44 protein-coding genes, 9 tRNA genes, 1 rRNA gene and 1 riboswitch are annotated in these 43,735 nt (G+C 51.5%); of the genes, 10 read left to right on the top strand and 44 right to left on the bottom strand.

Annotation, left to right across the window (positions count from 1 at the left end):
- From H1S01_RS16060 to H1S01_RS16070, 3 genes are all read right to left on the bottom strand, one after another.
- Positions 1-264, bottom strand: a 16S ribosomal RNA gene (locus H1S01_RS16060); the annotation flags it as partial.
- Positions 265-596: 332 nt separating this feature from the next.
- Entirely contained in the window at positions 597-1,925 is a 1,329-nt protein-coding gene (gene glnA, locus H1S01_RS16065) for a type I glutamate--ammonia ligase (RefSeq protein WP_188041435.1), read from the bottom strand.
- 188 nt (positions 1,926-2,113) lie between these two features.
- Complete coding sequence (locus tag H1S01_RS16070) at positions 2,114-2,737, bottom strand: adaptor protein MecA (RefSeq protein WP_188041436.1); 624 nt, start codon at positions 2,735-2,737, stop codon at positions 2,114-2,116.
- 256 nt (positions 2,738-2,993) lie between these two features.
- Between H1S01_RS16070 and H1S01_RS16075 the strand changes: the two genes are divergently transcribed.
- Together H1S01_RS16075 and H1S01_RS16080 are read left to right on the top strand one after the other, a co-directional pair.
- Positions 2,994-3,680: a hypothetical protein gene (locus H1S01_RS16075; protein ID WP_188041437.1), complete on the top strand. Its 687-nt coding sequence runs from the start codon at positions 2,994-2,996 to the stop codon at positions 3,678-3,680.
- A gap of 243 nt (positions 3,681-3,923) precedes the next feature.
- Positions 3,924-4,325, top strand: coding sequence for a DUF350 domain-containing protein (locus tag H1S01_RS16080; RefSeq protein WP_188041438.1), 402 nt, complete (start codon positions 3,924-3,926; stop codon positions 4,323-4,325).
- On the opposite strand, the gene H1S01_RS16085 is transcribed toward H1S01_RS16080, so the two are convergent.
- Together H1S01_RS16085 and H1S01_RS16090 are read right to left on the bottom strand one after the other, a co-directional pair.
- On the bottom strand, positions 4,315-5,247 hold the full coding sequence (locus H1S01_RS16085) for an FAD-dependent oxidoreductase (protein ID WP_188041439.1): 933 nt from the start codon (positions 5,245-5,247) through the stop codon (positions 4,315-4,317). The two genes, H1S01_RS16080 and H1S01_RS16085, sit on opposite strands and share 11 nt — an antisense overlap.
- 167 nt (positions 5,248-5,414) lie before the next feature.
- On the bottom strand, positions 5,415-5,675 hold the full coding sequence (locus tag H1S01_RS16090) for a hypothetical protein (RefSeq protein WP_188041440.1): 261 nt from the start codon (positions 5,673-5,675) through the stop codon (positions 5,415-5,417).
- Positions 5,676-5,855: 180 nt separating this feature from the next.
- On the opposite strand from H1S01_RS16090, the gene H1S01_RS21650 reads away from it, so the two are divergent.
- From H1S01_RS21650 to H1S01_RS16115, 5 genes are all read left to right on the top strand, one after another.
- The gene (locus tag H1S01_RS21650) at positions 5,856-6,242 is read left to right on the top strand and encodes a hypothetical protein (RefSeq protein ID WP_243237386.1); all 387 of its coding nucleotides are present in this window, start codon (positions 5,856-5,858) and stop codon (positions 6,240-6,242) included.
- Between the two features lie 197 nt (positions 6,243-6,439).
- Positions 6,440-6,514, top strand: a tRNA-Arg gene (locus H1S01_RS16100).
- Between the two features lie 7 nt (positions 6,515-6,521).
- Positions 6,522-6,598 (top strand) — tRNA-Val (locus tag H1S01_RS16105).
- A 154-nt stretch (positions 6,599-6,752) separates the two neighbouring features.
- Positions 6,753-7,091, top strand: coding sequence for a NifB/NifX family molybdenum-iron cluster-binding protein (locus H1S01_RS16110; RefSeq protein WP_188041441.1), 339 nt, complete (start codon positions 6,753-6,755; stop codon positions 7,089-7,091).
- 175 nt (positions 7,092-7,266) lie between these two features.
- On the top strand, positions 7,267-7,572 hold the full coding sequence (locus tag H1S01_RS16115; RefSeq protein ID WP_155477583.1) for a zinc-ribbon domain containing protein: 306 nt from the start codon (positions 7,267-7,269) through the stop codon (positions 7,570-7,572).
- Positions 7,573-7,674: 102 nt separating this feature from the next.
- On the opposite strand, the gene H1S01_RS16120 is transcribed toward H1S01_RS16115, so the two are convergent.
- Complete coding sequence (locus tag H1S01_RS16120; RefSeq protein WP_188041442.1) at positions 7,675-8,295, bottom strand: DUF2238 domain-containing protein; 621 nt, start codon at positions 8,293-8,295, stop codon at positions 7,675-7,677.
- Positions 8,296-8,726: 431 nt separating this feature from the next.
- Here H1S01_RS16120 and aguA point away from each other — a divergent pair, with 431 nt between their 5' ends.
- From aguA to splB, 3 genes are all read left to right on the top strand, one after another.
- A complete protein-coding gene (gene aguA, locus H1S01_RS16125; protein ID WP_188041443.1) occupies positions 8,727-9,743 on the top strand; it encodes an agmatine deiminase in 1,017 nt (338 codons plus the stop codon).
- A 56-nt stretch (positions 9,744-9,799) separates the two neighbouring features.
- Positions 9,800-10,690, top strand: a complete 891-nt coding sequence (aguB, locus tag H1S01_RS16130; protein ID WP_188041444.1) for an N-carbamoylputrescine amidase — start codon at positions 9,800-9,802, stop codon at positions 10,688-10,690.
- A gap of 226 nt (positions 10,691-10,916) precedes the next feature.
- Complete coding sequence (gene splB, locus H1S01_RS16135; RefSeq protein WP_188041445.1) at positions 10,917-11,960, top strand: spore photoproduct lyase; 1,044 nt, start codon at positions 10,917-10,919, stop codon at positions 11,958-11,960.
- A gap of 1 nt (position 11,961) precedes the next feature.
- Here the strand turns inward: splB and H1S01_RS16140 are convergent, their stop codons facing one another.
- From H1S01_RS16140 to H1S01_RS16325, 38 genes are all read right to left on the bottom strand, one after another.
- Positions 11,962-12,456, bottom strand: a complete 495-nt coding sequence (locus tag H1S01_RS16140) for a YajQ family cyclic di-GMP-binding protein (protein ID WP_188041446.1) — start codon at positions 12,454-12,456, stop codon at positions 11,962-11,964.
- Between the two features lie 80 nt (positions 12,457-12,536).
- Complete coding sequence (locus H1S01_RS16145) at positions 12,537-13,433, bottom strand: helix-turn-helix domain-containing protein (RefSeq protein ID WP_188041447.1); 897 nt, start codon at positions 13,431-13,433, stop codon at positions 12,537-12,539.
- A 14-nt stretch (positions 13,434-13,447) separates the two neighbouring features.
- Positions 13,448-14,497 (bottom strand): tRNA 2-selenouridine(34) synthase MnmH, encoded by a 1,050-nt coding sequence (gene mnmH / locus H1S01_RS16150; protein WP_188041448.1) that lies wholly within the window; start codon positions 14,495-14,497, stop codon positions 13,448-13,450.
- 103 nt (positions 14,498-14,600) lie between these two features.
- The gene (locus H1S01_RS16155) at positions 14,601-15,563 is read right to left on the bottom strand and encodes a type 1 periplasmic-binding domain-containing protein (RefSeq protein ID WP_188041449.1); all 963 of its coding nucleotides are present in this window, start codon (positions 15,561-15,563) and stop codon (positions 14,601-14,603) included.
- Between the two features lie 31 nt (positions 15,564-15,594).
- Entirely contained in the window at positions 15,595-18,099 is a 2,505-nt protein-coding gene (locus H1S01_RS22065) for an FtsK/SpoIIIE family DNA translocase (RefSeq protein WP_279287029.1), read from the bottom strand.
- Between the two features lie 91 nt (positions 18,100-18,190).
- Positions 18,191-18,403 carry a YlzJ-like family protein gene (locus H1S01_RS16165; protein WP_155477574.1) on the bottom strand — a complete coding sequence of 71 codons (213 nt, stop codon included), beginning with the start codon at positions 18,401-18,403 and terminating at the stop codon, positions 18,191-18,193.
- Positions 18,400-19,179: a ClpP family protease gene (locus H1S01_RS16170; RefSeq protein ID WP_188041450.1), complete on the bottom strand. Its 780-nt coding sequence runs from the start codon at positions 19,177-19,179 to the stop codon at positions 18,400-18,402. The genes H1S01_RS16165 and H1S01_RS16170 overlap by 4 nt, the downstream gene beginning before the upstream one ends.
- Positions 19,180-19,271: 92 nt before the next feature.
- On the bottom strand, positions 19,272-20,933 hold the full coding sequence (locus tag H1S01_RS16175) for a ribonuclease J (protein WP_188041451.1): 1,662 nt from the start codon (positions 20,931-20,933) through the stop codon (positions 19,272-19,274).
- Positions 20,934-21,177: 244 nt separating this feature from the next.
- Positions 21,178-22,083: a 4-hydroxy-tetrahydrodipicolinate synthase gene (dapA, locus tag H1S01_RS16180; protein WP_188041452.1), complete on the bottom strand. Its 906-nt coding sequence runs from the start codon at positions 22,081-22,083 to the stop codon at positions 21,178-21,180.
- 25 nt (positions 22,084-22,108) lie between these two features.
- The gene (dapG, locus tag H1S01_RS16185) at positions 22,109-23,353 is read right to left on the bottom strand and encodes an aspartate kinase (RefSeq protein WP_188041453.1); all 1,245 of its coding nucleotides are present in this window, start codon (positions 23,351-23,353) and stop codon (positions 22,109-22,111) included.
- Between the two features lie 55 nt (positions 23,354-23,408).
- Positions 23,409-24,419 (bottom strand): aspartate-semialdehyde dehydrogenase, encoded by a 1,011-nt coding sequence (locus tag H1S01_RS16190; RefSeq protein WP_188041454.1) that lies wholly within the window; start codon positions 24,417-24,419, stop codon positions 23,409-23,411.
- Between the two features lie 36 nt (positions 24,420-24,455).
- Complete coding sequence (locus H1S01_RS16195; RefSeq protein WP_188041455.1) at positions 24,456-25,049, bottom strand: dipicolinate synthase subunit B; 594 nt, start codon at positions 25,047-25,049, stop codon at positions 24,456-24,458.
- 21 nt (positions 25,050-25,070) lie between these two features.
- The gene (gene dpsA / locus H1S01_RS16200; RefSeq protein ID WP_188041456.1) at positions 25,071-25,964 is read right to left on the bottom strand and encodes a dipicolinate synthase subunit DpsA; all 894 of its coding nucleotides are present in this window, start codon (positions 25,962-25,964) and stop codon (positions 25,071-25,073) included.
- Positions 25,965-26,117: 153 nt separating this feature from the next.
- Positions 26,118-26,921: a 4-hydroxy-tetrahydrodipicolinate reductase gene (gene dapB, locus H1S01_RS16205; RefSeq protein WP_188041457.1), complete on the bottom strand. Its 804-nt coding sequence runs from the start codon at positions 26,919-26,921 to the stop codon at positions 26,118-26,120.
- A gap of 97 nt (positions 26,922-27,018) precedes the next feature.
- A riboswitch (Lysine riboswitch) is annotated at positions 27,019-27,206 on the bottom strand.
- Positions 27,207-27,272: 66 nt separating this feature from the next.
- Positions 27,273-27,545 (bottom strand): YlmC/YmxH family sporulation protein, encoded by a 273-nt coding sequence (locus tag H1S01_RS16210; RefSeq protein ID WP_155477566.1) that lies wholly within the window; start codon positions 27,543-27,545, stop codon positions 27,273-27,275.
- 60 nt (positions 27,546-27,605) lie between these two features.
- Positions 27,606-28,871 (bottom strand): M16 family metallopeptidase, encoded by a 1,266-nt coding sequence (locus tag H1S01_RS16215; RefSeq protein ID WP_188041458.1) that lies wholly within the window; start codon positions 28,869-28,871, stop codon positions 27,606-27,608.
- 80 nt (positions 28,872-28,951) lie between these two features.
- Positions 28,952-29,770: a D-alanyl-D-alanine carboxypeptidase family protein gene (locus tag H1S01_RS16220; protein ID WP_188041459.1), complete on the bottom strand. Its 819-nt coding sequence runs from the start codon at positions 29,768-29,770 to the stop codon at positions 28,952-28,954.
- Positions 29,771-29,828: 58 nt separating this feature from the next.
- Entirely contained in the window at positions 29,829-30,560 is a 732-nt protein-coding gene (locus tag H1S01_RS16225) for a polysaccharide deacetylase family protein (protein WP_188041460.1), read from the bottom strand.
- Positions 30,561-30,703: 143 nt separating this feature from the next.
- On the bottom strand, positions 30,704-32,875 hold the full coding sequence (locus tag H1S01_RS16230; protein ID WP_207732382.1) for a polyribonucleotide nucleotidyltransferase: 2,172 nt from the start codon (positions 32,873-32,875) through the stop codon (positions 30,704-30,706).
- Between the two features lie 104 nt (positions 32,876-32,979).
- Positions 32,980-33,249 carry a 30S ribosomal protein S15 gene (gene rpsO, locus H1S01_RS16235; protein ID WP_188041461.1) on the bottom strand — a complete coding sequence of 90 codons (270 nt, stop codon included), beginning with the start codon at positions 33,247-33,249 and terminating at the stop codon, positions 32,980-32,982.
- Between the two features lie 81 nt (positions 33,250-33,330).
- Positions 33,331-33,555: a hypothetical protein gene (locus H1S01_RS16240; protein WP_188041462.1), complete on the bottom strand. Its 225-nt coding sequence runs from the start codon at positions 33,553-33,555 to the stop codon at positions 33,331-33,333.
- Positions 33,556-33,572: 17 nt separating this feature from the next.
- The gene (locus tag H1S01_RS16245) at positions 33,573-33,791 is read right to left on the bottom strand and encodes a hypothetical protein (RefSeq protein ID WP_188041463.1); all 219 of its coding nucleotides are present in this window, start codon (positions 33,789-33,791) and stop codon (positions 33,573-33,575) included.
- A gap of 72 nt (positions 33,792-33,863) precedes the next feature.
- A complete protein-coding gene (locus H1S01_RS16250; protein ID WP_188041464.1) occupies positions 33,864-34,838 on the bottom strand; it encodes a bifunctional riboflavin kinase/FAD synthetase in 975 nt (324 codons plus the stop codon).
- 8 nt (positions 34,839-34,846) lie between these two features.
- On the bottom strand, positions 34,847-35,770 hold the full coding sequence (gene truB / locus H1S01_RS16255; protein WP_243237387.1) for a tRNA pseudouridine(55) synthase TruB: 924 nt from the start codon (positions 35,768-35,770) through the stop codon (positions 34,847-34,849).
- Positions 35,745-36,740 (bottom strand): DHH family phosphoesterase, encoded by a 996-nt coding sequence (locus tag H1S01_RS16260; protein ID WP_188041465.1) that lies wholly within the window; start codon positions 36,738-36,740, stop codon positions 35,745-35,747. The genes truB and H1S01_RS16260 overlap by 26 nt, the downstream gene beginning before the upstream one ends.
- The gene (gene rbfA / locus H1S01_RS16265; protein WP_188041466.1) at positions 36,727-37,104 is read right to left on the bottom strand and encodes a 30S ribosome-binding factor RbfA; all 378 of its coding nucleotides are present in this window, start codon (positions 37,102-37,104) and stop codon (positions 36,727-36,729) included. The genes H1S01_RS16260 and rbfA overlap by 14 nt, the downstream gene beginning before the upstream one ends.
- A 57-nt stretch (positions 37,105-37,161) precedes the next feature.
- Entirely contained in the window at positions 37,162-40,272 is a 3,111-nt protein-coding gene (gene infB, locus H1S01_RS16270; RefSeq protein WP_188041467.1) for a translation initiation factor IF-2, read from the bottom strand.
- A 4-nt stretch (positions 40,273-40,276) separates the two neighbouring features.
- Positions 40,277-40,615: a L7Ae/L30e/S12e/Gadd45 family ribosomal protein gene (locus H1S01_RS16275; protein WP_188041468.1), complete on the bottom strand. Its 339-nt coding sequence runs from the start codon at positions 40,613-40,615 to the stop codon at positions 40,277-40,279.
- Positions 40,615-40,884, bottom strand: a complete 270-nt coding sequence (gene rnpM / locus H1S01_RS16280) for an RNase P modulator RnpM (protein WP_188041469.1) — start codon at positions 40,882-40,884, stop codon at positions 40,615-40,617. Before rnpM ends, H1S01_RS16275 begins: the two co-directional genes overlap by 1 nt.
- A 24-nt stretch (positions 40,885-40,908) precedes the next feature.
- Entirely contained in the window at positions 40,909-42,204 is a 1,296-nt protein-coding gene (gene nusA / locus H1S01_RS16285) for a transcription termination factor NusA (RefSeq protein WP_188041470.1), read from the bottom strand.
- Between the two features lie 27 nt (positions 42,205-42,231).
- Entirely contained in the window at positions 42,232-42,696 is a 465-nt protein-coding gene (locus tag H1S01_RS16290) for a ribosome maturation factor RimP (protein WP_188041471.1), read from the bottom strand.
- A gap of 359 nt (positions 42,697-43,055) precedes the next feature.
- Positions 43,056-43,131 (bottom strand) — tRNA-Thr (locus H1S01_RS16295).
- A gap of 3 nt (positions 43,132-43,134) precedes the next feature.
- A tRNA-Arg gene (locus H1S01_RS16300) sits at positions 43,135-43,211 on the bottom strand.
- 4 nt (positions 43,212-43,215) lie between these two features.
- A tRNA-Gly gene (locus H1S01_RS16305) sits at positions 43,216-43,290 on the bottom strand.
- Between the two features lies 1 nt (position 43,291).
- Positions 43,292-43,378: transfer RNA gene (locus H1S01_RS16310), tRNA-Leu, on the bottom strand.
- Positions 43,379-43,396: 18 nt separating this feature from the next.
- Positions 43,397-43,473: transfer RNA gene (locus H1S01_RS16315), tRNA-Pro, on the bottom strand.
- Positions 43,474-43,478: 5 nt separating this feature from the next.
- A tRNA-Ser gene (locus tag H1S01_RS16320) sits at positions 43,479-43,569 on the bottom strand.
- 8 nt (positions 43,570-43,577) lie between these two features.
- Positions 43,578-43,654: transfer RNA gene (locus tag H1S01_RS16325), tRNA-Asp, on the bottom strand.
- Positions 43,655-43,735 lie beyond the last annotated feature (81 nt).

The following is a 43,735-nucleotide window of genomic DNA, read 5'->3' on the forward strand; positions in this document are numbered from 1 at the left end:
TTACCTCACCAACTAGCTAATCGGACGCGGACCCATCCAAGAGCGGATTGCTCCTTTGGTTGTCCGGGGATGTCCCCAGACAACATTATGCGGTATTAGCAGCCCTTTCGGGCTGTTATCCCCCACTCTCAGGCAGGTTATCCACGCGTTACTCACCCGTCCGCCACTAAGCACTTCCACCGAAGTATCCGTGCTCCGTTCGACTTGCATGTGTTAGGCATGCCGCCAGCGTTCGTCCTGAGCCAGGATCAAACTCTCCACAAAAATGTAGATAAGCTTGAGTCAAGCTCTTCTTGATTAAAGAAGTTATCCATCCTTCCCGTGTGCACGGGCTGAATTGACTTTGGTTTCGCACGCTTTTGCTTACAACTGTTTGATTTTCAAGGACCAGATTCGACACAAGCTTGTAGCTTTTTGTCGTTTTCTGCCGTTTCGTATCGGCGACGTTTGCTATTATGGCACAATTGCAACGCCAAATCAACCATCATTTTTTTCCAATCGTATATTTTTTTCGTTGTTCATAAATAAAGCAGGTCTTTCCCCAGAGGAGAAAGACCTGCTGATAAGCAACGGGTAAGAACCAATCCGTCGAAGGATTAGTACTTGACGAGGTACTCGTCGACTTCCCAAGGATGGACGGAGATACGGAAGGAATCCCATTCGTCCCGTTTGGCTTCTACGAAGCGCTCTGCAACGTGGGGACCAAGAGCTGCTTTGACAACTTCGTTCTTTTCGAGTTCGTCAACAGCTTCAGCCAGGTTGGAGGGCAGGCTGGCGATGCCGAATTCGGCCCGACGAGCAGCATCCATGTGGTAGATGTTTTCATCCACAGGAGCGGGAGGAGTGATTTTGTTTTTGATGCCGTCCAGACCGGCTTTGAGGCAGACAGCCAGAGCCAGGTAGGGGTTGCAGGACGGATCGGGGCTGCGCAGTTCGACCCGGGTGGAAGCGCCACGTTTGGCAGGAATTCGGATCAAGGGGCTGCGGTTGCGGCAGGACCAAGCGACGTAGCAAGGAGCTTCGTAGCCGGGGACCAGACGCTTGTAGGAGTTGACGGTGGGGTTGGTGACAGCAGCGAAGGAACGAACGTTCTTCAGCAGACCACCGATATAGTATTTGGCAGTTTCGCTCAGTTGATCAGGGGTGCTGGGATCATAGAAAGCGTTTGTGCCGTCTTTGAACAGGGACATGTTGGTGTGCATACCGGAACCGTTGATACCGAAGATCGGTTTCGGCATGAAGGTAGCATGGAGACCATGACGCTGAGCGATGGTCCGAACGACAAACTTGAAGGTGACAATTTTGTCAGCAACGTCGAGAGCATCGGAGTATTTGAAGTCGATTTCGTGCTGACCCGCAGCCACTTCGTGGTGGGAAGCTTCGATTTCAAAGCCCATTTGCTCGAGGGTCAGAACCATGTCGCGACGGGCGTTTTCGCCGAGGTCGATGGGGGTCATGTCGAAGTAACCGGCTTTGTCATGAGTGATGGTGGTCGGTTTACCTTCAGAATCGGTCAGGAAGAGGAAGAATTCCAGTTCAGGACCGACGTTCATGGTGTAGCCCATTTCAGCAGCTTCGGCGAGAACGGACTTAAGTACATTCCGAGGGTCACCGATGAAAGGAGTTCCATCGGGATTGTAAACGTCACAGATCAGACGGGCAACAGCGCCGTCTTGGGGACGCCAGGGGAATACAACGAAGGTGTTCGGATCGGGACGGAGGTACATATCGGATTCTTCGATGCGGACGAAACCGTCGATCGAGGAGCCGTCAAACATCAATTCGCCGTCAAGGGCTTTTTCGACTTGTTCAACGGGGATAGCAACGTTTTTCAATACGCCGAAGATATCGGTGAACTGAAGACGAATGAACTTGACGTCCATTTCTCGGCACATGCGCAGGACGTCTTCTTTGGTATAACCCATGAACACAACCTCCCATATTTGCTCGTAATAGTTTGGACAAATAAAAAACGCCTTCATGCATCGCGAAAAAATTTTCCGCAATAACTGAAGGCGCCTTTGCCTCATATTTGTCACATCATCGTGACTGCTTAACTCAAGTTCAATTATATGCTTGAGGACAGCCACTGACAAGAGGTTCTTTTTAATTTTTATCGAACGTCGACACAACATTCCTTTTTCTGATGAAAAGTCTTCACAATAAACCGGGGTGCATCGTGCTGACGTATGACCGAGCCATATTCGGAGAAAAATAAAGGTGAGTAAGAGCTCCGTTCTGCGTATTCGCTTAACATGGCAAAAGCTTTCTTTGACTGCAGTTCCTTTGTGGAAAGAATCATGTAGAGCGAATCGTCATAACGGAACAGACTGCCATCCTTCACCCCTAAACTGACTAACCTGCAACAGGCTGATAATACATCTTCGAAACATCCGAATACATAGACTACTTCATCCCGTTCTTCCACGGGCATCTCTATTTTTTCAATAGGTTTTGTACCTTCTGTTTTTAGTTCAGGAATTGCGGGTGCCTCCTGTTGTCGCTTAAGAATGAGCACTACCCCTTCTGGAACCAACCCGAGGGCTTCGACGGTGAGCCGGAGTGAAGAGTCGGTAAGGGTCCCCTCTTCCATGGCATTTTGAAGGACACCTGCCAGAAAACCTTGAGCTTGTGCAGTATACTGCCAAAGATCTTTGATCCCAATATTATGGGTCGTTAGGTCCTCCGCTGAGACAAGGATTTGAATCCGTTCCTCAGTAATTTTTTCGACTTTCATGGCCATCAAACCTCCTGCCCCAATTCATCTCTCAACCCAATTTTTTCTCGTCTATCCTGATTTTATTCTCTTTCATTTGTTGTTACGGGTTTGAACTTTATTATAATCGATTCGACGGGAAAGTAAAGAGTATTTTTCTGAAAATTTAATCTATTCTGTTAAATGTCATTGATCACAACTATATCGCCGATAAACGCTAATGTTTTTTCGATAAACGGTTATAGTATGTAGCAAGAAGAGAGGAAAGGGAGAAACCATGACCGACGAAATTCGTGAGTTGTATACGACAGAAATACGAGAGAAAAAAGCAGCGGCTAGCGGTGTTCATCATAAAAAAGGAAGACGCGGCCTTGTTGGTGCCATGATTACACCAGCCGATTTATCAGGCAAGGAGTATAAGTCTCCTGGCACGTTAGAGGAATTTCACGTAGATGATCTGGTTTCCCGATTGGAGTCTTCCCCCATTTTAAAAACGCTCATTCTTGATCGTATGGATGATCAATATCGCCAATATCGCCAAGCGACAGAACAAACGCTAGATTTGTTGACAGACATTCTTACAGAATCTCTACAGCGTTTTGAAAAAGAAGCGGAGAGCCTTCGGTACCGTATTGCCCGCTTAGAAAATCAAAGTACCGATTCGCTGGCTCCGAACAAGCCGCCCTACCCAGTGACATTAAACTGGAACCCGAATAAACGAATCCGTTGGGGAAGCACACCGGAAGAGATTAGAGCTGCTGTCTTTCGTCAGCTTCAGCGACTCCAGGCGAACGGAAACCCGATCTGTGTGGAAACCATTAAATCAGAAGTGCCCGGGATGTTGCGCTGGCTTTACGGGGAAAAAGCCGTTTTTAACGGACTCAAAGGGCTGCAACAAGAGTACCGCAGGCAGATGGAACGGTACGCTCCTACAGACAAATTCGAGCAAGTTGAAATGCAGTAATTTTTATAGATTTATGGAAGGTATTCGAAGGTGGCGCTCCTGACGCGGAATGCCACCTCTATTTCAACCCTTAATTCCGAACTTAATCCCGTCTATTTTTTAGTCACTTTTTATGGTCATGTCTTTGTTTTTGCCTCAAGACGCGAAGGGAACGGCGAAGAGATGTCGAAAAGAGTTACCTTTAGTGTGGCTTATCATCGCCACGAATGTTCTCAAAGTATCCCTTGAGGAGGATCCGGTAAAATGTGGGCTCACCCGCTCGTCGTTCCTGCAATCACCTTTGTTGCTGGCGCACTCGCCATGCTATTGATCCAACGGCTTTTTGAACTGTTGCACCCAGCCTACCGTACTAGTTTAGAGATCGCCAAGGGTAATGTCGCCGTAGCTCTCGCCAACGGCGGCAGACTGATCGCTCTATCGCTGGTGATCTACCAAGCGATCACCCGCAATGATAGCGCAGGCCAAAGCTTAGGTTGGGGACTGTTCGGCATCGTCTTTCTTTTGGTAGGCTATTACCTCTTTGATGTTTTAACCCCGACGGTGAAAATCCAACAGCAACTCAAGCAAGACAACCGCGCTGTCGGTGTCCTGGTGCTCTGTCTATACATCGGCCTTGGTATCATCGCCAGTGCTGTCATGATGTAGACGGTTGCCGCTTCACAACCAGGGAACGGTGGATGGACATAGCTGCCCGGATCCCTTCGCAGGTAGCGAAGACGAGCATCTGTGTTTTATTGATGATGTCTCCGGCGGCATAAACATGGGGAACACTTGTCTCCATCTGTTCATTGACGATGACATGGCCCTTGTCATTGCATTCCACGTTCAGTGACTGAGCCAACTGATTGTTTGCTTTGACCCCATAGGTGGACAATGCCACATCGACTTCTCGGACCGAACCATCAGTAAAACGGAGAGCTTGCAGGCGCCCTTTTTCACCGGCTTTACCGACAAACCGTTCAACCGGTTCAGTGAGCACGTCAATGTGATTTTCCGTAAGTAGATCTCTAAATTCATCGTAACCGTCTAAGGTTTGACCATTGGTGACGATACAGACCTGATGGGTATAGTTGAGCAGTTCCAAGGCGTTGTAAATGGTCTTTTTGGAATGACCTAAGACGGCGGATTTTTGCCCGATGAATTCGTAGCCGTTGCAATCGAGACAGTAATGAAGAGTCCGGCCAGCAAAATCAAACTTGTTGGAGATGTCCGGTTGATTGTCTTCCAATCCTGTAGCTAAGACCAAACGCCGACTGGTATATTCGGCACTGCTGGTAGTGACGACAAATTCCTCGTTATCTTTTTTCTCAGCTTTTAGGACTTGGCTTTTCACGATCTCGGCGCCGTAGTTCTGGGCCTGCTCTCGACCGAGGCGCAACATTTCCTTGCCGGAAATGCCTTGGGGAAAACCAAGGTAGTTATGATATTTGGGTACCCAGGATGTTCGTCCATCTCCCCCGTCAAAGACCAAGACAGAATGATTGTAACGGGCCAGTTGAATGGCGGTGGCCAAACCGGCGGCCCCGGAACCCACTACGATGATGTCAAAGCGCACGCTGACTGTCACCAGCCCTTTCTAAGATTTTCTGCGCTTAGCTTTCCCCGGTAAGGACGGAAAAAGATATGGCGAATCTTTCCCGTCAATTTGTCCTGACCATGCAAAAGAGCACCCTTTCGTTACAGGGGTGCTCTTTTTTCGTTTCTTAAATATTGCGGCTATGTACTTCGCAGTACCTACACAACAGTTCGGTACACGCCGGGTGCGACTTCTTTTAGTTTACCGTCATACATCCCTAAAAACCGAGACGATTGGTTTACGGTACCACTTTCAATGGCTTCAATCAAATCTTCCTCAGTGACACGAACACGGCTCTTTGAAACTTCTCCGCGAATCACACCGTCGACAACCAGTTGTTTTAAAACTTCCGGTTCAATCCCAAAACAACGATGAGCCGTACCAGGACTGATAAATTTTTCTGGATTAAACTTTGGCATATTACTCCCTCACTTACTCTTCCCATTCGACTTTTTTCTACTTTATTTAAACGTATATATTACCTCAAATCGCATTTTCCTTCTTTTTTCGCCAAATTTTTCATTTATTTTTGCTTCGGCATAGGCATCGCAGCAAGGCTGCATACTACAGATGAGGAATCGGTAAAGGGAGGAATCGACGTGGGTGGATCACAAGGAAGAGGCGACCAACGACCGCTGCCGGATAAGTTCGTCCCGGAAGATTTAGGAAGCGCGACTCGGGTGGCTCTGGATGGACGTTCAGACTTATACGGTCACGTCACTGAAAAGGGTGTCCGTCCTCGTGAACTGGGAGTTCAAGAGACATCCCAATTTTCGACGCGAGGCGCACCTTGGGGAATGCGGGAAAGTCTCGTAGATTTGACTCATGAGATGGGAATTGACTTTGATAAATTTGTGGAAGGTATCGCCAAAGACAAGTCTGACATGGAGATGGCCCAGGAGTTCGGCGTCCCCGAAGGTACCGTATCGCACCTGAAAAATCATTTTTTCCGGTTCGGGATTAATGATGTTCAGGGACAGGACTAGCCCTATGTACCCAAAAATTTAATGGAGTTCGAAAAATGGGCCTCTGAGACCGGAGGCCCACCCATCGATCACTTTCCTAATAATAGAAGTCAAAAAACTCGCATGATTAGACATTGCTCTCTAACCGGCTCAGTATTCACAGGGTTGACTTTCTTAAGATTCTTTGATAAATTAAATTTTATTCCGAGTTCAATCAAGCGCCCGTAGCTCAGTGGATAGAGCACTGGTCTCCGGAACCAGGTGCACAAGTTCGATTCTTGCCGGGCGCACCATTTCCTTGGGCGATTAGCTCAGATGGTTAGAGCGCTTGCTTGACATGCAAGAGGTCAGCGGTTCGATTCCGTTATCGCCCACCAAAGTTACATGCTGAGTGAGAAAGAGTTTTACCTCCAGGTTGAGGTTTGAACTCTTTTTTGTTTTAAGCACCATTTTTCCTAGTATAGACAGACAAGGGTTAAGCAGTTCTCTGAAAATCGACTACATATTTTATTTCCGAAGGGAGAATGAACCATGGCCATTAAAGTCGCCGTTGCCAGCAGCGATGGGAAGTTAGTCAACCAACACTTTGGGCATACTCGGGAATTTCTGATTTTCGAGGTCGACCGTCAAGGTTTTCGCTTTTTGGAAAAAAGATCTGTCGTTCCCCATTGCTCCTGTGACGGGGCGCCTCCTCCGACGGCAAAGACCTCGGTAGAATCGTTAACCGATTGCCGGATCGTACTGGTCACGAGGATCGGCGACGGACCTCAGGAAAAGTTAAAGAGCTTAGGCATTGATTGCATCATCAGCTATGATTTTATTGAAAATGCTTTAAACGAGATTGTGGCTTCGGAAATCGCATCGTCTTAATGATGATCTACAACAAACTTGAGAAATGATTTTGCTATCCCTTGCCAAAAACGGATTGGCCGTGTATACTGTGTATATAGTCCTGATGTGGTGAAACGCTATCTTCTCGATCGCCTTTGGCTAGGGAGGTTTGACGGATATCCCTAAACAGGGCGAATTATGAGGAGGTTTTTTTATGTTTCAAGACAAAGTGTTAACATGTAAAGAATGTGGCTGTGAGTTCGAATTCACCGCTTCCGAACAAGAATTCTACGCAGAAAAAGGCTTCACCAACGAACCTGGCCGTTGCCCTCAGTGCCGGGCTGCTCGGAAAGCCCAAAATAACAACAACCGTGGCGGCGGTTATCGTCAAGAGCGGGAAATGTACCCTGTCACTTGCTCCGCTTGCGGCAAAGAAACTACAGTTCCTTTCCAACCCCGTGGCGATAAGCCCGTATACTGCCGCGACTGCTTCCAGCCCCAACCCCGCAACCGTTGGTAATCTCTTAGCTAACAAAAAAGCTCGCCTTAACCGGCGGGCTTTTTTTCTTTCTTCCTTTACATAAAAAGAGTTGTCCTAGGGCGGCTCTTTCATAACATTCGGTTAACCGTCATTTGCCTGCAGCCGCTCCATAGACCGGTCATGGACCCTTCCCAACAGCAGTGTGGACAAAAGCGCTCCGAGCAAGGCTAGGGCCATATCCCACTGCGTATCCCATACATCTCCCTGAGTCCCTAAAAAAGCCTCGGCAGCAGTTCCTGTCGCCAAAGCGATCCACCATTCAATAAGTTCATAGAATGCACTGATAGCCAGGCAGACGGAGATCATGAGCAGGTTTAGCAGCTTTCCCCGCTGCAGCGGTGACAGACGCAAAAGGATCTCCCGGGCGATGATGGCTGGGATAAAACCTTGGGCAAAGTGGCCTAGCCGGTCATAGTGGTTCCGGCTCAATTCCAAACTATCTCGGATCCAGTCGAAGAGGGGAACCTTGGCATACGTGTAGTGACCTCCCACCATAAGGATGATCATGTGGACCGCGATCAGGCAATAACAGAACGTGGAGAATTGAAAATGGCGGTAGGTCACAGCGAGAACAACCACACCGATCATGGCCGGCAGAACTTCCAAGACCCAGGTGAATCGATCCTGTGGCTGAACACCGGACCAAACAAGGACAGACAACACCAATGTCAGCAATAAGGCATGAACAGAACGGCCACTCATTGGCTCTCCCCCTTTTTGCTCGGATGGCTTGTCTCTGTACAGAAATGATGTAAAATCTATCTGGGCTCAAAAAGTTCAAAGGTTAGCGTGATAAGTTATGATACGTGAGAAAGTGTTGCGATTGCTCGCGAAATTCTGGTAATCTATGAGGAATTCTCCGAAGCCCCCATATTCCCCTTTTTGACTCGGGGCTTTTGGATTCTTTTGGAACGTTCCGACAGCTTTGGGTATTTCGCCTTGTTCGGCTAGATGGGCATCTGGAACGGTCTGGAGTGGAAATATATCATCTATGAACTTTATCAGAGCAACCTAATGTCTGACTTCGACAGAAGCTTTTTGATTTTTTCAGGTCGGCTCTTTTAACAATGCGATAGGACTAGCTTCATGCTATAATAAGTCGGAAAAATTCAGCGAATGAAGGAGAAGATTCCATGGATTTCCCGAAGGATTTCGGATTTCGTATGCCGCCAGAGTGGGCACCTCATGCCCGCACCTTCATTACTTGGCCAGTTTGCGAAGAGACCTGGCCTGACGAACTGGAACATGTGCGGAAGGCTTATGCCGAAGTGGCCAATGCCATCGCTACGTTTGAACCAGTGACTTTGATCGTCCGGCCTGAGTTGGTCAATGATGCGGCCAAACTTTGCGATCCCGCTGTCGATATAATGCCTCTCGACTATGACGATTCCTGGATTCGTGACAACGGCCCCACTTTTGTCATCGACGGGCAAGGCGGTGTCGCCGGTATCAACTGGCAGTTTAACGCCTGGGGCGGCAAATTCTCCTGGGAAAAAGACAACCTGGTGGCGCCACAAATATTAGATCATCTCGGTGTTCGCCGCTTCAACGCCCCTTTCATCATGGAAGGTGGATCGATTCACGTCGATGGTGAAGGTACCATGTTGACGACAGAAGAATGTCTATTAAATCCAAACCGCAACCCCCATATGAGCCGTTCCGACCTGGAGGGTGAACTTAAGAAGTATTTAGGCGTCGAAAAAGTCATCTGGCTGAAAACCGGTCTCTATGGCGATCATACAGACGGCCATGTAGATAATGTCGCTTGTTTTGCTCGCCCTGGCGTCGTGCTCATCCAGGTTTGTAATGACCCTGACGATCCCAACTATGCCACCAATCAGGAAAACTTGGAGATTCTCCGGCAATCCACTGATGCACAAGGTCGAAAGTTTGAGATTATTCCAATCGAACAGCCTCCTGCCTTATACCATCACGGAGATCGCATGGCTGCCAGTTATATCAACTTCTATTTCGTCAACGGGGGGATCATCCTTCCTGTATTCGGCGGAGAAAGCGCCGAAACAGATGCGAAAGCCGCAGAAACACTGGCCAAGGTCTTTCCGAATCGAGAGATCTATAAAGTAAACAGCCGCTATATCTTGATGGGCGGCGGCAACGTACACTGTGCGACCCAACAAATGCCCCGTTAAAAATGTTCTGCAAAAGTCTTATTTTCCTATATCAATGATGGGATGAGGTGTACCCATTGCGTAAAGTAACCCTTGCGGCCACTCAAATGAGCTGCACCTGGGATGTAGAAGATAACATAAAAAAAGCGGAGAACTTAGTCCGTCAAGCGGCGGCCCAAGGGGCACAGGTCATCCTGCTACAGGAGCTTTTTGAGGCACCTTATTTCTGCCAGACAGAACTGCCCGAATATTATGATCTGGCCAAAGAGACCGAAAAGAACCCGGCCGTGCTTCACTTTCAAAACGTAGCCCGGGAACTGGGCGTGGTTCTGCCGATCAGCTTCTTCGAAAAGAAAAACAACGCCCGCTACAACTCGGTCGCCATGATCGATGCCGATGGCACCATTTTGGGTGTTTACCGTAAGACTCATATCCCTGATGGTCCCGGCTACGAAGAGAAGTTCTATTTCAATCCCGGCGATACGGGCTTTAAAGTCTGGGAGACGCGGTACGGAAAGATCGGTGTGGGGATCTGCTGGGACCAATGGTTCCCAGAGGCGGCCCGCTGCATGGCCCTCATGGGCGCCGAAATCCTTCTCTATCCGACAGCAATCGGGTCGGAACCGGAACAACCTGACTACGATTCGATGGCCCACTGGCAAACGTGCATGCTCGGCCATGGTGCCGCTAACTTAGTCCCTGTCGTCGCCTCGAACCGCCTCGGCCGTGAGACTTCCGGTAAGTCAGAAATTAACTTCTATGGCTCCTCTTTTATCTCTGACCCATGCGGGAAGAAAGTCGCCGAGGCGGATCGCTTTACAGAGTCAGTCCTCACCGCCACCTTCGACCTTGATGAAATCGCCCGGATGCGTACCTCCTGGGGAATTTTCCGAGATCGCCGGCCCGATATGTACACAGCCATACTGACCTGTGATGGTGTTAACCCTTATCGGGGAATTAAACTTTAGTTACAGTACATTACATTTCTTTTATTATTTAGTTACTATTAGGAGCGGCGAACCTCTTACCTCAGAGGGACTCGCCGCTTTTTATGTGGCTATCACGTACTGTCTTTACGGCGTTCTAGCCGAAATGTACCTCAACTGCTGCTAAACCGATTCGCTAATTGTTAATCTACCTCTCCTGTAACCTACCTGTTAACCGGACACCACCGGGGAATGCTAATCTCAGGAGGTGTCCCTCTTGCAGGAGTTGTATCTGCCTCAGCGGGTTTTATTTGAGGAAGAAGCGCTAACCTTTCCCTTGGGCCAACAGATCATGGAGTTCTGCCGGGAAAAGGCCATTCCGACACGAAAAATTCCTTCCCACAATCGGGTCACTGGTCTGCCCGGCGAGACGCCCCAGCAGAAATATGCCCAAGCGAAAAGAACCCTCGTCGTTGGTATCAAACGGGATATGGGCTTCCCAAGCTGCCGCCCTTCAGCAGATTACCAGTTCCCCTTGATGACCAGTTGTCCCGGCCACTGTGAGTACTGTTATCTGCAGACGACGCTAGGGCAGCGGCCTTATCTGCGCGTCTATGTGAATGTGGAAGAAATGCTGCAACAAGCCGAAAAGTTAATCCAGGAAAAAGCCCCCCACATAACGACCTTTGAGGTGGCCAGCTCAGGTGATCCCTTGAGCGTAGAGCACTTGACCGGCTCGCTGTACAAGACGATCGAGTTTTTCGGCGAACAGGAACTAGGGCGACTTCGGTTCGTCACCAAGTTCACCCATGTCGATCCTCTGTTAAGAGCTAGGCATAATGACCACTGTCGCTTTCGCTTCTCGATCAACAGTGCCAAGGTGGTTCAGGAGTTTGAACACAAGACGCCGCCTGTCGACGAACGGCTGCAGGCGGCTCGCAAGGTCGCTGGCGCCGGCTATCCCTTAGGTTTTATCATCGCTCCAATCATGGTCTATCCAGGATGGTTCGAAGAATATGAGAAAGTCTTAGACACACTAAAAAAGGAGTTGGACCTCATCCAACCCCTCCGACATCCCGTCTCTTTTGAATTGATCCAGCACCGCTTTACAAGCCGTGCTAAAAAGGTGATCCTCGATCGTTTCCCCCATTCACGTTTACCGATGGTCGAGGAAGACCGTAAGATGAAATACGGCAAATACGGCATGGGCAAGTATGTATATCCCGCCGAGACGGCCAAAGACATGGAGGCCAAAATGCGGGATGCCATCGTCGGGCGCTTTCCCGATGCATTAATCGAGTACTTTACGTAAGCTATGAACGGAAATTGATAAACTGCAGTTCGATGTCCAGATCGGCTTTTTTCAGCAGTGCAATGACAGCCTGTAGATCATCGCGCTGTTTGCCGACGACGCGAACTTGATCGCCTTGGACCTGGGCTTGTACTTTGATCTTGCTGTCCTTGATCAGTTTGGTAATTTCTTTCGCTTTTTCTTTGGAGATTCCCTGGACGAGTTCCACCTGCTGACGGACCGTGTCACCAGCGGCTGATTCCACTTTCCCGTATTTCAGGGCACGCAGGGAAATCCCGCGTTTTACCATCTTGCTTTCGAGAATATCGACGACGTTTTTTAATTTAAAGTCGTCATCGGAAACTAGAGTGATGCCTTTTTCGTCTTGGCGAATCTCACTTTTGCTGTTCTTGAAGTCAAAGCGGTTTTCAATTTCCTTCAACGCTTGATGAACAGCGTTCGTCACTTCTTGCATATCCACCTGAGATACGATATCAAAGGACGCTTCTTTGGCCATGAAACCCAAACTCCTTTCGCATTGACGAATCTGATCAGGTTATTCATTATAAAAACCCGGGGTAAGGTCCCCGGGTTTTTTTACGAGCGCACAAACTCTTTTGTGACGACTTTATTTAAATCACCGAGGGTACCCAGATTTTGACCGTTGTAGATGACTTCCACAGCACCGGCATTTCCCGCATGGATATAGACCTTGTTTTTCCCGGTAAAGGTCATCGTTTCTCCCACAGACAGTGTCCCCGTGTAGGCGGGAACATCATCCTGGGTCACCGCCATCCAACAGCGATCTTGAACGACGCGGAACGTGACGGCCACACCATCAGTTGCAGGCGCTTGACTTGCCGGAGAGATCTCTGGAGTGATCGATGCAGCCGGTTGAGCTTCCGCCGGCTTGGAGGCTGATTCGTCTGTGGCGGTTGTAGGTGTTGTATCGGTGCGGTTCGCCTGGGGCTCGCCACTCGCAGGACTTTCTAAAGGCGCTGAAGAGGACGGTGTTTGCGTAGAGTTGCTATCAATAACTGCCGGTGGGGTATTTTCCTTGATCGGCTCTTTTTCCGCTTGCAGCGAAGGCTTTTCCGGCGGTCCGGGGTTATCTTTGGGCAAGTTCGCCGACAAGAAGATCAACCCGGCCACAGCGGCGACAGCTAAGCCGTAACCAGCCAATTTGACGGTGTTGCTCGCCTTTGGTCCGGAGAAATCTTTTTCCTCCTCTGTCGTTGCGGCGGGCACTTCTTCGACCGTATCTTTCCAGTCGTGTTTTAGCTCTGCAATGAGCGGGATCGGGTCGAGTCCGAGATATTTCGCATAACTGCGCAAAAAGCCGATACCATACACACGGCCCGGCAGTTCATCATAATTACCGTCTTCCAGCGCCATCAGGTAAGCCAAGCGAATGTTGGTTTCGTTCTCCACCTGATGGAGGCTGAGCTGCTTCTGTTCCCTGGCCTGTTTGAGGACAAGCCCAAGGTTCGACATCTCAAATCCTCCTCTCATACTCGATAACGTGCCGTCATATATGTCTCGATCAGGTCAACAGCTTCCTCGACCGATGTTGAATCAATACTCAGGTGATACCGGCGGCTGGGACCGTTCGGGTAACCGTATAAGGGATCGTAATAGTCCTTCAATAACGTTTCCGCCACAGATGCATAAGCACCCTGCTCAACAGCTTCGCAGAGATGGTACACGTTGTTTTTACCTAGCCGTTGCTCTAAGCGAAGCAAGGCTTGCGTCAATTCATGAGGTTGTCCCAGCTTGGCATAGATATCGACGAGGCGTTTGACTCGGGAAGACCGAGACGCATATACATGAATATGGTCCCCCGTTTGCATCTGCTTATAAAAGATTTGAGGCAAAACCACGCGACCGATGCGACGGCTCTCCCCCTCCAGCACGATTCCCCGCTTGTCACGATGCTTTTCCAGCGACATGACAAGCCGGCCTTCAAACGTTTGCTGGCTCGGTATAGACGAGTAACCTAAGTGACCAAAGACGCTGCCCCGGTTTTCCGCCAGCGATTCAAGGTCAACCGTCCCTATTCCTCGCTGCTCCAAGGCAGTTAAAATCTCCGTCTTGCCCACGCCTGTATTGCCGTGAAGCACAGCTAGCCGCAAGGAGGGGACCATCTTTTCAAAGTATTCATTGACGAAACGTCGAAAAGACTTGTATCCACCTTCGAGCCGGTACGTTTCCAGCCCCATCAGGTTCAGCACAGTCGCTACCGATTTGCTGCGCATTCCGCCACGCCAGCAGAAGAGCACAGCCGGCCCAGTTCCGGCTGCTGCTTGAACACGCCGACAGATATCGGGAAGTTTCGGACTGACCAGTTCTAAACCGAGTTGACGAGCCGGTTCAGGCCCTTGTTGACGGTAGAGAGTGCCCACGCGGGCTCGTTCAACATTATTAAAAAGAGGTACATTGATTGCACCTGGAATCGTCGCTTCCGCAAATTCCCCTTCCGAACGGACATCAATGAGCGGACCGTATTGGCCCGCTAAGACCTTTTCGATCGACAAGGGGATTTCCGAGTTTGCCCTCATGAGTTCCCTTTCAAATCACTAGCATCATATCGTCGCTTTTCTACGTTTTTTAACGACATTCTAACATTAGTATATCATTTATAGTCATAACCTGTCAAAAAGTTCAAAATCCCGCGAGGTCTATCTGGCCTTGTTCGACTTTTTGTAAAAGCGGCATCATTTTTTCGTTTATTTCTGTAGATAAGGGTCTTTTTACGGCAGGTCCACTCGGAGTCGTTCCCGGCCCGGCAATATAGAGGTTCCAACCGGTTTTACCGAGATTTTTTACATCTTTCCCGGATAGAATGCTTTCCAACTGAGGCAGGATGTCAGTGTCCAAATAACCGCTTTCGACGACAAAGATTCCGGAGGGGGTTGGCTCGTTGGCGTTCACTAAGGCGATCCCCACGTTGGTACCGGTCAAGCTTGCTGTCATCACTGGCAACGTGTCTTTGACAGTAGAAATGAGCACATCACCTGTCACGGGGATGTTTTCGCCAGTGACGGCCCTGGTCAGGACTGCTTTCTTATTTGTTTCTGCTAACCCTGTTCGCAGCGCTTTTTCCACGGCTGCAGCCTGAGAGTCACCAGCCGTAAATAGGGCAGTGATGGCTCCGTTCGGTGAGATAGCTCCAGCCAAGGCTCCTACAAGGTAGGCACCAGCCAGTCGGTTGCTGCCGGTTTGTACGTCTCCCGGGGTGAGAGAGAGGAATTTGGTCTTCGGGTAGGTTTGCTCCGCCAAAGGTAAGATGTCTTTATAGGCCGGGTCAGCGATCAGTACCACTCGGGCTTCATTTTCCCCAAAGTATCGCAAAGCCTCTTCTGTGCTAAGAAAATCGCTGGTGGTGACGATCTGCTTATGTACACCCAGGCGTGTTTTAACGCTGCGCACAGCCTCTGTCACTTTGGGATTGAGCGTTGCTGTTGCTGAGTCTGCCGGCGCCAGAATGGCACCGACAAGAACAGGAACGGGTCCTCCGCCGGTCTCTTCATCGGTTTCTACAGGGCTGGTCGGGGTACTGCGGCATCCGCTTAACAAGAGACTCAAGATGATCGTAAAGAGAAATAAGGTCTTCAGGCGGTTCACTTGCACAGTCCCCCACTTTCTTTTCCATGGTTTAGCTCCCTGTCTTTTTGGCACTTCCGTATTTCGCTTCAAAGGCAGCTCGCGAGATGAGCAGTTCCCGAGGTTTGCTGCCTTCATAGCCGCCGACAATACCACGCTGCTCCATGATGTCGATCAGTCGAGCGGCCCGAGCGTAACCGACGCGCAGGCGTCGCTGTAGCATGGAGATAGACGCTTGTCCGCTGTCTAAGAGAATGCGCACGGCATCCACAAAGAGTTCATCTTCTTCCTCTTCATGGGTCTCGGTCTGCTCCTGCGCTTGAATGACCCCTTCTTGGTACTCAGGCAAGCCTTGGTTTTTTAAAAACTCGACGATGTTTTCCACTTCTTTATCGGAGACGTAACAGCCTTGCATGCGGATGGGTTTGTTCGCCCCGACGGGCGAGAAGAGCATGTCGCCGCGGCCGAGTAGTTTTTCGGCCCCTGCTTGGTCCAAAATCGTACGGGAATCGATTTGGGAAGAGACGGCAAAGGCGATCCGGGAAGGAATATTCGCCTTGATAATACCGGTGATGACATCCACGGAAGGACGCTGCGTCGCTACGACCAGGTGAATACCGGCGGCTCGGGCCATCTGGGCAAGGCGGCAAATGGCGTCTTCCACATCGACGGCGGCCACCATCATCAGATCGGCCAATTCGTCAATCAGCACCACTACATAAGGTAAAGCTGGCTGTGGTTCGTCGGGGCATTCCTGGGCTTTTAACTGATTGTAGCGGGTAATGTCTTTCACACCGGAGGCGGCAAAGAGTTCATAGCGGTTTTCCATCTCGCTGACGATCCACTTTAAGGCAGTGGCCGCCTTCTTAGCATCGGTTACGACCGGGGCGATCATATGGGGAATGCCGTTGTATTGAGTCAGTTCGACCATCTTCGGGTCGATCATGAGAAACTTCACTTCGTTCGGTTTTCCCTTGAAAAGGATGCTGCTGATGAGGGTGTTCATGCATACGCTCTTACCGGCGCCGGTGGCACCAGCGATGAGCATATGGGGCATCCGGGACAGGTCCGAGATAATCGGTGTGCCCGCGATATCTTTGCCCAAGGCAATAGTCAGCTTCGATGCAGACTGTTGGAATTCGGGACACTCTAAGACTTCCCGGAACGTAACGGGGGTCACTTCTTTGTTCGGCACTTCGATGCCGATCGCCGCTTTTCCCGGGATAGGCGCCTCGATCCGTACGGCGCCGGCAGCCAAGGACAAGGCGATATCATCGGCTAAGTTGGTGATTTTCGATACTTTTACACCGGGGGCTGGTGAAACTTCATAGCGTGTGATGGCTGGTCCGCGGCTGACCTGAGTCACTTTGACGCGCACATTGAAGTTCTCCAAGGTCTCTTCTAAAATGCGCACATTCTCCGTGATATCCTGGTTGAGACGAGTGCTCTTTACCCGCAAGGACCGGTTTAAAAGGCTTAACGGCGGCAGCATATATTCTTCAACCATGTAAGAGGGATCGTGAGGGGCCCCATTTCCCACCTGATTCTCGCTCGTTTCTCCGGCAGCCGACTGTTCTTGGGCCTCGTCAACGCCTTGAGGCGATCGGGAGATTTTTTCCACTAAGGTGTCTTCCATGGAATCAGGTTCTTCCGGAAATTCGGTAGGGTTGTCATCATGGCTGAGTACGACAAAAGAAGGAGCTTCCTCTGGCAACCGATCATCTAGAGATGTCTGTTCCCTTTCCGCCTCCCTCTGTTGCAAGGGCTCGTCTTCGGCGATCGTCTCCGCCGGAGCACCGGAACGGGAAGGGATAGGCAGGTCCAATTGGGTGAGCCAGTCGGGGGTATTTTTTTCGTGATCGATAATGACCAGAGGCATTTCGTCCGTTTCCTCTGGAACGGGAGCTTTCTCTTCTGTTTTCTTGCGACGGCTTTTCTTTTCTACGGCTTTCTTCGGTACGGGTTCTTCTTCTTCCACTACGGTGAAGAGCAGCTTTCCCAAAGAGGCACGAGACCGTTGAAAACCTTCGAAAAAGATGGCGGCGACAGTGCCCACCAATTGAACGAGAGACACTTCAAAGGTAAAGAGGACAGCGGCCAAGATGAGCGTGGTCAAGATAATGTATGTACCGATGACCCCAAAGAGCGTTTTGAACAGGATGGCCATGGACGCACCGATAATACCGCCGCCTTTCCCGTCCATACCTGCTTGCCAATCGGTCCCTTCTAAGGAAAGGCTCAAGTGCAAAAAGGTAAGCACTATGATGAAGGCAAAGGTCAATCCAACGACTTTTCGACCGATGATCAGTTTTGCCCGCTGCGTCATGACCATGATGCCGAAGTATGCTAAAAACAAGGGCAGCATGATTTTCCCCTGGCCAGCCGTGATGCTAAGGGCGTTGACCAGAAACTGGCCCACAGCTCCGGCACCAGCGGAGGAGAGGGTCAAGGGGCTGCTGTTCACCGTGAAGAGGCTGACGATACAGAATACAGCCAAAGCCAGAATCCCCAAGCCAACCATCTCATACTTGAGGTCTTCTTTCAGTTGTTCAAACATGTTAGCCAAATGTATCACCTTACAAGTAAAAGATGTCTGGAACAAAGGAAAGCCATCCCCGAGGGGTGGCTTTTGAAAACAGGATTCCGCGCTAATCCGGTGAGATTTGATTCCCCGGCTGAAAGTCCGGTTGTAAAAAATCTTTCGGGTCTGTGCTCAATATGCGGGTCAATTCATAGCGGCCGTCTCCCATTTTGTAGCCCATCACGGTTCGACCTTTATAGGAAAGGATGGACATGGTCGGCATGTCCGATTCTAGTCCTTTCAAAACCATTTCCATGGGAAGAGGGGTGTACAGAATCATTGCAACAGCCCCTTTTGGTTTTTCCGTTCCTCAATAAATTCGTTGAGCTTTTTGACGGCTTCGTGGATCCCGCCGACGGCGTCGATCAGTCCATATTCGACGGCTTCCTTACCGACGACGACCGTACCGATATCTCTTGTCAGTTCACCTGTCTTAAACATCAGTTCTTTGAATTTTTCGGCGGAAACTTTAGAGTTTCGCGTCACAAAAGCGACGACACGGTCTTGCATCTTCTCGAGGTACTCGAAGGTCGCCGGTACGCCGATGACCAGTCCCGTAAGGCGAATGGGATGTATCGTCATCGTCGCCGTCGAAGCGATCATGGAATAATCAGCCGATACGGCAATGGGAACGCCGATAGAGTGTCCGCCGCCGAGCACGATCGACACGGTGGGTTTAGAAATGCTAGCGATCATCTCAGCGATGGCTAAGCCTGCTTCCACGTCACCGCCGACGGTATTGAGAATGATCAGTACCCCTTCGATATCCTTACTTTGCTCAATAGCGACCAATTGCGGGAGAATATGCTCGTATTTGGTCGTCTTATTCTGCGGGGGAAGGATCATATGCCCTTCCACTTGTCCGACGATGGTCAAACAATGAATATTGCTTTTTACAGAGGGAACTTCCATTTCCCCGAGCTCTTTTAAAGTGTCCATACGCCGTCCCCGCGCTTTATCCGCATCGGGCGACGCCGTTTCTGGTCCGCCGGGATTGGGACCTTGCGGTTCTGTTTCGACATCCATATCAGGTGTTTCTTCAAATTGTTCTACCATAACCAGGCGATGTCCTCCTTGTGGCCGATTATTTCCTTCATTTTGATAGTTTGGACCAAACAAGGAGGAACCATTCGCCTACTTACGGTCAATCACACTTCCATAATGATCGGCAGGATCATCGGGCGCCGACGTGTTTTTTCGTAGAGGAACTTCGATAGGACATCGCGGACATTCGTCTTGATGGCTGCCCATTCAGTGACGCGCCGTTCGCCTGATTTTTCGAGTGCCTGGCGCACTTTGATCTTGGCCTCTTCGATCAGCTCTTCCGCTTCGCGAACATAGACGAAACCTCTGGAGACCATATCCGGCCCGGCCACAACTTGTCCAGACTCTTTGCTGATGGTGACGACAACGATCAGGATACCGTCTTGGGACAGTTGGCGACGGTCACGAAGGACGATATTGCCTACATCACCGACACCGAGACCGTCCACGAGGACGCGGCCGGCAGCAACACGGTTGACGAGGGCCGCTTTTTTAGCGGTCAGTTCTAAAACATGGCCGTTTTCCAGGATAAAGGTGTTTTCTTCCGGTATGCCTACATCCTTGGCCAGTTTAGCGTGGCGGATGAGCATGCGGTATTCTCCCTGTACAGGGATGAAATATTTGGGCCGGATCAAATTGAGCATCATCTTCAGTTCTTCTTGGCTGGCATGTCCCGATATGTGCGCGCCTGAGGCCTCATGGTATACGTCTACACCGAGTTTGCAGAGGGTATCGATTGTCCGAGAAACGAGTATTTCATTCCCGGCGACGGGGCTGGCCGAGATGATCACTGTATCTCCGGGACGGTAGTTGCTCAGCCGGGTATCGGTCCAGGGGCCCCGTGAAAGTGCTGACAAGGGTTCGCCAAGGTGACCCGTCGTCAGTAAAACCAGTTCCTCATAGGGGATGTTGTCCCACTTTTCTTCCGTAGATAAGACTCCCGGCGGGATTTCCAAATAACCGTTGGCAAGAGCCACCTGAACCACATCTTGCATGGATTTTCCGACGACAACGACTTTGCGTCCGTATTTGGCAGCGACCCAAAAAGCCTGCTGAATTCGGTATAAAGCCGAAGCGAAGGTGGTGACGATGATCCGACCTTTAGAGAGGCGAAAAACTTCGTCGAGCCGGCTGTGAGCCGCTTTTTCCGATGCCGTCACACCTGGCTTTTCGGCATTTGTTGAGTCGGACAACAGGGCTAGTACACCTTTTTTGCCTAATTGGGCTAAGCCAAAGTAGTCGACGGGCTGTCCGTCAACGGGCGTCTGATCAAACTTAAAGTCGCCCGTGTGTAAAATCGTTCCGGCCGGGGTGTGAATGGCCACGGCGACCGGATCGGGAATGCTGTGGCACATGCGAATGAATTCGACCGTAAAAGATCCGATCTGTACTGTCTCCCGGGGCTTTACCGTATAAAAGGGCGCTGCGATAGGGATGTTTTGTTCCCGCAGGTAGTTTTCCGCCAGCGCCAGTGTCAGTTTCGTGCCATAGACCGGAACGGCCAGTTCCTTGAGCATGTAGGGCAAAGCGCCGATATGATCTTCGTGTCCGTGGGTCAGGATGATCCCGCGTATCTGATCTCTATTCTCAAGGAGATAAGTAATGTCGGGAATGACCACATCGATGCCGAGCATCTCGTCTTCCGGAAACATGATCCCGCAGTCGATAACCAGGATCTCCTGGTTGACCTTGATGACCGTCATATTTTTTCCGATCTCGCCTTGTCCGCCCAAGGGGATGATATTCACTTTATCCCCTGCGTTCATAGCATCCCTCCTAAATATTGCATAACAAAAAGGCCCTCCCGCTTCGTTTGGAAGGGATTTGTTCCGATTTCTTTGTCGAGGTTTTACTCTTTCCGGCCCCGCCGCCACCGTAAAACCTGAAAAACCAAACCGTACAACCCATGCTTTATTATTATACAAGTTTTAAATTCTAGATACAAGTTTTCCCTGATCCTTTAAATTAAACAGAAAAACCACTCTCCCGAAGAAGAGTGGCTTTGTATATTTAAGCGACGGTGGTCACTTCGTTGCTTTTCAACAGATTATGTTGGCTCAGCATTTTTTGTACGGACACGAGTTCTGCTTCGTTGGCGGGAACGAGGGGTAAGCGAACTCCGCCAACCGGTTGCCCGAGCATATTCAAGGCCGCTTTGATCGGGATGGGGTTGGAAGTAATGAAGATGCCTTTGAAGATCGGATAGAGTTCCCTGTGCAGTTGGGCCGCTTTACGGGTATCTCCATCAAGGAAGGCAGTGATCATTCCTTGGATCTCTTTCCCGATTAGATGGCCGGCCACACTGACGATGCCGTGGCCGCCAATGGACATCATGGGCAGCGTCAAGGAATCATCACCGGAGTAAATTTTGAAAGCGGGCGGCAAGAGGCGGGTCAATTCACTCACCTGATCTAAGCTTCCCGCCGCTTCTTTGATGGCGACTATGTTTTCAAATTCAGCCAACCGGGCTACAGTGCTGGGAAGAATATTGGAACCGGTACGTCCAGGTATGTTATAGAGCATAATCGGCAGCTTGGTGGCCCGGGCCACCGCGGCAAAATGCTGATAATAGCCTTCTTGAGGAGGTTTGTTGTAATAAGGTCCGACGAGCAGCAGGCCATGAACGCCCGTCGCTTCCGCTTCCCGGCTAAAGGTGATCGTCGCTTCCGTATTATAGGATCCGGTGCCGGCGATGACGGTGGCCCGGTTTCCTACAGCTTCCACGACGGTGGCGAAGAGTTTTAATTTCTCTTCTTTCCTCAAAGTTGGTGATTCTCCAGTGGTTCCGGCGACGACAATACCGTCAGACCCCGTATCGACCAGATAGTTGGCCAGTTCGGCCGCCCGGTCGTAATCCACTTCCAGGCGGTCGTTAAAAGGCGTGACCATCGCCGTGATTAATCTGCCAAAGTCCATCCTTTCTCGCTCCTTTTCAACAGTTTTAAGGGTAACATGTTTGACCTGTTTCTACTTCCAGGCAAAACTGCCGATGTAATGCGTTCAATGCTCTCGCCAAGTCTCTTGCTCGGATCAAGCACCAGATGGTGGTATAGGAATCGGCAGACTGAAGAATTTGTACGTTCTCTCGGTTTAAAGCGACGACGATTTGAGCCATAACGCCGGGCACACCGGTCATATTCACGCCTACAACGGCTACTTTTGCACATTCTTGATGCACTTCCTGGCAGAGGCCCTGTTCCTCCAGGACACGAGTCGCTTTCGCTGTGACCTCGTCGGGAACAGTGAAGATGACCACTTTCGGACTCACATTGATAAAATCGACGCTGATGCCCGCATCAGCCATTGCCAAGAATACTTGTTGACTGATAGCTCGCGGGTCGGGCCACGGTGAGATATCGATCTTGATTTGGGTGATCGGTGCTGTGTGAGCGATGCCGGTGATCAGGCGGCCGCTGCAGAAGTCCATCGTTCCACCGGCCGAATCTTTTGTCCCGCCGATAGACGTCCCTTTCGAGGCTTTTTCGGTGCTGCGCACTCGAAGAGGGAGACGATGCTTCATGGCGATTTCGACAGCTCGAGGATGGATGACTTTGGCTCCTTCCAAGGCTAACTGGCTCACTTCCCGGTAGGTCACCTTGTTTAAGATCTTGGCATCCGCCACCAATCTCGGATCGGCCGTGTAAATCCCTTCCACATCGGTAAAAATATCAACGACGTCTGCCATCAGGGCCGCTCCGATGGCAACGGCCGATGTGTCGCTGCCACCGCGTCCCAAGGTCGTAATCTCACCTTTTTCATCCATGCCTTGAAAACCGGCGACGACCACAACAGGCCCTCGCTGCAGTTCCGTCAATAACCGTTCCGTTTCCACCCGAATGATACGGGCATCACCGAAGTGACTCGATGTGATGATCCCTGCCTGCCAACCGGTCAGGCAGACCCCGTCAATGCCTGCTCGGTGAAGACTTGCTGTCATGACGACGGCGGAGATGATCTCCCCGCAGACTAGGAGCAGGTCTTTTTCTCGTTCCGGCAGTTCTACCGGAGGAATCAGCGACAGCAGTGTATCCGTCGCGTAGGGTGCTCCTTTCCGTCCCATGGCGGAGACGACTACGACGACACGATACCCTTCCGTTAAAGCTTCCTGTATCCGTTGAAGGGCCTGATGGCGTTTTGTTTCATCAGCAACGGAAGTACCCCCAAACTTCTGGACAGCGATTTTCAAGAAGTTTCACTCCCAATAGGGGGGCCTGCCGTTAAAGGGAACTATACTTTCTGATTTAGATGCAATTGCGCTGAATTAAAACTTCCGCAATTTGAATGGCATTCGTTGCGGCGCCTTTACGAATTTGGTCGGCGACCACCCAAAGATTCAAGCCTTTTTCAATGGAAAGGTCTTCCCGAATCCGGCCGATAAAGACCTCATCTTTATCCGATGTATATAAAGGCATGGGATATTGCTTGTTTTGAATATCGTCGATAATGATCACGCCGGGCGCTTCCGCCAAGACCTTTTTGGCTTCGTCAGCGCTGATCTTCTGGTCAAACTCGATGTTGATCGACTCGGAATGGCTCCGGTAGACAGGGACCCGGACCGTCGTAGCTGTGATGGCCATGTCCGGTTCATGCATGATCTTCCGAGTTTCTTTGATCATCTTCCATTCTTCCTTCGTATAATCCCCTTCTTGGAAGACGTCAATATGCGGGATTAAGTTAAAAGCGATGGGATGGGCAAAGACGGTCGGATCGACCGCTTCTCCGCGCAACACCTGGCCAGTTTGTTCGGTCAACTCAGTGATCCCCTCTTTACCGGCGCCCGATACCGCTTGGTACGTCGATACGACGACCCGCTTGATGCGGGCAGCATCATGGAGCGGTTTGAGGGCGACAGCCATGATGATGGTCGAGCAGTTTGGGTTGGCGATGATGCCCTTGTGCCAGTCCACGTCTTCCGGGTTCACTTCCGGCACGACGAGAGGAACGTCGGGATCGAGACGAAAAGCCGAAGAGTTGTCGATGACGACGGCGCCTGCTTTGACGGCCGCATCGGCGAACTCGGTGGAAGCCGATCCACCGGCGAAAAGAGCGATGTCGATGCCGTCAAAGGCGTTTTCATCGGTGAGGCCGATGGTGTACTCTTTTCCTTGATACTCCATCGTTTTGCCGGCAGAGCGCTGGCTGGCCAACAGGCGAAGTTCTCCAACCGGGAAATTTCGTTCGGCTAAGACTTTGAGCAGTTCATGACCGACTGCACCAGTGGCACCCACGATCGCTACGTTATATTTTTTCACGCTATTTGCCTCCTTGCTGATGCGTCGGCTGCCCCATTAGGATTGGTCGGCGTTGACGATGACCGGCTGCAATTGCCGGTTTTGGAGTGATTCTAAAATCGTCTCGGGGATCAAATCCATTCGGGCGACAATCGAGTTGGCTTTGGTGGCCGGATTGTCTTGGCCAAAAGGCACCAGGAAAATATTCTTGCTGTTCATGAGAACGCCTACGTTTTTGAGATTATTGCTAAGGCCGTCATTCGTAGAGACAGCCAGAACGACTGGTTTTTGATTGCGAAGCTGTGCTTTCGCTGCCATGAGAACCGATGAATCGGTGATGCCGTTGGCCAATTTGGCCAAGGTGTTTCCTGTACATGGCGCGATGATGATGACATCGAGCAGGTTTTGTGGACCGATCGGTTCTGACTCAATGATCGAGGTCAATACTTTTTTTCCCGTTACCCGTTCAAATTCTTTGCGCCAGTGGTCGGCTTTGCCGAAGCGGGTATCTGTCCGAGCGACAGATTCCGAAAAAATCGTTGTCACTTCAGCGCCTTCTTCTACAAGTTTTTGCGCGATGGGAATGACTTGGGCGATGGTACAGTAAGAACCGGTCACCGCAAACCCAATCTTCACTCCTTGCAAACGCATCCTGCGCACCTCCCCAGCGGGTTACCCCCTCCTGTCCAGCATATGCTGCACAATCAGATTGGGATAGATTCTGGCTAGAATTTCTCCGGCTGTTTTCGGCGCCACTTTTCCAGGAAGTCCCGGGGCGAGTAAGGCTTCAATCCCGATTCGCCGAGCCGCTTCAAAATCGGTACCGCCGGGAGCGCTGGCCAGATCGATGATCAAGGCTTCCCGGTTCGTTCCTGCCAAAGTTTGCTCATCTAACACCATAACCGGTACGGTATTAAAGACGATATCCGCTCGGGCCAAAGCGTCGGAAAGTGCCTCGAAAGGAACTCCTTCTACAGCCATTTCCCAAGCTCTCGCCCGGGCGCTGGAGTCCCTGGCTGCCACGGTGACCTTTGAGCCCATCCCTTTGAGCAAGCGGGCCAAAGTGATGCCGACCCGGCCAAAGCCGATGACCAGGCTTCGACTGGAATGAATAGTGATAGGAAGCTTCTCCATGGCGATCTGGACAGCTCCTTCGGCGGAAGGAACGGAGTTGAGTACTGCTACCTCATCCATCTCAGCCACTTCCACCAGTCGCAGTCGTCGGTTTTCTGCCATTGTCCGCAGGTTCGGCCGGGCCACTCCCACAAAGAGAAGACTTCCTGCAGGCAGCAAGGCCAGATCTTCTTCACTCAATGAGACTGGTTGACTCTGTAAGGGTGCATAAACCCGGCCAGTTGGGTCGACCCCGGGCATAGGCAGTATCAGGGCGGATACCCCGAATAATGCTTCTCGCACACCCTTCACATTTCGTACCCGTTCCTGTTCCACACCGGGAAGCCCAAAGAGATTTACCTGGGCCCCCAGTTCAGCCAACCGGCGTACGACGATCTGGTCCCGTCCGTCACCACCCAAAAGTGCCAGCCGGATTCCTTGCAGGGTAGTCATGGTAAATCCAAGACCTCCTCAACAGTGCGGTAAAACTCAATCTCATCATATGATAAGAAATCACTAAAGGTGCGCAGGATGCAGTTTTCAAAGAGCGAAAAAACGGAAACATATTTTAAATCGGGAATATTTCGACGTTAATCTTGTTTACGGCTAAAAGAGAATTTTTTCAAGTCCGTAGATCAGACCTTTGTAAGCACCGATGCGGTGAATGGCGGCGAGCACACCAGGCATAAAGGATTCTCGGCTGATGGAGTCGTGGCGAATGGTTAAGGTTTGCCCAAGGGCACCGAAGATGACTTCCTGGTGAGCCACGAGTCCAGGAAGTCGTACAGAGTGAATCCGCATTCCGTCAAAATCGCCGCCCCGGGAACATTTGATTTTCTCTTCTTCCTCCGGGTGGCCTTGCCGGATCGACTCTCTCTCTTCCCGGATCAGTTCGGCCGTTTTAATGGCGGTCCCTGAGGGGGCATCGAGTTTCTGATCATGGTGGTATTCGATGATCTCTACATGGGGGAAGAAGCGGGCCGCTTCCCGAGCGAAGCGCATCATCAGCAAGGCACCAACGGCAAAATTAGGAGCGATCAAGCAGCCTGTATCACTGGCGGCAGCCCGTTCGGCGATCTCCTCCAAGTCTTTCGGCGACAAGCCCGTCGTTCCTACGACCGGTGATACCTTATGTCTCAGGGCGATACGCACATTGTCCAGTACAGACATGGGATTGGTAAAGTCCACATAGACATCAGGCTTTGTCTCTTCGATAGCCGTTTCCAGATCGCTGTGGATGATCACTCCCTGCGGCGGGAGTCCTGCTGCGACAGCTGCATCTTCCCCAGCGCTGTTGGGATCGACAGCCCCTACCAGTTGCAATCCGGGGTCTCCGAGAACCGCTTTGACGACCTCTCGGCCCATTTTTCCTTTTGCACCACACACTAACACTCTCGGTTTATGATTCATTCCCGTCACCCCTGATTCAGAATACAAAAAAGACGACCGCAGAGTGCAGCGGTCGCCCCCAATGCCAAAAATTGGATGGCAGATATCCACCGTCCCTGTACCGGATAGCTCTCCATCAAACCACAACTCGGTTTGACGGCAGTTCCGAACATGTTCTGTTCGGACCCAGCCTGAAAATGAAACGGCCACTTTCAGACTTCGGCGGTTGTCCCTTTCCCCTCCAGATCATCATCCACCGCTGGACTCACCGGGGTACTCTTTACATACCGCGCCTCTACCTCTCCACTGGGATGAGGTACCTTTGAAATTATCAGTATGATGGTATCACGGGACATTGACGGGAGTCAATATCTAAAAGGTAAAACGACGGGAATATCTTTGGTATGTATCATCCAGTTCAACGATGACCACTTCGGCACCGATTTTGACGACGGCATCCCAAGGGATGATCAAGGGTTCTCGATCGGTCCAAAAGCCCACCAGATTTCCTTTTTGCGGCAGAATGATCGCGTCGATCTCACCGGTCGTCTCATCAATGATCAGATCTGAATCACCGACGGTGCCTAAGCGAGCTCCCGATGTAATGTTGACGATTTCTTTTCCGACTAAATCACTGAGGCGCATCGTTTCCCCTCCAGTCCCATCGATTAGAATATACGCGGCTAGAGGGGAGAATAGAAGCGCTTATAAACCGTATTTTTCCAGGAGAGAAGTCAAATTGACGGGGAGCGGCTGGGCAGCGACGACAGCCAAGGCACACTGGTCACCCTTGAAGATGGTCTGTGCGACTTGATAGACATCCTCTAAGGTAACCTTGTACACCCGGTCGATCACTTCTTCCGGCGGGACGAAGCGGCCGTAACAAACTTCCGATTTCCCCAGGCGGGTCATACGAGAGTTAACGCTCTCCAATCCCAGATAAAGACTTCCTTTGATCTGGTCTTGGGTACGCTTCAGTTCTTGGGCGGTGATGCCTTCTTTTTTTATGCGGGCCATCTCGCCGATCAACAGTTCCAAGACTGAATCGGCAAAAGCAGGACTCGTCCCGGCGTACAATCCGAACATGCCTGCGTCGGAAAAGGCGGAATGGAAGGAATAGACCGAGTAGGCCAAACCGCGGTTTTCGCGAATCTCTTGAAAAAGTCGTGATGAGGCGCCACCGCCAATGACGTTATTCAACACATGGAGTGCATAGATGGCATCATGTTCCTGCGGAAGGCCGGGGGTTCCAAGACAGATTTGAACCTGCTCTACATCTTTTTGTTCAAAAACGGTCTTTTGAAAGACCTTCGGTTCTTTCCGGTCGTACTCCCGGCGTGTCGCCGGCATCGATGCAAAATAGGATTTGATCCTCGAAACGACTTTTTCGGGATCGATATGACCGGCGACAGCTACGACGACCCGATCGGCGGAGTACTCTTTCTCGACATGTTCCCGTACTTGATCACGAGATACGGCAGAAATGGTATCGATCGTCCCCAAAATGGAACGACCCAACGCACTGGTCGACCAGATAGCTTCCGATAAAAGGTCATGAACCAGTTCATCGGGCGAATCTTCGTACATTTTAATTTCTTCCAATACGACCCGTCGTTCTCTCTCGATATCTTCAGCATCGTATTTAGAGTTAAAGAACATATCGGTCAACACTTCGAGGGCCAAATCGAAGTGTTCGTCCAACACTTTCGCATGATAGCAAGTGTACTCTTTCGATGTAAAGGCGTTCAATTGTCCACCGACGGCTTCGAGAACTTCGGCCAGATCTTTGGCAGTCCGTTTTTGGGTACCTTTAAACAGCATGTGCTCGATAAAATGAGAGACACCAGCCACTGTCGGATCTTCGTCTCTCGAACCGGTTCCCACCCAAATACCTAATGCGACCGAACGTACATGGGGGATCGATTCGGTGACAATCCGGACTCCGTTCGGTAGTACAGTCTTCTGAACCATTCTATTGCCTCCTGAAACCATCAATGGAATATTTAGTGTAGCAGTCCGGAACGCCCTTTGTCAATAAAAAGACCGGGAAGTCACGACGACTTTCCCGGTAGGGAAAATCCGTACTCAAAAAGGCGCATGGAATCACCAAACCGATCGTTGGAACGGAGCACTACGGCGATCAACTGGCGGTTATTCTTTGTCGCCGAGGCGACGAGGCATTGTCCCGCTGCATCGGTGGTACCTGTTTTAATTCCATCAGCAAAGGGATAGGACCAAAGCAGTGCGTTCGTGTTCGAAATTTTTTTGGGCCAACCATTTCGATTGTTCAGATAGGCATTTTTTTGCTTCACCGTAGCGGCGAATTGAGGATTTTTCATGGCGTGGCGGGCGATGACGGCTAAGTCATAAGCGCTTGTCCAATGTTTTTTGTGGGGAAGTCCGTTTGTATTATAGAACTGGCTGGAGCGGCCGCCTAGAATCCGTGATTTGGCGGTCATCCAAAGGGTGAAAAACTCTTCGCTGCCGGCGACGTGTTCCGATATGGAAACACAAGCGTCGTTTCCCGATCGAACTAAGGCACCGGTCAACAGATCGCCTAGGGCCACCCGTTCTCCTGGGAAAAGGTTAATGGAAGCTTCGCCTGTATTTCCTGCTTTGTCGCTCACGACGACCTCATCTTGTACATCACCGTATTCAAAGCCTAAGATGGCTGTGACGATTTTGGTCGTCGATGCCGGCGGTCTCGATTGATAGGCATTGCGTTCATACAAGACAGCTCCGCTTTCTCCGTCAATCAGTACCGCTGCTACTGCCGATACATAAGGTGCCGCCATGGCAGTTGTGAGCGGTTGACATAGCAATAAACCAAGCAGGCATATCGACAGAGACCATCTCCCGATGTTTGTCAACGTGCAACCTCCCCCGGCAAAATGCTGCCGGGGTTATTATTGCACAGGATCATCGAATTTATGGTAGGGTCATCAATTCTGTCATGGTGACCGGCTTCCAGCCTTTCTCGTCACAGTATTTTAACAGTGCTGGCAAAGCCTGCACTGTGGACGGTGTGGGATGCATGAGTACCAAGGCACCCGGCACCATTCCTTTTTGCACCCGTGAAAGCCAGGCTTCGGGAGTCGGATTGCGCCAATCGACGGAGTCGACGGTCCAGTAAACCGTTTCATAGCCTTCTGCTTTTGCTACATTGAGGAGGCGATCGTCGTACTCACCATAGGGCGGGGCAAACCAACGGGGCCCTTTTCCGGTCACCTTTTCGAGAGCCTGATGGGTTTTGCGGATTTCTTCCCGATTTTGTTCGTCAGAAATTTGGGTCGGATGGGGATGAGAATAACCGTGGTTGGCTACTTCATTTCCCGCTGCATAAATTTTCTTTACCTCTTCAGGATTTTTATCGGCAAAACGTCCGGAAATGAAAAAGGTCGCTTTGGCGTTGTGTTTAGCTAGTGCTTCCAAAAGTTTAGGAATATGTTCCTGTCCCCAGTCGACATTGACCATGAGCGCTACTTTATTGACTTGAGGTCCCCGTTCAATAATCTTCGGTTTTTCATTTCGTGACATGACGGGCGGGTCCCCGCTTCCGATGTTGTGATAGAGTAAGGTCGATGAGGCCGCCAGAAATAGGCCGATCAGGGTAAACAAGAGGACTCGCAGTAACTTTCGGGAAAGTATGATCGTTTTCATCCCTTTTCTCCTTTTCGGTCCTGCCGGATTTTCTATTTCCAATCCTTAGAACCTTATGCGAAAAAGGAGGAAACTAGAAAAGCAAACTCGTAACAGAGTTTGCCCCTTCTAGATGGCCTATTCATTTCAACTAGCATAGCTTTTTAGAAACGTCGCTTCATTTCCGGTGGTTTTCCAGGTCCGCCGGCGCTAGGTCCGGCCGGGGCGGCAGGTTTAACCGTTTTGGGAAGCAGTTCTTTTCGGGAGAGGTTGACGCGGCCTTGTTTGTCGATCTCGATGACTTTGACGGTGATCTCATCGCCGATCTTGACCACATCTTCCACTTTGGCTACCCGCTCTTCAGCCAGTTGGCTGATGTGAACGAGTCCTTCCTTGCCGGGCAGCACTTCCACAAAAGCGCCAAAGTTCATGATCCGGGTGACTTTCCCGGTGTATACTTTACCGACTTCTACTTCAGCGGTGATGCTTTCGACGATGCGAACGGCTTTTTGGGCTTGATCGGTATTGGTCGCAGCGATAAAGATGCGTCCATCATCTTCGATGTCGATTTTGACGCCCGTTTCAGCGATGATCTTGTTGATCGTTTTACCGCCAGGTCCGATGACTTCACGAATCTTATCGGGATCGATCGTCATGGTGATGATTCGCGGCGCATAAGGCGACATCTCTTGAGACGGCTTATCGATGACGGCCAGCATTTTACCGAGAATGAACATGCGGCCTTCTCTCGCTTGTTTCATGGCCTGCTGGAGGATCTCCCGGTTGACCCCTTTGATTTTAATGTCCATCTGCAGGGCCGTAACACCTTTTTCCGTACCGGCCACTTTGAAGTCCATATCTCCCAGGTGGTCTTCCATACCTTGAATGTCGGAAAGAACGGAGAAATGTTCTCCTTCTTTCACCAGACCCATAGCAATACCAGCCACAGGTGCTTTCACAGGAACGCCGGCGTGCATCAAGGAAAGTGTCGATCCGCAAACGCTCGCCATAGAGCTGGAACCGTTCGACTCGAGCACTTCCGAAACGAGGCGGATCGTATAGGGGAATGCATCTTCCGAGGGAATGACCGGCAGGAGCGCCCGTTCAGCCAGTGCGCCATGTCCAATTTCCCGGCGGCCCGGTCCACGCATGGGCCGTGTCTCACCTACGCTGTAGGAAGGGAAATTGTAGTGGTGCATGTACCGTTTTGATTCTTCCACGCCGAGGCCGTCAAGGATTTGCAGGTCGCTGATCGTTCCGAGCGTACAGACATTGAGCACTTGCGTCTGTCCACGGGTGAACAGGGCGCTGCCATGGGTCCGAGGCAGAATGCCCACTTCTACTGTAATCGGACGGATTTCGTCGACTTTGCGGCCGTCGGGACGCTGTTTATCGATAGTGATCAACTTGCGGACGATTTCCTTGATCATCGTATCGAGAACTTCCAGCATCGCCCCTTGTCCATCGGGGAACTGCGGCAGGAGGGCTTCCAGCGTCTCCGCTTTCACCTTATCCATGTCGGCTTGCCGGCTAAGCTTGTCCGGATTTTGGATGGCTTCCAGCATCTTCTCACCGACGAATTGGCGAACCGCTTGGTCGATCTCCGGGTTAACCTTGTGCAAGATCACTTCTCGCTTCGGTTTTCCCGCCGTTTTCATCATTTCTTCTTGGAATTGGACGATACGCTGGATTTCCTGGTGCCCAAACATGATGGCTTCGATCATGTCTTCTTCGGGAATTTCGTTGGCGCCGGCTTCTACCATCATGACGGCATCTTTCGTACCAGCCACAACGAGATGCATGTCGCTCTTTTCGGCTTCTTCCATGCGCGGGTTGATGATCAGTTTTCCATCGACCCGTCCGACGACAACCCCACCGATGGGACCTTCAAAGGGGACATCCGACAGACAGAGAGCGCAAGAAGCGCCGATCATGCCGACGATGTCGGGGGGACAATCCTGATCGACAGACAAGACCGTCGAGACGACTTGAACATCGTTGCGAAAGCCTTTTGGAAAAAGCGGCCGGATGGGCCGGTCGATCAGACGTGACGAGAGAATCGCCTTTTCTGTCGGTCGACCTTCTCGCTTGATAAATCCGCCGGGTATTTTCCCCACTGCGTAGAGGCGTTCTTCATAGTCCACCGTGAGCGGGAAAAAGTCGATTCCTGGGCGAGGTTCTTTCGATGCGGTGGCGGTAGAAAGCACCACCGTATCTCCGTAACGAGCCATAACGGAACCGCCGGCTTGTTTGGCTACGCGCCCTGTCTCCACAGTCAGGGTTCGTCCGGCAATCTCCATTGAGAATACTTGCAAAGAAATATGACCTCCTCTCATAAACATCAGGATATTCGACGTATAGGTTAGTATTTCCTTCCATGGTCAAAAAAAATCGTCCATAAGCAAGAAAGAACGGGAATAACCCGTTCTTTCGCTGTTGCTTAGTGACGCAGACCGAGCTCACCGATGACTTTACGGTAGCGCTCGACATCGCTCTTTTTCAGGTAGTTCAAAAGACCACGACGTTGACCAACCATTTTGAGCAGACCGCGACGAGAATGGTGGTCTTTCTTGTGCTCTTTCAGGTGGTTTGTCAGGTAGTTGATCCGCTCCGTCAGGATAGCGATCTGAACTTCCGGAGAGCCGGTGTCCTTTTCGTGCTGCTTGAACTTGGCGATCAACTCTTGCTTACGGCTGTTTTCTAGTGCCATTCCAATAACCTCCTCATTGATATGCTCCATAAGCCCAGGATACCGCCGGAGGATTCGGCAACCCGAGCCAATGGAATAAGCTTATTTGCCGATGACGGTAATCACCAGCCGTCCGGTGGGGATATCTTTGACAACGAGGTCAAATATCCGTCCCGAACGAGCCACAAATCCGCGAAAACGGGTGGCCGTGGGGACATAACCGGGGATTTGCAGGGCTGCAGCTTCGATATCGGCCAACCCCAATCGTTCTTGACGCAAGTTATGGAGGCGCTTCCGAGCGTGTTCCGTAACGAAGACACGATTCATCAGTCCATCCTGCCTGCTTAGGAACCGAGAGGGGATTTGTCGCTCCGCTGAGACATCATGGCATACAGTGCATCTTGGAATGCCAGTTTCGCCGGTTCATCTGTTCCAGATAGGCGATAAAGATCTTCGAGCTCCGCTTTCAGCGACAGGAACTCTTCACTCGCACAGATCGACGCCACTTCTCGGGCCATCGTGCGCAGTTCCTGATGATGCTCATCAATCAACGGCAGTCCCATCGATGCCTCCCGTCCCCAGGATCACCAGCGCTTATTGTAGCACAGGGGTTCCTGGAAGTAAAGTTCGTCTAATTAAATCTCTATGATTTGATGAGGAAAAATATGTTCTCGCTGTTCATAGAAGTAGTGTCGCACCGACTGTACATCTCGGTGAATCTGTTCCACCAGTTGTTCCGCGCTGTGAAAACGCATTTCCGGGCGTAAGTGCGACAAGAGGAAAAGCGATAAGGGCTGTCCGTAGAGATCGCCTTCGAAGTCGATCAAATGGGCTTCAATCGTTTCGGCGAGTCCCGATCCGAAGGTCGGCTTGACGCCGATATTCAGCACGGCCATCGACTCGGCTTCTTGTTGCCCTACCCGTGCCCAGGCAGCGTAGACTCCGCGAGCCGGTAAAAACTGTTCCGCAGCTACCTGTAGATTGGCCGTCGGAAAACCAATGCTTCTCCCCCGCTGGTCTCCAGGTACAACAACTCCTTGAAGGATCGGTCGATACCCAAGGAGTTCCGCTGCCCGTTCCACTTTTCCAGTTCCCAAGGATGACCGGATCAAGGTGGAACTGACGGGCTCCCCAGAGACGGTCACAGCATCGATGACTTTCACACGGAATCCCTTTTGCTGCCCCAGTTCCCAGAGCAACTGGGGCGTCCCTTTTCCGCCTCGTCCAAAGCTGTAGTTAAAGCCGACTGTTACCGACTGGGCTCGGAGATCCTCTACAAGGATCTTTTGTGTGAACTCTTCCGGCGAGAGGCTGGCCAATTCCGCATCAAAAGGCAGCATGAGAACGATATCGACACCAAGGCGGCCCATCAACGCCGCCTTTACGTCGGGAGGTGTAATGATCTTCGGAGCCGATTCGGGCCGCATGACATGCAAGGGATGAGGGTAGAAAGTGGCCACTACAGCCGTTCCCTGACGGGCACGGGCTTTTTTTACCATCTCCGAGATGAGTTTTTGATGTCCTAGATGAACGCCGTCAAAATTTCCGAGAGCCACATGGACTGCCTTGTACCGTTTGTCCAAGGGCCCGTCATATATGATGGTTCTCATGGCTATACCTACTTCAATGTGGTTTCGCTCCACTGTAATACTTTCCGAGGTTGACAGTACCAGCGGTCATCCTGCCAGATGGCCTGACCGACAGCAAGTAGTTGTCCCTGATAATTCATGCGTATCCATTGACCTTCCGTCCAACTCTTATCGGGAAGGAACTGGGCTAACCCCTGCTTTAGCGACGGCAAACGCCGCTTGTTGATCTCCATATCAGGCAGGTGTTGCAGCACTTCGCCAGGACTAACCAGCTTTTCTGGGGTCAGCCCCTGTTCCACTTCTTCGAGCGTATAGCTGTCTCGGAGGTAAAAAGGACCGCTTCGCCTACGAATAAGCCAACCCATGATGGCGCCGCAACCTAGGCGCTGGCCGATATCATGGCAAAGGGTTCGAACATAGGTGCCGCCGGAGCAATCTACATCCAATATGAGCTCTCCCGGAACATCCTCATGATATTGAACGATATCGATCCGGTTGATGGTGATCGTCCGGGACGGCCGTTCCACTTCTATCCCCTGGCGGGCATATTCATAGAGGCGTTTTCCGCCGACCGAAACAGCGGAAACCATGGGAGGGATCTGGTCAATCGGACCCCGAAATTCCTTCAACAGTTCTTCCCAGTCTTGGCGGGTCAATCGAGGGATGGGACGTTCTTCGACGATCCGACCGGATATGTCCTGACTGTCGGTGATGCGTCCCAGCAACAACTGGGCTCGGTACGATTTGTCCCCCCGAACGAGTTCGATCAACCGGGTTGCTTGACCTAAGGCGACGGGAAGTACACCGGCCGCGTCCGGATCGAGGGTACCCATGTGGCCGATGCGTTTTTCTCGCAAGATTCGCCGGGCTTTGGCGACGACATCATGAGAGGTCATGCCCGGAGGTTTGAGAATGTTTAAAAATCCTTCAAGAGAGGGATTCAATGGGTTCAAGGGAACTTCTCACCGCCCCTAAGACTTGCTGCTTGACCTCTGCTAGTGTTCCTGACAAGGTACATCCGGAGGCTTTGCGATGACCACCGCCTCCAAACTGACGAGCGATGGCGTAGACATCGATGTTTCCTTTAGAGCGAAAACCGACTCGGAATGTCTCTTTGTCGGCTTCTTTAAACAATAGGGCGACCTGAACGCCTGCTAAAAAACGGGGGTAATTGATCAGTCCATCACAATCGCCTTTCGAAGCCCCGGCTTGCATCATCGCTTCCCGAGTCAACGTCAACGAGGCGATTCGACCATCGTCAGACACTTCCAGGGTCGGGAGAATTTGCGCGAGCAAGTTCACAAAAGCGCGGGGACGGCTTTCAAAGACTTTTTCCCGGATTTCATCAGTTCGTGCGCCCATCTCCCGCAGATCGGCGGCCAATCGGAGGGTCTGCGGGGTTGTATTGGCATATTGAAAAGAACCGGTGTCTGTCATTAGGGATGTGTAGATGGCCGTAGCCATATCGTCAGTAATCTTCCAAGAAGCGACTGTGCAAAGCCTGTAGATCATCTCACCGCAAGCAGCCGCTTGCGAATCGACCCAATTGATGTGGCCAAATTGGCTGTTACCCACGTGATGATCGATGTTGACGACCGGGGCTTGCCCTTGGAGAAATGGTATTCCGTCGCCAATCCGGCCCTCATCGGCACAATCGATGACGATAACCAGGTCCGGGGTAAACTCAGGTAGCGTGTCGGCCTGAAAGACTTGATCCATGGCGGGAAGAAATCGATAGGATTCAGGCACAGGATCATCACAATAGGCAATCGCTTGAAAACCTTGCCCGTTTAAGCTGGTAAGCATGGCGCTGACTGAACCGAGGCAGTCGCCGTCAGGTACTTTATGCACAATCAGCAGAACCTTCGACGCCTGTGAGAGCATCTGAAGGATCTGCTGCGGTTGAGGATCAACGGGATTCATGAGGTTCATCCTCACGTTTTTCTTTGGATTCCACCTGGTGGAGTAACTGGGCGATACGAGTTCCTCGTTCGATGGAGGGATCAAAGGTGAAAACGATCTCCGGGATGTAGCGAATCCGCAAAGTTTTCGACAGTTCACTCCGTAAAAAGCCTGTGGCCTGCTTTAAGGCGGCTAAGGCATTCTGGCGGGCCTCTTCATCACCTAAGAAGCTCACAAAGACTTTGGCATGACGGCTGTCCTTGGAGACTTCCACCGCCGTGATGCTGGTGAATCCGATGCGAGGATCTTTCATCTCATCCCGAAGCAACCGAGCCAGTTCACGCTTGATATCCTCGGCCATGCGGGCTACACGATAACCGGCCATGGTGTCAACTCCTTGAATTAGAAGGTAAACAGGGGGGCCTTAAAGCCCCCCGGTATACTACTCAATGTGTCGTTGGACTTCTTCGATGATAAAAGCTTCGATGATGTCTTGTTCTCGAAGGTCGTTGAACTTTTCAATACCGATACCGCATTCATAGCCTTCCGCCACTTCGCGAGCATCATCCTTGAATCGTTTCAAGGAATCCATCTTGCCTTCGTGGATGACCACGCCGTCACGGATGATACGGACTTCGGCATTGCGGGTGATCTTGCCTTCCAGTACGTAGGAACCGGCGATAGTTCCGGCCTTCGGTACTTTGAAGGTAGCCCGGACTTCGGCACGACCTAAGACGACTTCCTTCTTCTCTGGTTCGAGCAGACCAGACATAGCTGCTTTGATGTCCTCAGTCGCGTCGTAAATGACCCGATAGAGCCGGATATCGACCTGCTGGTTCTCCGCCGCTTTGCGGGTATTCGCATCGGGTCGGACGTTAAAGCCGAGGATGATGGCGTTAGATGCCGCCGCCAGCATGACATCAGTCTCAGTGATAGCTCCGACGCCGCCGTGAACGACGTTCACGCGGACCTCAGAGGTGGACAACCGCTCCAGAGCACCCCGTAGCGCTTCCACAGAACCTTGCACATCGGCTTTGACGATAACATGAAGGTCTTTGACTTGCCCTTCCTGGATTTGCTTAAAGAGATCATCCAGGGAGACTTTTGAAGTGCGTCTTTGTTCTTCTTCTTTGCGCTTGTTAACCCGTTCCGAGATGACTTGCTTCGCCAGTTTTTCGTCGGTGACGACGGCAAAAGTGTCACCGGCTTGGGGCACATCAGACAGACCTAAGACTTCGACCGGAGTCGAAGGATCGGCTTTTTTCACACGGCGGCCTTTGTCATCGATCATGGCCCGGACTTTACCTACGGAATAGCCTGCCACGATGACGTCTCCGATATTTAAGGTACCTTTTTGGACGAGAACGGTGGCCACGGGACCACGTCCTTTATCTAGTTCCGCTTCGATAACGGTTCCACGAGCTTCTCGGTCCGGATTGGCTTTCAAATCCTGCACCTCAGCAACGAGCAGAACCATCTCGAGCAGTTGATCGATATTTTGGCGAGCTTTGGCCGATACGGGAACGGCGATGGTGTCGCCACCCCATTCTTCCACAACGAGACCGTGCTCGGTGAGCTCTTGTTTGACCCGATCCGGAGTAGCATCGGGTTTGTCGATCTTGTTGATGGCTACGACGATGGGAACACCAGCCGCTTTGGCATGGTTGATCGCCTCAACGGTCTGGGGCATGACACCGTCATCCGCAGCTACGACAAGAATCGCGATATCGGTAACCTGAGCGCCGCGAGCCCGCATGGCCGTAAAAGCCTCGTGGCCGGGCGTATCGAGGAAGGTGATCTTTTTCCCGTCGATTTCGACTTGATAAGCACCGATATGCTGGGTAATGCCGCCGGCTTCTGAAGCCGTTACATTCGCCTCCCGGATAGCATCAAGCAAGGATGTTTTTCCGTGGTCGACGTGACCCATGACGGTGACGACAGGAGGACGATGGACTAATTCTTCTTCCGTTTCTTCCGGTTCTTCCGCCAGAATCCCCTCAGCAGTGATGTTTTTCTTGACGTCGACGGTGATGCCCCAATCGGCAGCCAGGATCGATGCAGTATCGGCATCGATTTCTTGGTTGATGGTGGCCATGACGCCTAACTGCATGAGCTTTTTGATAATATCAGTCACTGTTTTGCCCATAGCTTGGGAAAGCTCAAGAACTGTGACTGCCTCGTCGATCAGGATATGCTTCGGACCCTCATGTTCCGTATACCGATGGCCCTTTTTGCCCTTCCCTTGCCGTGGGTGAACCAGTTTGGCGCCTGGACGGTCTTCATAGCGGTGATCATGTTCTTTGGGTTGAAGCTTGTTATTGGCATGCCGTTGGCGGCCGTCTTTTTTCGGTACTTCTGTCGTTTCGGGTGGTTTAGGAATGGCCGATTTGGGGATGGGACGACCACCACCGGGGCGACCTGGACCACCAGGACGACCTGGGCCGCCAGGGCCTCCCGGACCACCGGGACGTCCTGGACCTCCGGGACCTCCGGGACCGCCCGGACGTCCGCCGCCTGGGCGGGGTCCACCAAATCCAGCACCTTGGGGAGGACGAGGACCACCGAAGCCGTCTTGACGAGGCGGACGGGGACCTCCACCAAATCCAGCACCTTCCGGACGGGGCGGACGGGGACCTCCGAATCCACCGCCTTCTGGTCGGGGAGGCCGAGGACCACCAAAGCCGTCTTGTCGGGGCGGACGGGGACCTCCCATTCCGGCACCTTCCGGACGGGGCGGGCGTGGACCGCCGAAACCGTCTTGTCGAGGCGGACGGGGACCTCCCATTCCGGCACCTTCCGGGCGGGGAGGCCGGGGACCACCGAAGCCGTCTTGTCGAGGCGGGCGGGGACCTCCACCAAATCCGGCACCTTCTGGACGGGGCGGACGTTGGCCGCCTTCCATCCGTTGGCCTTCCGGGCGGGGCGGGCGTTGGCCGCCTTCCATCCGTTGGCCTTCTGGACGAGGCGGGCGCTGGCCGCCTTCGGGGCGTTGACCTTCCGGACGGGGCGGACGTTGGCCGCCTTCGGGGCGCTGCCCTTCAGGACGGGGCGGGCGCTGACCGCCTTCGGGACGGGGCGGGCGTTGGCCGCCGTCTGTGCGCTGGCCTTCGGGACGCGGCGGGCGCTGGCCGCCATCCGGGCGCTGGCCTTCTGGGCGCGGTGGACGCTGACCGCCTTCAGGGCGCTGGCCTTCCGGGCGAGGCGGACGTTGGCCGCCTTCAGCACGTTGGCCTTCTGGGCGAACTGGGCGTTGACCGCCACCGTTTTGCTGGCCTTCCGGACGAGTTAGTCGCTGGTCACCTTCGTTTTGTTGACCTTCTGGGCGGGGCGGGCGCTGACCGCCTTCGGGGCGCTGGCCTTCCGGGCGAGACGGACGTTGATTGTTATCAGATTTATGTGCTTTCAACGAGGGGAGTATCTTCTCTACGTCGACATCTTCAATGGTGCTCATATGATTTTTTGCATCGATCCCTATTTCGTTTAATTTATTTAGCACTACTTTGCTTTCTACACCCATGTCCCGGGCCAATTCAAAAACTCGTTTTTTTACCATTCTGTCACCTCCGCGATATTTGGCTGGATTCGGTTGACGTTTCACTTATTGCTTTACGAATAGCCCGGGCAAATCCGTCGTCAAGGACTGCGACCAGCGAACGAGGAGACTGGCCGAGTGCCCTCCCGATAGATTCTTTCTGGCCAAAGGTCACCACCGGCACTTTTAAGTCGGCACACCAATGACTGAACTTGTCTGTTACGCCACTGGAGGCATCCTTTGCGACGAGAAGCAGCGCTACTTTTTGTTTTTTCATGTTCGCTTCTACTGCGCTGTCTCCAGATGCAATTTTGCCGGCACGACGAGCCAATCCGAGCAATCCGTAGATTTTATCCGTAACCATCAAACCTCTCCCAGTTGGGCTTTCAATGTATCCAAAAGTTCTGGGTCAATGGAATGGCGCAAGGCTTTTTCAAGGCGCTTGCCCTTGATCGATTTCGTCAGGCATTCTGTGTTGGCACAGACGTAGGCCCCACGACCCGACTTTTTACCGGTCGGATCTAATCTGATTTCACCTTCCGGTGTTCTTACGACACGAATCAGTGCTTTTTTATCTCTCATCTCCCCACAGCCAACACACATTCGTTGCGGAATCTTTTTCACGCGTGTCATCGTTGGTCCCTCCGAAATCAGCCTTTAAGGTCGGGACGTATTCGTATCGGCATCTGCCGGTTTCGGGGAGTCAGAGGTTTCATCGGCACCAGTGTCGCTATCGTCATAGTCGTCGTAAGCGTCTTCTGCATCGGTGTCATCGTAATATTCTTCATCGGCATAAGCATCAGCTTCATTCTCATCGATGAATTCGTCGTCGTAGGCCTCTTCGTAACTGTCTTCATAATCGTAGTCCTGCTCGTACTCTTCATCATATTCTTCATAGGAGTCAGCAGCGATTTGAGCAGTTTTTGCTTGGCTTTCGCTCTTGATATCGATTTTCCAGCCGGTAAGTTTAGCGGCCAAGCGGGCGTTTTGTCCCTCTTTGCCGATAGCGAGTGAGAGTTGATAATCTGGTACGATGACACGAGCCACTTTATCATCTTCGAAAATATCGACGGTGACCACTTTTGCCGGACTTAGGGCGTTAGCCACAAATTTAGCTGGGTCGGGATTCCACTTGACGATATCGATCTTTTCACCCTTCAATTCGTTGACAACCGCTTGCACCCGCATTCCTTTGGGACCTACGCAAGCGCCGACGGGATCGACATTTTCGTCTTTCGAATAGACAGCGATTTTGGAACGAGCGCCGGCTTCCCGCGATGCAGCTTTAAGTTCTACCGTACCGTCGTGAATTTCAGGGACTTCCAATTCAAAGAGTCGCTTTAATAGACCGGGGTGGGTACGAGAAATGAGTACCTGCGGCCCTTTGGTTGTCTTTTTCACTTCAACGATGTACGCTTTGATCCTATCGCTGTAACGATAAGTTTCACCGTTCATCTGTTCGGAAGGAGCCAGCAGAGCTTCAACTTTGCCCAGGTCTACGTATACGTTCTTATTTTCCATCCGTTGAACAATACCGGTGACGATATCGCCCTCCCGGTTGGAGAATTCCTCATAAATCATGCCTCGTTCCGCTTCCCGGATCCGCTGAACGACAACTTGTTTTGCCGTTTGAGCAGCGATACGTCCGAACTCACGAGGAGTGACTTCCGATTCTAGCACATCGTCAACTTGATAATTGGGATTGATTTTTTGGGCTTCTGTCAGAGACACTTCAATTCTGGGATCGGCAACTTGCTCGACAATGGCTTTACGAGAATATACTTTGAATTCTCCCGTTGCCCGGTCAATGTGAACCCGGACATTTTGCAGAGAACCAAAATTTTTCTTGTATGCCGAAATCAATGCTGCTTCAATCGCTTCCAAAAGAATCTCTTTAGAGATCCCTTTTTCCCTCTCCAGATCCTGAAGTGCCCCCAAAAACTCGACATTCATTGGAACGGCCTCCTAATTCAGTTGTCTCTAAAAAGAAAAGTGCAACCGGACTGACGAAACTTGATCTAGGGGGATCGTTTTTTCTTCGTTATCTCCGGCTATCGTGATACCTTCGCTCGTTTTCTGTATCAGTTCTCCGATATGTTCCTTACTTCCGGCGACTGGAGCGAAAGTGGTTATGCGAATTTTCTCCCCGCGGAATCGCTCAAAATCCCTTTCGGTCTTAAGAGGCCTGTCGATACCTGGTGAGGATACTTCCAAGGAATAGGCATGGGTTATGGGATCTTCTCGATCGAGGATGTCATCGATACGACGGCTGACTTCCTGGCAATCTTCCATCTCGACGCCGCCCTCTTTGTCAATGTAAACCCGTAAGAACCAATGCCCCCCCTCCTTAATCCATTCTACATCGACCAACTCAAGCTTTAGCTCTTCTACAATCGGTTGCGTCCAGGCATTTACCCGATCTTCAATGCGTTGTTTGCCGGACATGAATTAGCCTCCTTATATACTCATCTATCTGCACTGTCAAAAGGTCGTGCTATTTATTTTTTCCTGAATAAACAGGAGAAATACTTAAACAAGCATTGCTATCAGTTTAACAAACGGAAAGAGTGGGTTGGTACCCACTCCTTCGAATAAACGTAAAATGCACATACCTCGGGATAAACAAGACAGTGAAATCAAAGGCAAACATTGTAATCCCTGCTGAAACACACTAGGGTTAGTATAGCACGCTACTTTTTCCAACGCAAGACTATTCAACGGTATTTATCCACATTGGTAAAGAAAAACAGCAAAAGAACCTGTCTAACAAGTATTGTCCGACAGGTTCTTAAAATTTTCTTAAATGGAGCCACTGACCGGGATTGAACCGGTGACCTTATCCTTACCAAGGATACGCTCTACCGACTGAGCTACAGCGGCAAATGGCGCGCCCGGAGAGATTCGAACTCCCGACCTGCTGATTCGTAGTCAGTTACTCTATCCAGCTGAGCTACGGGCGCATGATGGAGCGGAAAACGAGATTCGAACTCGCGACCCTCGCCTTGGCAAGGCGATGCTCTACCGCTGAGCTATTTCCGCATGGTGCGGTCGAGAGGACTTGAACCTCCACAGCCTTGCGACCACTAGAACCTGAATCTAGCGCGTCTGCCAATTCCGCCACGACCGCGTATGAAGATGAGAAAACTGGTCGGAGCGACACGACTTGAACGTGCGGCCTCTACCACCCCAAGGTAGCGCTCTACCAAACTGAGCTACGCCCCGACAAATGGCGGAGTGGGCGAGATTTGAACTCGCGCTGGCCTTACGACCACTAACGGTTTAGCAAACCGTCCTCTTCAGCCACTTGAGTACCACTCCAGGGGTTATGGCGGAGCAGACGGGATTCGAACCCGCGATCTCCAGCGTGACAGGCTGGCATGTTAGGCCTCTACACCACTGCTCCGTATTTTGGTGGGCGATGACGGGATCGAACCGCCGACATCTTGCTTGTAAGGCAAGCGCTCTCCCAGCTGAGCTAATCGCC

The organism is Heliobacterium chlorum (assembly GCF_014502795.1).
Classification (GTDB): domain Bacteria; phylum Bacillota; class Desulfitobacteriia; order Heliobacteriales; family Heliobacteriaceae; genus Heliobacterium; species Heliobacterium chlorum.

Excerpts from the sequence above, each read along its gene's own strand:
- glnA (WP_188041435.1), bottom strand. The coding sequence starts at position 1,925 with ATGGGTTATACCAAAGAAGACGTCCTGCGCATGTGCCGAGAAATGGAC.
- H1S01_RS16070 (WP_188041436.1), bottom strand. The coding sequence starts at position 2,737 with ATGAAAGTCGAAAAAATTACTGAGGAACGGATTCAAATCCTTGTCTCA.
- H1S01_RS16075 (WP_188041437.1), top strand. The coding sequence starts at position 2,994 with ATGACCGACGAAATTCGTGAGTTGTATACGACAGAAATACGAGAGAAA.
- H1S01_RS16080 (WP_188041438.1), top strand. The coding sequence starts at position 3,924 with ATGTGGGCTCACCCGCTCGTCGTTCCTGCAATCACCTTTGTTGCTGGC.
- H1S01_RS16090 (WP_188041440.1), bottom strand. The coding sequence starts at position 5,675 with ATGCCAAAGTTTAATCCAGAAAAATTTATCAGTCCTGGTACGGCTCAT.
- H1S01_RS16110 (WP_188041441.1), top strand. The coding sequence starts at position 6,753 with ATGGCCATTAAAGTCGCCGTTGCCAGCAGCGATGGGAAGTTAGTCAAC.
- H1S01_RS16115 (WP_155477583.1), top strand. The coding sequence starts at position 7,267 with ATGTTTCAAGACAAAGTGTTAACATGTAAAGAATGTGGCTGTGAGTTC.
- H1S01_RS16120 (WP_188041442.1), bottom strand. The coding sequence starts at position 8,295 with ATGAGTGGCCGTTCTGTTCATGCCTTATTGCTGACATTGGTGTTGTCT.
- aguA (WP_188041443.1), top strand. The coding sequence starts at position 8,727 with ATGGATTTCCCGAAGGATTTCGGATTTCGTATGCCGCCAGAGTGGGCA.
- H1S01_RS16140 (WP_188041446.1), bottom strand. The coding sequence starts at position 12,456 with ATGGCCAAAGAAGCGTCCTTTGATATCGTATCTCAGGTGGATATGCAA.
- H1S01_RS16145 (WP_188041447.1), bottom strand. The coding sequence starts at position 13,433 with ATGTCGAACCTTGGGCTTGTCCTCAAACAGGCCAGGGAACAGAAGCAG.
- mnmH (WP_188041448.1), bottom strand. The coding sequence starts at position 14,497 with ATGAGGGCAAACTCGGAAATCCCCTTGTCGATCGAAAAGGTCTTAGCG.
- H1S01_RS22065 (WP_279287029.1), bottom strand. The coding sequence starts at position 18,099 with ATGTTTGAACAACTGAAAGAAGACCTCAAGTATGAGATGGTTGGCTTG.
- H1S01_RS16165 (WP_155477574.1), bottom strand. The coding sequence starts at position 18,403 with ATGATTCTGTACACCCCTCTTCCCATGGAAATGGTTTTGAAAGGACTA.
- H1S01_RS16170 (WP_188041450.1), bottom strand. The coding sequence starts at position 19,179 with ATGGTAGAACAATTTGAAGAAACACCTGATATGGATGTCGAAACAGAA.
- H1S01_RS16175 (WP_188041451.1), bottom strand. The coding sequence starts at position 20,933 with ATGAACGCAGGGGATAAAGTGAATATCATCCCCTTGGGCGGACAAGGC.
- dapA (WP_188041452.1), bottom strand. The coding sequence starts at position 22,083 with ATGGACTTTGGCAGATTAATCACGGCGATGGTCACGCCTTTTAACGAC.
- H1S01_RS16195 (WP_188041455.1), bottom strand. The coding sequence starts at position 25,049 with ATGCGTTTGCAAGGAGTGAAGATTGGGTTTGCGGTGACCGGTTCTTAC.
- dpsA (WP_188041456.1), bottom strand. The coding sequence starts at position 25,964 with ATGACTACCCTGCAAGGAATCCGGCTGGCACTTTTGGGTGGTGACGGA.
- dapB (WP_188041457.1), bottom strand. The coding sequence starts at position 26,921 with ATGAATCATAAACCGAGAGTGTTAGTGTGTGGTGCAAAAGGAAAAATG.
- H1S01_RS16210 (WP_155477566.1), bottom strand. The coding sequence starts at position 27,545 with ATGCGCCTCAGTGATTTAGTCGGAAAAGAAATCGTCAACATTACATCG.
- H1S01_RS16215 (WP_188041458.1), bottom strand. The coding sequence starts at position 28,871 with ATGGTTCAGAAGACTGTACTACCGAACGGAGTCCGGATTGTCACCGAA.
- H1S01_RS16225 (WP_188041460.1), bottom strand. The coding sequence starts at position 30,560 with ATGAAAACGATCATACTTTCCCGAAAGTTACTGCGAGTCCTCTTGTTT.
- H1S01_RS16230 (WP_207732382.1), bottom strand. The coding sequence starts at position 32,875 with ATGAGAGGAGGTCATATTTCTTTGCAAGTATTCTCAATGGAGATTGCC.
- rpsO (WP_188041461.1), bottom strand. The coding sequence starts at position 33,249 with ATGGCACTAGAAAACAGCCGTAAGCAAGAGTTGATCGCCAAGTTCAAG.
- H1S01_RS16240 (WP_188041462.1), bottom strand. The coding sequence starts at position 33,555 with ATGAATCGTGTCTTCGTTACGGAACACGCTCGGAAGCGCCTCCATAAC.
- H1S01_RS16245 (WP_188041463.1), bottom strand. The coding sequence starts at position 33,791 with ATGGGACTGCCGTTGATTGATGAGCATCATCAGGAACTGCGCACGATG.
- H1S01_RS16250 (WP_188041464.1), bottom strand. The coding sequence starts at position 34,838 with ATGAGAACCATCATATATGACGGGCCCTTGGACAAACGGTACAAGGCA.
- H1S01_RS16260 (WP_188041465.1), bottom strand. The coding sequence starts at position 36,740 with ATGAATCCCGTTGATCCTCAACCGCAGCAGATCCTTCAGATGCTCTCA.
- rbfA (WP_188041466.1), bottom strand. The coding sequence starts at position 37,104 with ATGGCCGGTTATCGTGTAGCCCGCATGGCCGAGGATATCAAGCGTGAA.
- infB (WP_188041467.1), bottom strand. The coding sequence starts at position 40,272 with ATGGTAAAAAAACGAGTTTTTGAATTGGCCCGGGACATGGGTGTAGAA.
- H1S01_RS16275 (WP_188041468.1), bottom strand. The coding sequence starts at position 40,615 with ATGGTTACGGATAAAATCTACGGATTGCTCGGATTGGCTCGTCGTGCC.
- rnpM (WP_188041469.1), bottom strand. The coding sequence starts at position 40,884 with ATGACACGCGTGAAAAAGATTCCGCAACGAATGTGTGTTGGCTGTGGG.
- nusA (WP_188041470.1), bottom strand. The coding sequence starts at position 42,204 with ATGAATGTCGAGTTTTTGGGGGCACTTCAGGATCTGGAGAGGGAAAAA.
- H1S01_RS16290 (WP_188041471.1), bottom strand. The coding sequence starts at position 42,696 with ATGTCCGGCAAACAACGCATTGAAGATCGGGTAAATGCCTGGACGCAA.